Origin of the sequence: Janthinobacterium sp. EB271-G4-7A, from assembly GCF_020858075.1 — a bacterium.
Classification (GTDB): Bacteria; Pseudomonadota; Gammaproteobacteria; order Burkholderiales; family Burkholderiaceae_D; genus Janthinobacterium; species Janthinobacterium lividum.
Genome location: NZ_JACYMI010000001.1, coordinates 2,014,713 through 2,071,805, shown reverse-complemented (window position 1 = coordinate 2,071,805; position 57,093 = coordinate 2,014,713). Strand labels below are relative to the sequence as shown.

Here is a 57,093-nt window from a genome sequence, read left to right as displayed (position 1 = left end):
CACTTCGGCCTGGCTGATGCCCAGTTTCTTGGTCGCATCGTTCATTTGGGCATACAACCCTGCCGTGGCGGCAAGGTCTGTCTGCCCCGAGGCGGCAATGCGCTTGACATTGTCGTACGCCTCGCCATATTCCTGCGTCGAACTGGTCGACATGCGCAGTTGCGCTGTCAGTTTCGTATATTCATCAGACAGTTTGACGATCTGGCCAATATTGTTGGAAATACCCAGGTTGGAGAGTATCTCCGTGTATTTTTTCGTGACATCTTCGAGTTTGAAAGTCGACTTGGCAGCCCGCTCGCTGGCCTCGCGCATGCGTTCCAGGTCATCTGCCGCGATGCGCACATTGAGCGTATCGATGCGTATCTGCAATGTTTCAATTTCAACGGTCATAATTTACCCATAAAAAAAGCCACCGCAAAGGTGACCGTGTAATCGAGGCCACCTTCACGACGGCTGTTGTGTTTTCCGTGTCACCTCTGCTGTAAAAATCAGGGCAAAACCAGGGCTAAGGCGAACTGTTTTGATGGGAGATATAGGCTGCGTCGAGCTGATCGACCAGCTCCTCTTCCCAAACCGCCAGACGGATACGATGCCGCAGTTGCCATGCCAGGATATCCAGGCTGCTCAAGGGATTGACCGCCATGCCGTTTTGCCGCTTGCGGCTCATCTGCACGAAAAACTGCCACACATGCGCCAGTTCAAACGGCAGTTGCGCGCGAACGGGAGCCTGCGGCTCCCGGTAGAGTGGATGGCGCTTGGCGGCATCCAGGTGCTCGCCTTTCGCATTGCCATCAGCCGCCTTTGCCGAACGCTCAAACTGTTCCTCGGCAAAGAGCAGCAAGGCGGCGGCTAGACCGTCAAAAAATTGCCGTCCGCCTCGAGTGCGGCCAGCACTTTTTCCTGCCAGGACGGCATTTTTTCAAAAATCGCCTTCAGCAAAGCCGGGGAAGGCTGTACCGGGACGCCCTTGTCGACGAAACCAGGCATGCCCACCACCACCGCGATGGCGATCTTCATGTTGCGGTTTTCCGCCAGGTCATACAGTTCCGCGGCGCCTTCGTCGGTCTTCGCGTCGATTTGCTTGCTTTTTCGCACCGAGCGCTTGATCGCCACCACCGACGTTTCGCGAATCACGGCACGGTACTGGTCGGAATTTTTGCTGACGATTTCAAAGCCCGCCTTGTGTGCGCCGTCTTCGTCAAACAACACTGACACCAGGTGCACCTGATCCACCGATTTGTTGCCATCATTCAACAGGGAAATATCAAAACCAGCCGAGGCGATCATTTGTGCGTTGTTCATATGTATTTTCTTTCTTGATTGAGGTAAAAGTAAAAAGGCCGCCATCAAGGCGGCCCCGGGTCAAGCGTCAGCTGCTTACAGCGCGCTGTCCTGGATGGTCAGGGTGGTCGCTTCGTGCTGCGCGTCCGCGCCCTTGTAGCGCAGGACGTCGAAGGCGCAGGTGACGATCTTGTTTTTCTCGCCGTCGTCGATCTTGGCCGAGGTGATCTTGATGCGGCCCATGGCCAGCGCCAGCACGTCGGCGGTCGGCGCCGTGCCCGACGCCATGGCGTAGGCCAGCGGGATTTCCGTCTCGGACTTGAAGTAGTCGAGGTAGGTGGCGTCCTGCAGCAGCACCGTGAACTGGCCCGAGCCCATCACCTTGCCGCGCGAGGCGGCCGTGGCGTACTTCGAGCCGATCACCGGGTCGACCTTGACCTGGCCATCCAGCGAAACGGACATGCCGGTGCAGATCTGCGACGGGATGCCGTTCACCGACAGCATGGCCGTGGCGCCCGAAAACTTGCCGGAGCCAGGTGCGGCCAGCGGCGCGGGGAAGTACGGCACGGCCGTGGTCGGGCCTTCCGCCTTGCCCATCAGGGTGAAGTCCAGGCTGGTGATGCCGTTCGGCTGCACGGCGATATCCATCTTGCTGACCAGCTGGTCGACGAAGCTGCGGTGCACGCCGATCTTCGGGTCCTGCACTTCGGCCGTGAACCAGTCGGTGGTATGGCCTGTCAACGGGGTGAAGCTGCGCTTGCCCACGGCCGCCACGCCGACCGAGTCGCCGGCCGCCTTGACGATCATGGCCGAGCCGTCCATGAACTGGCCATTCAGGTTGGTGGCCGTCACCGACGTGACGAAGAAATTCTTCGCGTTGTTGGCGGCCGCCGGCACCGTCATGCCGGTGATGCGCACCACGCTGCCGGCGCGGAAGCCTTCGCTCAGCCAGGAACCGGCACTGCGCGTCAGGCCGGAGGCTGCCGCGGCGATGGTGGTTTGTGCGGCAGCCACGCCGCCTGCCGTGAAGTCGCGGCGCAGCAGCGCCGCCATCAACGGCGCATACGTGCCGCACGCCGCTTCGGCCTTGATGGCGCCCGTGGTGCGGAAATTGCCCAGGCGGGTATCGCCCTGCTGCTGGCTGGCGTCGATTTCGGCGCTCGCGTATTTGTCCGCTTCCGTGTCGAAAGTGGCTGTGACGCGGGGATAAATCTGGCCGCCGCCGGCGGCGGCCTTGCTGCCTTCGGCGCTTTGTTTGCTGATAACGATCAAGCTGTCGATGCCGTTTGCTGTCGATGCCATAGTTGTAAAACCTTTCGTGAGATAAAAAAAGACCGCCAGAGGCGGTCTTGGGGAAGGAACTGCGAATAATCAGGAAGACAAAAACCCGCGCGCGGTGAGGCGGCGGGCTGGCGTCCGGATGGCGCGGGGCCATGCCGGACGGAAGGTGGACGAAGGGGCCATGAAGGCCGTTCGCTGCGCTGAGTTCCCCTATCGGTGTCGCGCCTTGGGCGCGTCTATTACGAGTGGAGAAGCATGTGGTGTACTGCGGTGCTGCCGGTGTTGCTGTTGCTGCGTGATCGAGACTCTATTGTAGGGGCGTTTTTTCCAGTGCCAGGCATATTGCAGAAAATTTGTCAGTGGCCGAGGCGGCGCATGGCGCGGGCGCCGTGCGACTGGAAGATGCCTTCCAGTTCGCTGACCATATCCTTGATGCGTTCGAGCTCGAAGCCGCCGGAGCAGCTGATGGCCGCTTCGCCGGCGCCGTGGCAAGCCTTGCAGACGACAGGCGCGCCGGCCTGCATGGCAGCGACGACGCCCGTGCCGTGGCAGACCTTGCATTTGCTGTCGAGCCAATGCGCGAGCGACGCTTCGGCAACGCGGCGGTACAAGGTATTGGCCGCCTGCGCATCCCAGGCCGTCTGCGCCTTGACCCAGCGCCGCGCACGGCCCTTCTGCGTCACGGCAGCCGTCCAGGCGCGCAGCAACTGCGCCAGGTTGCCCGCATTGCCTTCGAACAGGCGGCTGACGGTGCCGTCCGCATACTTGACGCGGCACAGCAAGGCACCCATGTCGCCGGCCAGCGCGGCCGCCGCGATAACATCCAGGTCGTGGTGGACGGCATCGTCGCGCAAGTTCTGCGACGACAGCGATGCGATGAATTTTTCTGCAAACCCCATGATTTCTCCTCGTTGATACTAATCGTTATTCTGTGCCGGGCCAAACAGCGCCGCCACCAGCGGATCGCGGTGCGCCGTGCCGCGTGCCCAGCTGGCCGTGCGGCGCACTTGCGGCGGCAGTTCGGCCCAGCCATCGACCTCGTCATCCTGCTCGCCCAGCGCGTACAGGGCAGGCCGCTGGCGTCCCGGTTCCGTGCAATGGCGCTGCGCCAGGTGGATCTGTCCCATGCCGCACATGTGGCGCAAATAGCGGCTCATGGTGCCCGCATCGAGTCCCAGCAAGGCGGACAATTGCGCCGCGCTGGCCTGGCCCTGCTCGCGAATGTACTGCGCGATGCGGGCGATATGCAGCTGCGACTTCTTGCTGCGTCCCTGTAACTGGCGCCCCTGCCGCGGCGCCACCCTGCTTTCAACCAACTGACTGCTGTTCAACATCTGCCTGACCTCCCGTGGTGTCGCCAACCGGCAGACGCTGTAGTGCGTTTGCGACAGGCAACGAGTGGACTTTATCAATCGCTAATGTTAAAGTCAAGCATTTGGTAATTTATCAAACGGTAAATTTCAGGTTTAATGTGGAGATGAATATGTATCAATACAGACGCGACCGCCTGCTGGCCCTGATCCGCGAGCACTACGACAACACGCGCAAGAAAATTTCCGACGTCAGCGGCTGGAGCGAGGCACGCATCTCGCAAATCCTCTCGCCCACCTACCGTGAGGGCCGCGCCTTCAGCGAAAAGATCGCGCGCAAGCTGGAAGCGGACCTGCAGTTGGACAGCATGTACTTCGACCAGGGTGCGGCACCGGACCAGGTGACCATGGCCGCGCGCGCGCTGGCAGGCGTGCAGGCCGTGGTGGTGGAAGATGGCGAGGATGAACGCTTCTACCCGATCCGCAAGGTGAAACTGCGCCTGTCGGCAGGCATCACGGGCTTTGCCATCGAACCGGAAACGCACGACGGCAGCACCATCAGCGTGCCGCGCAGCTGGGTCGAGCGCAATGGCTACCATCCTGAAAAACTGGTGGCGATCAAGGTCAAGGGCGAGAGCATGGAGCCGGCCCTGTACGAGGATGACGTGGTGATCATCAACACGGCCGACAACCGGCCAGCCGACGGCATTGTGTTTGCCATCAATTATGAAGGCGAGCCGGTGGTCAAGCGCATGGCGCGCGATATCGGCGAATGGTGGCTGACGTCGGACAACCCCGACCAGCGCAAATACCATCGCAAGCTGTGCCGTGGCAATGAATGCCTGATCGTCGGCAGGGTCGTGCGCAAGGAAAGCGACCGCATTTGAACGCGAAGTTTATCGATTGATAAACTTCGCTTGCTTCCTGGCGCTTACGCCAGCGCCGCCTGGATCTGCTGCAGCGATGCCGGGTCGTCCATCGACGTCAGGTCGCCCGGGCTGCGCCCTTCGCAGATGGCCTGGATCGAACGGCGCAGCAGCTTGCCCGAGCGCGTCTTCGGCAGCTGCGACACGAACAGCACGCGCGCAGGCCGCGCCACGGCGCCCAGCTGGCGGTCGACGACGGCCATCACTTCGCGCTCCAGCACCGCTTTCGCTTCGACGCTGTCGAAACCGCGCGGATCCTTCAGGATCACGAAAGCCATCGCCACCTGGCCTTTGAGCTTGTCTTCCACGCCCACCACCGCCACTTCCGACACGTTCGGGTGGCTGGTGATGCTTTCCTCGATTTCGCGCGTGCCCAGGCGATGGCCGGCCACGTTGATCACGTCATCGGTGCGGCCCAGAATAAAATAATAGCCATCCGCATCGCGCAGGCCCCAGTCGAAGGTGGAATACACTTGCCGGCCGCTGAAGGTGGACCAGTAGGTGTCGACGAAGCGCTCGTCATCACCGTAGACTGTCTGCATGCAGCCCGGCGGCAGCGGGCCTTCCAGTACCAGCACGCCCTTCTCGTTGGCGGCGCACTCCTCGCCCGTCGCTTCGTTGAGCAGCTTGACCTGGTAGCCGTACATGGCCAGGCCGGGGCTGCCCAGGCGCGTCGGGGTATCGGCCACGCCTTTCGCCACCGAGAGAATCGGCCAGCCCGTCTCCGTCTGCCAGTAGTTGTCGATGATGTCCACTTTCAGTTCATCGGCGATCCACTGCGAGGTGGTTTCGTCGAGCGGCTCGCCCGCCAAGTACAGCGCCTTCAGGGAAGACAGGTCATATTTGCGCATCAGTTCCACCGGGTGCTTGCGCAGCACGCGGATGGCCGTCGGCGCCGAGAACATGCGCGTGACCCTGTATTTTTCAACGATGCTCCACCAGATGCCGGCATCGGGACAGATGGGCAAGCCTTCGTACAGGATGGTGGCCATGCCGGCGATCAGCGGACCATACACGATGTAGGAATGGCCCACCACCCAGCCGATATCCGAGGTAGCAAAGAAGGTTTCACCGGGCTTGCCGCAGAAGTTGTACTGCATCGACGATGCCAGCGCTACCGCGTAGCCGCCCACGTCGCGCTGCACGCCCTTCGGTTTGCCCGTCGTGCCCGAGGTGTACAGCACATACGACGGCTCGTTCGATTCGAGCCAGGCGACGGGCACCTGCGCGTCCATGTGCTGCTCGCGCAGAGCCGCGTAATCGACGTCGCGGCCGGGCGTCAGTTCCATCGGCACGAGATGCCGGTCGACCAGCAGCACCTGACGCGGCTTGTGCGCGGCGATGCGGATGGCTTCGTCGAGCAGCGGCTTGTAGGCTATCGCCTTGCCATTGCGCGAGCCGGCATCGGCGGAGAACACCAGCTTGGGCTGCGCATCGTCGATGCGGCTGGCCAGGCTGTTGGCGGCAAAGCCGCCGAACACCACGGAATGCACGGCGCCGATACGCGCGCAAGCGAGCATGGCGAACGCCGCCTCGGCGATCATCGGCATGTAGATCAATACGCGGTCGCCCTTGCCCACGCCCAGCGCCAGCAGGATGGCGGCGCAGCGCTCCACTTCGCGCTGCAGCTCGCGAAAGCTGTAGCTGCGCTCGGTATTGGTCTCGGTGGAAATGGCGATCAGCGCGGCGGCATCGCCCTGGCTTTCCACCCAGCGGTCAACGGCGTTGTGGCACAAATTGGTGGTACCGCCGACGAACCACTTGGCAAATGGCGGGCGGGAATAATCGAGCACTTGCGAAAACGGGGTGTTCCAGTCGATCCTGTCCGCTTCCTCGCGCCAGAAAGCGTCAGGTGTGTCGATCGAGCGTTGATAAAATGCTGCGAAATTCATGTCTCCTCCGGTAGTCGTGCAACCTTGTATCGGGCTTGGGCGAACTGGTCTGGCCGCCGCGCTTTTGTGTTCCACCTGTGTATCACCTGTATATCGTCTGCCTGCGCAGCTCTTTTTTATCTGTGGATGGGGGCATCCTCCAAAAATTTTTCAAACAGTTTTTTCGAGAACGCGAACATCTCCGGCTGCGCAGCCACGCAGGCGCGACGCTCGGCCGCAATCCTGTCGCGGTTCGCCGCCAAGGTGGCGCCGGTCAGCGGCATGCCAAACTGGCCGTCGTCCGGCGCGCTATCCTTTTGCGTCATGATGCGCTGCATGACGATGTCGCCCAGCGCCTTCTTGAAGTGTCCTGCTTCCCAGTACCACCGCGTGCTGGCGTGGCGCTGCTGTTGTGTGGGAATCGGCTCGCAGTTGTACGGACCAAAGCCACTGAAATCGGTCACCGTGATGCTGGCCGACGGGTTCATTTTTTTCACTGCCGCCACTTCCAGCACAACCTGCCGTTTCCACTCGTCGAACAGGGGCCACAGGCCTGCCCCTTCGAACAGGGTAAGCATCTGTGCGTGATACGGATAGATCACCAGTTTGACATCCGCCTGCGTGGCCGCCATCGCCAGCAAGAAGTCGTGCAGCAATTGAAAATCGCCGTCGGCAAAATCGGTCGTCGACATTTTGACAAATCGAGCGGCACTTTTCTGTGCCCGATGCTTGAACACCTTGTAATAGCCATCGCGGACCACTTGCGCGCCATAGTCCAGCGCGGGATTGAGGCCGCTCGGCGCCATGGTGAACGCCGTCCTGTCATGCTGTATGAGCGGAGTCTTCACGGCGTCCTTCACCGAGGCCAGAGAAAACAAGGTATCGAAACGCCAGAATCCGGCAACATGGCCGGACGGCGCCTCTGTACGCGCCGGCGGCGCGATGGCCGGCTTCAGAAAGTCGATGAACTCAAGTCCCACGATCACCGTCCCCGGCTTGATGCCTGCCTGCGACAGTTGCGCGAACTGGCTGATGGCCGTGGCCATTCCGGTGCCGGGAATCCCCATATTGTAGCCGGCACCATGCATTGCACCAAATGCAGCGGCACGTGGATCGAAGCCAATCTCCGCGCGCGAATTGCCCAGGATGATGAAGCGCGGCTGCAGGCGCAGCGCGTGTTCGTGCTTGATCTGGCTCTGGTAGCGTTGCAGGCCAGGCTTGACGGCGTTGAAATTGACGCGCCTGACCGCGCCATACAGATTGTAGGGGTCGACAATGTACACAAAGGCGCATATCAGGCATGCGCAGGACAGCATCACCAGCACCAGAATGGACAGATATCGGCCGTACGATGGTCTTGTCATTTCATCGATCCCCGTCAGAACTGGAAATACAGGAAATCGGCGGGCCGGTTCAGGGCCAGGATGCCCGCCAGCGCCAGCAGCGCGATGGCGGCCGCCCACGCAGGCGAGGCGCGCCACGTCAGCAGGCGCGCCATGTCCCGGCTTGCCGTTCCTGCAGTGCGCGCACGCCGGAAATCCAGCGCCGGTTCGCAGCGGCGCATGATTTGCTGCGTGTTCGGAAAGGCAAAGGCCAGCAGCGCGGCGACGGCTATCCACGCCCAGGTCTCGACGAAAAGACGTCCACCGCCCAGATAAAACGTCGTGCCTATCGTCTCCAGCAGATGCTGCAGCGACGGCACGCCGCTGGCCAGCACATCGGGCACGGCCACGCCATAGCTGCCCGCCATACCCTGCAGGATCGTCCATGACGTCGCCATGTCCGGGGCGCGGAAAAAGACCCACGCAACGCAGACGGCGGAAAAAGTGACGAGGGTGGCCACGGTTTTCCAGGCGCGACTATCGAGCGGCAGATGCAGCCGCCGCGCAGCCGCGCTCCAGGCCTTGTGGATGGCCAGGTAGGCGCCATGCAGCGCACCCCAGACGAGAAAATTCCATCCGGCGCCATGCCACAAGCCGCCCAGCACCATGGTGATCATGAGGTTCAGGTAGCGCCGCGCCGGCCCGCAGCGCTTGCCACCCAGCGGAATATACAGGTAATCGCGCAGGAAACGCGACAGCGTCATGTGCCAGCGGCGCCAGAATTGGGCGATATTGCGCGATTTATAGGGCGAATCGAAATTGAGCGGCAGGCGCACGCCAAACAGGCGCGACAAACCGATGGCCATGTCGGAATAGCCGGAAAAATCAAAGTACAGCTGGAAGGTGTACGCCAGCACCCCGCCCCAGGCGAGCAGCAGCGAAGGTTCGGCTGGGGCATCGAACAGCGGCGCCGCATACGGGCCGACATTGTCGGCAATTAACACTTTTTTTGCCAGGCCGATGAAAAAGATCGTGCTGCCGATAGCGATGTTCCGGGCCGAGAGCCTGAATATCCGCCTGTCGGCAAACTGCGGCATCATTTCCTTGTGATGCAATACAGGGCCGGCGATCAGGTGAGGGAAATAGGTAACGAACAGCAGATAATGGACAAAGCGGCTTTCCTGCGCCTTGCCCTGGTAGGTATCGACCAGGAAGGCGATCTGGGTAAACGTAAAGAACGAGATCCCGATAGGCAGCACCACGTGCAGGGCGGGCAGCGGTTGCGCCAGCAATTGCGCCAGGCTGGCCACAAAGAATCCCGCATACTTGTAATAGGCGAGCAGCCCCAGGTTGGCGGCAATGGCCACGATCAACAGGCCCTTGCGGTGGCGGATGCGTCCTGGCCCAAGCAGGGCGGCGCTGCCGTAATTGAAGAGGATGGAGCCGAGCAGCAGCGGCAGGTAGCGGTAATCCCACCAGCCATAGAAAAACAGCGAGGCGCAAGCCAGCCAGGCGGCGGCCCACAACTGGCTGCGCCGTCCCAGGATGAAAAATCCCGCCACCGTGATGGGCAGATACGCAAACAGGAAGACGTAGGAGTTAAATAGCATCAATTCACCCGTCGGGAAGCATGGAAGGTCGCCGCCGCATGCGCATCGCTGCCGGCGCTCCCCCATTTTCCTTGTCGCTCAATTTCTTTGCTAGCAGAAATATCAACTGATCTGCATGCGCATCCGCCTGCTTGGCCTTAAAACGCGTCGCCGGGAATGCGCACGAACCCTTCCATCAGCACGCGCGCGCTGCGGCTCATGATGGCCTTGGTGACGCTCCATGCGCCATCGGCCAGCGCCGCTTCCGCGCCCACCATCAGGGTGCCGGACGGATGGCCGAAGCGCACGCTGGTTTTTTCGCCGCCGCCCGCCGCCAGGTTGACCAGGGTGCCGGGGATGGCTGCCGCCGTGCCGATGGCGACAGCGGCCGTGCCCATCATGGCGTGGTGCAGCTTGCCCATGGACATGGCGCGCACCAGCAGGTCGATATCGCCCGCGTCCACCTGCTTGCCGCTGGACGAGACATAGCCGGCCGGCTTGGCGACGAACGCGACTTTCGGCGTGTGCTGGCGTTTCGCCGCCTCGTCCAGGTGGGAAATCAAACCCATGCGCAGCGCGCCATGCGCGCGGATGGTCTCGAAACGGGCCAGCGCGGCAGGGTCGCCATTGATGGCGTCCTGCAGTTCCGTGCCCGTGTAGCCGATGGCGTCCGCGTCGACAAAGATCGTCGGGATGCCGGCGTTGATCATGGTGACTTTCAGGCTGCCGATGCCGGGCACATCGAGGTCATCGACGAGGTTGCCAGTAGGGAACATGGCGCCACCGCCCCCCTCTTCCTCCGCGGCCGGATCGAGGAATTCCAGTTTTACTTCGGCGGCCGGAAAAGTCACGCCATCGAGTTCGAAGTCGCCCGTTTCCTGTACTTCGCCATGCGTCATGGGGACATGGGCGATGATGGTCTTGCCGATATTGGCTTGCCAGATGCGCACCGTGGCAATGCCATCTTGCGGCACGCGGGCGACGTCCACCAGTCCGCTGGCGATGGCGAACGAGCCGACGGCGGCCGACAGGTTGCCGCAATTGCCGCTCCAGTCGACAAAAGGCTTGTCGATGGAGACCTGGCCGAACAGGTAGTCGACGTCGTGCTCCGGCTTGCTACTTTTTGCCAGGATCACCGTCTTGCTGGTGCTCGACGTGGCGCCGCCCATGCCGTCGATCTGCTTGCCGTACGGGTCGGGGCTGCCGATGACGCGCAGCAGCAGCGCATCGCGCGCCGCGCCCGGCACTTGCGCGCTGGCGGGCAGATCCTGCAGGCGGAAGAACACGCCCTTGCTGGTGCCGCCCCGCATGTAGGTGGCGGGGATCTTGATTTGGGGGATGTGAGTCATGGTCTGTCCGAAAGTAGGTCGGATTAGCGTGGCGTCGCCACGCTAATCCGACACATTGTTGGCGGGTTTTTCACAAATATTGTCGGATTACGCTTCGCTAATCCGACCTACCCGTTTACGCGGCTTTTGAGGACTCCAAAAAGTCCTGCGCAAAGCGCTGCAAGACGCCGCCGGCCTCGTAGATCGACACCTCTTCCGCCGTGTCGAGGCGGCAGGTGACGGGCACTTCCACCGTGTCGCCGTTCTTGCGATGGATCAACAAGGTCAAGGTGGAGCGCGGCGTGCGCTCGCCGATGACGTCGTAGGTTTCACTGCCGTCCAGGCCCAGGGTCTTGCGGTTCACGCCAGGGAGGAATTCCAGCGGCAGCACGCCCATGCCCACCAGGTTGGTGCGGTGGATGCGTTCGAAGCCTTCGGCCACGATGGCTTCCACGCCGGCCAGGCGCACGCCCTTGGCGGCCCAGTCGCGCGAGGAACCCTGGCCGTAGTCGGCGCCGGCGATGATGATCAATGGCTGCTTGCGCTCCATGTACACCTCGATGGCTTCCCACATGCGTGAAATCGTGCCTTCCGGCTCGATGCGCGTGAGCGAACCGGCCTTGACTTTACCGTCCTCGATGACCATCTCGTTCTTCAGGGTCGGGTTGGCAAACGTGGCGCGCTGCGCCGTCAGATGGTCGCCCCGGTGCGTGGCGTAGGAATTGAAGTCTTCCTCCGGCAAGCCCATCTTCGCCAGGTACTCGCCGGCCGCGCTATCGAGCATGATGGCGTTCGATGGCGACAAGTGGTCGGTCGTGATGTTGTCGCCCAAAACGGCCAGGGGACGCATGCCTTTCAATGGGCGAGCGCCAGCCAGCGCGCCTTCCCAGTATGGCGGACGGCGGATATACGTCGTCTGCGGACGCCAGTCGTACAGGGGGCTGACCTTGATGCCGTCGTCCGCCTGCTTGGCGAACATGGGGATATACACCTTGCGGAACTGCTCCGGCTTGACGCTGGAAGCGACGATGGCGTCGATTTCCTCGTCGGACGGCCAGATATCCTTCAGCAGGATAGCCTTGCCGTCCGCATCATGGCCCAGCACATCCTTTTCGATATCGAAGCGGATGGTGCCGGCGATTGCGTAGGCCACCACCAGCGGCGGCGAAGCGAGGAAAGCCTGCTTCGCATATGGGTGGATGCGGCCGTCGAAGTTGCGGTTGCCCGACAAGACGGCCGTGGCGTACAGGTCGCGCGACACCACTTCATCCTGGATCACGGGGTCGAGCGCGCCCGACATGCCGTTGCACGAGGTGCAGGCGAAAGCCACCACGCCGAAGCCCAGTGTTTCGAGTTCCGGCATCAGGCCCGCTTCCTGCAGGTACAGTTCCACGGTTTTCGAGCCGGGCGCCAGCGACGATTTCACCCACGGCTTGCGCGTCAAGCCGAGGCGGTTCGCATTGCGCGCGATCAGGCCGGCCGCGATCATGTTGCGCGGATTGTTCGTATTGGTGCAGCTGGTGATGGCCGCGATGATGACGGCGCCGTCCGGCATCTTGCCCGGTTCGTCTTCCACCACGCCGGAAATCCCGCGCGCGGCCAGTTCCGACGTCGGCACGCGGTTGTGCGGGTTCGATGGGCCGGCGATATTGCGCACGACGGACGACAGGTCGAACGTCAACACGCGCTCGTACTGCGCGTCGGCCAGGCTGTCGGCCCACAAGCCCGTTTCCTTCGCATACAGTTCCACCAGTTTCACCAGTTCGTCGTCGCGGCCCGTCAGTTTCAGATATTTGATGGTTTGCGCGTCGATGTAGAACATGGCGGCCGTGGCGCCGAATTCCGGCGCCATGTTGGAAATCGTGGCGCGGTCGCCCAAGGTCAGGTGCGAAGCGCCTTCGCCAAAGAATTCCAGGTAGGACGAGACGACCTTCTGCTTGCGCAGGAATTCCGTCAGCGCCAGCACCGTGTCCGTGGCCGTGATGCCCGGCTGCGGCTTGCCCGTCAGCTTGACGCCGATAATGTCGGGCAGGCGCATCCACGAGGCGCGGCCCAGCATCACGCTTTCCGCTTCCAGGCCGCCCACGCCGATGGCGATCACGCCCAGCGCATCGACCATGGGCGTGTGCGAATCCGTGCCCACCAGGGTGTCGGGATAGGCCACGCCGTCCTGCACCTGGATCACGGGCGACATGCGCTCGAGGTTAATCTGGTGCAGGATGCCGTTACCCGGCGGAATCACATCGACGTTCTTGAACGCTTTTTTCGTCCAGTCGATGAAGTCGAAACGGTCTTCGTTGCGGCGGTCTTCGATGGCGCGGTTCTTGGCGAAGGCGTCCGGGTCGAAACCGCCGCATTCGACGGCCAGCGAATGGTCGACCACCAGCTGCGTGGGGACCACCGGATTGACCAGCGCCGGGTCGCCGCCCTGTGCCGCGATGGCGTCGCGCAGGCCGGCCAGGTCCACCAGGGCCGTCTGGCCCAGGATGTCATGGCAGACGACGCGCGCGGGGAACCATGGGAAATCGAGGTCGCGGCGGCGTTCGATGAACTGGCTCAGCGAAGCGTCCAGGGTGGCCGGGTCGCAGCGGCGCACGAGGTTTTCGGCCAGTACGCGCGAGGTATAGGGCAAGGTGGCGTAGGCGCCTGGCTGGATCGCATCGACGGCGGCGCGCGTATCGAAGTAGTCTAGCTGGGTGCCCGGCAACGATTTGCGGTGCAAGGTATTCATCTTGATGCTCATTATTTGCGGTCCTTGATCGGCACGAATTCCAGGTCTTCCGGGCCCACGTAGTTGGCGCTCGGGCGGATGATCTTGTTGTCGATGCGCTGCTCGATGATGTGCGCGGCCCAGCCCGAGGTGCGCGAGATGACGAACAGCGGCGTAAACATCGCCGTCGGCACGCCCATCATGTGGTACGACACGGCCGAGAACCAGTCCAGGTTAGGGAACATGTTCTTGATTTCCCACATGACCGATTCCAGGCGCTCGGCGATGTCGAACATTTTCGTGGAACCGGCTTCCAGCGACAGATTGCGCGCCACTTCCTTGATGACGACGTTGCGCGGGTCGGAGATCGTGTAGACGGGGTGGCCGAAGCCGATCACCACTTCCTTGTTGGCCACGCGCTCGCGGATATCCGCTTCCGCTTCGTCGGCGTTGTCGTAGCGTTTCTGGATCTCCAGCGCCACTTCGTTCGCGCCGCCGTGTTTCGGGCCGCGCAGCGCGCCGATGGCGCCCGTGATGGCCGAGTGGATATCCGAACCCGTGCCGGCGATCACGCGGCTGGTAAAGGTCGAAGCGTTGAATTCGTGTTCCGCGTACAGGATCAGCGACGTATGCATGGCTTTTTCCCACGACGCCGACGGTTTTTCGCCATGCAGCAGGTGCAGGAAGTGGCCGCCGATCGAGTCGTCGTCCGTTTCCACTTCGATGCGCTTGCCGTTATGGCTATAGTGGTACCAGTACAGCAGCATGGAGCCGAACGACGCCATCAGGCGGTCGGCGATGTCGCGCGCGCCTGGCGCGTTATGGTCGTCTTTTTCCGGCAAGGTGCAGCCCAGCACGGACACGCCCGTGCGCATCACGTCCATCGGGTGGGCGGCGGCGGGCAAGGCTTCCAGCGCGGCTTTGACGGCGGACGGCAGGCCGCGCAAGGATTTCAGTTTGGCCTTGTAGCCTTTCAGTTCCGCGGACGTCGGCAGCTTGCCATGCACCAGCAGGTAGGCGATTTCCTCGAACTCGCAGCTGTCGGCCACGTCCAGGATGTCATAGCCGCGGTAGTGCAAATCGTTGCCGGTCTTGCCGACCGAGCACAGCGCCGTGTTGCCGGCGGTGACGCCGGACAGGGCGACGGATTTTTTAGGCTTGAATGTGGCGGCTTGCGGTGCGTTCATTGATTTCTCCAAAAATTGACTAGTCTCGGTTGCGTCACTGCGGGGCCGGCATGCGGCCCCTGCTTCTGTTTATTTCTTTTGCGCGGCGAACAGCGCGTCGAGCTTTTGCTCGAAGTCATGGTAATTGATCGATTCATACAGCTCCATGCGCGTCTGCATGGTGTCGACCACGTTCTTTTGCGTGCCATCGCGGCGCAGCGCCTGGTAGACGTTTTCCGCCGCCTTGTTCATGGCGCGGAAGGCCGACAACGGATACAAGGCCAGGCCCACGTGGGCGCTGCGCAATTCGTCCAGCGTGAACAGCGGCGTGGATCCGAATTCCGTGATGTTGGCCAGGATCGGTACGTTGACGGCCTTGGCGAACGTGGCGTACATGTCCAGGTCCGTGATGGCTTCCGGGAAGATCATGTCGGCGCCCGCTTCGACGCAGGCGACAGCGCGCTCGAGCGCCGCTTCCAGGCCATCGACGGCCAGCGCATCGGTGCGCGCCATGATGACGAAATTCGGGTCCGTGCGCGCATCGACGGCCGCCTTGATGCGGTCGACCATTTCTTCCTTGCTGACGATTTCCTTGCCCGGACGGTGGCCGCAGCGCTTGGCGCCCACCTGGTCTTCGATGTGCAGGCCCGCCGCGCCAAACTTGATCATCGATTTCACGGTGCGCGCCACGTTGAAGGCGGACGAACCGAAGCCCGTGTCGGCGTCGACCAGCAGCGGCAGATCGCACACGTCGGTGATGCGGCGGATATCGGTCAGCACGTCATCCAGGCTGGAAATGCCCAGGTCTGGCAAGCCCAGCGAGCCGGCCGCGACACCGCCGCCAGACAGGTAAATGGCCTTGTAACCGGCGCGCTTGGCCAGCAAGGCGTGGTTGGCGTTGATGGCGCCGACGACTTGCAACGGGGATTCTTCCTGGACGGCCTTGCGGAATGCGGCACCTGCGGAGTATTGAGTCATGTGTTCACCTTATGGGTTTCGGATGGTCCCGAATGTTTCACGGAGTGGCTATGAGCATCAGTATTGCAAATGCCGTGCCAGGACCTGCCGGCCAGGGGACACACCATCTGCCGCAGAGTGAAAATGCGGGCAAGACGGCCATGGGCCGCGCATCGTGCGCTGTCACGCAGCGGAGCAGCGATGTCACGTTTGGCGTCAAGGATGTTTCATTTATGTTTCATCCCATCCATTTTGAAACATATCATGAAACATGCAACAAACAGGAGAACAGCGGCGATGAAAGCCAAGGCTGGCAAGACGCGCAATAAAAACAGCCGGCGGGCGCCGGCTGAGTAATACAGGGACTGCAACAGATACTGCGAGGGCAAACTAGGCCAGCCGCACCAGCGGATTGGCGATGATGTTGTCGATCTGGCGCACGGCTTCTTCGCAGGCGGCGGCAATGGCGCCCTCCTCGTCGTCGCGCACGAATTGCATGGTCGAGCCTTCGAACACTTCCAGGCCTTCCGCGGTGGCGCGCTCGATATCGCAACTGGCCGACCATTTGCCGTCGGTGGTGGGCACGGCCAGGGGAACGATTTCCCAGCCTTTATAGTGAATTTTAGAACTGCTATCCATGGGGTGCCTCCTTCGTGACTGACTCAATAGTGGAAATCGTAGCATGAAGCGCGACTGGCAGCGACGTGTTTCACGCGCCAGCGGGCAATCGGGCTAAACGATTTACGCCGGCTCAAGGGCGCAGCAGATTATCCACTTCCGTCCTGGCCACTTCCAGGCCAGCCGTGCAAGCCGTTTCCGGGGCCGCGTAGCCGCCCAGGGTGCGGCTGCGCGTGATCGCCTGCGCCTCGGGTTCGCCTTCGCGCTGCAGGCGGTAGGTGAAATCCCATAAATCGTCGTTATCCTTTTGCGGGGTCACCGAAATCGTAAAACCGCGGTATTGTTCGCTGCGTGCAGTGATATCGTTCATGAATTCCTCCTTGTAAGAATGAGGTTACCATGCTGCAAGCGCCAGGGTGCGCACGACTGTGCCAGTCGCATGCGCGCCCGCTTATCTGTTTTTCGCATGTTAAATGTCAATTTTCAACATTTTTTGGGCGAACTCTGGCGATATAATGCCATTCCCTGTCCCTCCCTTGCCCGCCCCTTGCCGCCGTGATGACTCCACAAATCCAAGCCTTCTTCGACCCCGCCACCGCCACCGTCACCTATGTTGTGTACGAGGCCGATGGCCGGGACTGCGCCATCATCGATTCCGTGCTCGACTACGACCCCAAGGCGGGCCGCACGTCCACCTCCTCGGCCGACAAGGTGATCGCCTTCGTGCGCGAACACGGCTTGCAATGCCGCTGGCTGCTGGAAACCCACGCGCACGCCGATCATCTTTCCGCCGCGCCCTACCTGCAGCAGCAGCTGGGCGGCGACGTGGCCATCGGCGCCGCCATCCAGACGGTGCAGCAGGCGTTCGCGGCCGTCTACCACCAGGATGACGCCAGGGCCGACGGCTCGCAGTTCGACCAGCTGTTCGCGCCCGACCAGGTGTTTCATATCGGCAAGCTGGAAGTACGCGCCCTGCACGTGCCCGGCCATACGCCGGCCGACCTGGCGTACCAGATCGGCGACGCCGTGTTTGTCGGCGACACCCTGTTCATGCCGGACGTGGGCTCGGCCCGCTGCGACTTTCCCGGCGGTTCCGCTGCCCTGCTGTACCGCTCCGCGCAGCGATTGCTGGCGCTGCCGCCGCAGACGCGGCTGTTCATGTGCCACGACTACCCGCCCAACGGCCGCGAGGCGCGCTGGGAAGTGACGGTGGCCGAGCAGCGCGCCGGCAACATCCACTTGCGCGACGGCATCACGGAAGAGCAGTTCGTGGCCATGCGCACCAGCCGCGACGCCACCCTCGACATGCCGACACTGATCCTGCCTGCCATCCAGGTCAACATCAATGCGGGCAAGCTGCCCGAGCCGGAAGACAACGGCGTGCGCTACCTGAAGATTCCGCTCAACGCGCTGTAATTTCGCGGGGCCACGCTGCGCCCCCTCCTTCCCGCCGCATCGCACCGCCCCCTGGCGCCGCCTGCCCGAGCGCCGGTGCGGCATGCGCCCCTGCCACACCCTCCCCAAGCATCAGGAATCGTGAGCCGCGCGCTCAGTATTTACGATTTGCTTCGCCCCCTGCGGCGGCTTATCGTGTACCCGCAATCCGCGCAGCCCGGCCTTCCGGGACCCTGGGCACTTGCCAGCCGGCGCCGGCGTTGTTGCCAGGCGCTCCACTTTTCCTTCCTTTGCCTGGACAGGCGCCACGATGACTTACTTGACATACGCCAGCCCCCTGCCGCCCGCGCCGCCCCTGCGCCGCATCGACGCCGCCGCAGCCTGCCAGCCCGCCAGCGTGGACTGCGCCTGGGAGCAGGTACGCGAACTGGCGCTGCGGCTCGCCGCGCGCGAGCCCTTGCTGCGGCCCATGCTCGACGAGCTGATTCTGCCGCACGACAGCCCCGCCGGACTGCTCGCCGCCGTCCTGGCGCACCGCCTGGGCGCGCGCGACATGCGCCCGGCCGTGCTGCGCCCCCTGTTTGAGGACATTTTAAGCACGCAGCCGCGCATCCTGGCCAGCATCACGGCCGACCTGGCGGCCATCGCGCAGCGCGATCCGGCCTGTCCCGACGGCCTGCACGCGCTGCTGAACCTGAAGGGCTTTCATGCGCTGCAGACCTACCGCATGGCGCACCATCTGTGGACGGCGGGCCGCAGCGAGGCCGCCTTTGCCCTGTCCAGCCACGCGGCCAGCGTCTTCGGCATCGACATCCATCCGGCCGCGCGCATCGGCGCGGGCATCATGCTCGATCACGGCAGCGGCATCGTCATCGGCGAAACGGCCGTGGTCGACGACAACGTCTCCATCCTGCAGAACGTCACCCTCGGCGGCACCGGCAAGGAGCATGGCGACCGCCACCCGAAGATCCGTTCGGGCGTGATGCTGGGTGCGGGCGCCAAAATCCTCGGCAACATCGAGATCGGCGCCATGAGCAAGGTGGCCGCCGGCAGCGTGGTCCTGCGCGACGTGCCCGCGCATTGCACCGTGGCCGGCATTCCCGGGCGCATCGTCCGCTACCACCAGGCCGACAGCCTGCCGGCCTTCGAGATGGACCAGATGCTGTAGCGCTGCCCGGCGCACCAGACATGGCGTCAAACGCAATAACAAAGTGCAAATTGTGCGTCTTCCGCCATACCAAATCCCTCAGTACCATGTAATGACCGTTAATGGATGGATCAACCACCTTATGAATTCACCGTCAAAACCCGTACCACCCTCAGCCAGCCAGCAGGCCGCCCCGGCCGGTACCGCCACGATGCCCGTGCGCGGCGCGCTTGCCAGCCTGTCCCTGTCGATGCTGCTGCCCGCGCTGGGCACCAGCATCGCCAACGTGGGCCTGCCCGACATGGCCAAGGCCCTGCATGCGCCCTTCCAGGATGTGCAATGGATCGTGCTGGCCTACCTGCTGGCCATCACCGCGCTGATCGTCAGCGTGGGCCGCCTCGGCGACATGATCGGCCGGCGCCGCCTGCTGCTGGCAGGCATCGCGCTGTTTGCCGTCGCCTCCATCCTGTGCGCCCTGGCGCCCACCCTGTGGCTGCTGGTCGCCGCGCGCGCCCTGCAGGGCCTCGGCGCTTCCGTCATGATGGCCCTGACCATGGCCTTTGTCGGCAGCACCGTGCCCAAGGCGCAGACGGGCAGCGCCATGGGCCTGCTCGGCACCATGTCGGCCGTCGGCACCACGCTCGGTCCCGCACTGGGCGGCCTGCTGATCGCGCAGTTCGGCTGGCAAGCCATTTTCCTCGTCAACGTGCCGCTGGCCGGCGTGGCGCTGCTGATGGCATGGCGCTTCCTGCCGGCCGACCAGCGCGGCGCGCACGCCAAACGTCCCGTCTTCGACCACCGCGGCACGCTGCTGCTGGCGTTGACCCTGGCCGCCTATGCGCTGGCCATGACCCTGGGCCGCGGCCATTTCGGCATGCGCAACGTGGCGCTGCTGCTGGCAGCCTGCGTGGGCGGCGCCCTGTTCGTGTATGTGGAACTGAAGGCGCCGGCGCCGCTGATACGCCTGGCCATGCTGCGCGCGCCCGTGCTCAGCGCCGGCCTGGCGACCAGCATGCTGGTGTCGACGGTCATGATGTCCACCCTGGTGGTCGGCCCCTTCTACCTGGCGCGCGGCCTGGGCCTGGGCACGGCCGTCACCGGCATGGTCCTGGCGGCCGGACCGCTGGTGGCGGCGTTCTGCGGCGTGCCGTCCGGCTGGCTGGTGGACCGCTACGGCGCGCAGCGCATGGGCGGCGCGGGCCTGTGCGGCGCGACCGCTGCCTGCCTGGCGCTGTCCCTGCTGCCTGCCAGCCTGGGCATCCCCGGCTACGTCGCGCCGATCATGCTGCTCACGGCCAGCTACGCGCTGTTCCAGGCAGCCAACAACACCGCCGTGATGGGCGACATCGTTCCCGACCAGCGCGGCCTCATCTCCGGCATGCTCAATCTGTCGCGCAATCTGGGCCTCGTCACGGGCGCCTCCGTGATGGGCGCCATCTTCGCTTTTTTTGCCAGCGCCAGCGATATCGCCAGCGCCCAGCCAGCCGCCATGATCCGTGGCATGCACGCCACCTTTGCCGTCGCCAGCGCGCTGATACTCGCCGCGCTGGCCATTTTCGCGCTCGGCCGCGCCCTGGCCAAGCCCCCTACGCCTTCTGGAGACCCCGCATGATGCGCCCCCGTCCGATCCCGTCCCTGCCCATCCCGCTGTTACTGCTGCTGGCCCTGGCCTGCAGCGCCACCTTGTCCGGCTGCGGCCGTTCCCAGGCCGCGCCTGGCGGCCCGCCGCCCAAGCCCACCGTTTCCGTGGCGCTGCCGGAAACGTCGATGGTGCAGGCGACCCTCGACTACACGGGCCGCATCGAGCCGTCGCAGCGCGTGGAAGTGCGCTCGCGCGTGTCTGGCTATCTGCAGCAGATCGCCTTTCGCGATGGCCAGCAGGTCAAGGCCGGCGATGCGCTGTTCGTCATCGACCCGCGTCCCTTTGCGGCGGCGCGCGACCGCGCCCAGGCCAGCCTGGCCCAGGCCAATGCGCGCAGCAAGCTGGCCACGGCCCAGTTCGAGCGCAGCAGCCGGCTGCAGCAAACGGGCGCGGCCAGCACCGAGGAACTGGAACGGGCGCGCGGCGAGCTGGAAGGCGCGCAGGCGGCCGTCATGCTGAGCAAGGCGGAATTGCGCAGCGCCGAACTGGAGCTGTCCTTCACCACCATGCGCGCTCCCATCGCCGGCACGGTGTCGGACCGCCGCGTCGATGTCGGCAACTACGTGGCTGGCGGCGCGGCGCAGAGCGGCGTGCTGACCACCATCGTTGCGCACAGCCCCGTGCGCGCCATGGTCGACCTGTCCGAAGCGGATTTCCAGCGCCTGCGCCAGCAAAGCAAGCTGCCGGGCAAGGTGCAGCTGGCGCTCGATGGCGGCGGCCCCGCCCAGGATGCCACCGTCGACTTTGTCGACAACGAGATCAGCGCCCGTTCGGGCACGGTGCGCCTGCGCGCCAGCCTGGCCAACGCCGACCGCGCCGTCATGCCGGGCAGCTTTGCGCGCGTGCGCATTCCCGTCGGCGCGGCGCAAGAACGCCTGCTGGTGCCCGACGCCGCCATCCTCAGCGACCAGAACAAAAAGATGGTGTTCGTCGTGGACGCGGCGGGCAAGGTGGCGCCGCGCAAGCTGGAACTGGGCGGCCTGCAGGGCGACAAGCAGATCGTGCTCTCCGGCCTCACGCCGCAGGACAGGGTCATCGTCTCCGGCGCGGCCAAGGTGCGGCCGGGCGACCAGGTGCTGGTGGCGACTCCCCGCGCCAACGGCGCATAAGGAGAGACCATGCGCTTTTCCCAATTTTTCATCCGCCGTCCCGTGTTTGCCATCGTGCTGTCTATCCTGATCACGCTGGTGGGTGCGGTGTCGGCCATGCGCCTGCCGATCTCGGAGTTTCCCGAGATCGTGCCGCCCACGGTCACGGTGAAGGCCAACTACCCGGGCGCCTCGGCGCAGGAAATCGCCGATACCGTCGCCGCGCCGATCGAACAGGAAATCAATGGCGTCGACGGCATGCTCTACATGTCCTCGCAATCGGTGGGCGACGGCAAGCTGACCATCAGCGTGGTGTTCAAGCCGGGCACCAACGTCGAGCAGGCCCAGTCGCTGGTGCAGAACCGCGTGGCGGTAGCCGAAGCGCGCCTGCCCGAAGCCGTGCGCCGGCTGGGGCTGGCCGTCAAGAAGGCCTCGCCCGACCTGCTGATGGTGGTGCTGTTCGATTCGCCGAAAGGCACGCGCGACCAGCAGTACATCTCCAACTTCATCGGCACCGCCATCAAGGACAAGCTGGCCCGCGTTGAAGGCGTCGGCGACATCTACACGCGCGGCGCGCGCGACTTCTCGATGCGCATCTGGCTCGACCCGGCGCGCGTGGCCTCGCTGGGCCTGACGGCGCCGGAAGTGATCGCCGCCGTGCGGCAAGCCAATTCGCAGGTCGCGGCGGGGGTATTGAACCAGCCGCCGGGCGGCAGCGACGGTGCCTACCAGGTGCAGGTGCAGGCGCAAAGCCGCTTGCGCGACGTGGCCGAATTCGAAGCGATCGTCGTGGCCGCCCATGCCGATGGCGGCGTGGTGCGCCTGCGCGACGTGGCGCGCGTCGAGATGGGCGCGCAGGATTACACGGAAAGCGGCTTCGTCGACAACCGCACGGCCATCGCGCTGGGCATCAGCCTGCTGCCCGGCTCGAACGCGCTGGCCACGGGCGACCGCGTGCTGGCCCAGCTGGCGAAAATGGAGGCCGATTTCCCGCAGGATGTCGCCTACCACGCCTACTACAACCCGACCGAATTCATCCGCTCCTCGATCGACAAGGTGCGCGACACCATCTTCGAGGCGGCACTGCTGGTTTGCCTGGCCATGCTGCTGTTTCTCGGCTCGTGGCGCGCCGCCATCATTCCCATCCTGGCCATTCCCGTGTCCCTGGTCGGCACCTTCACGGTGCTTGCCGCGATGGGCTATACGCTCAATACCCTGTCGCTGTTCGGCCTGGTGCTGGCGATCGGCATCGTCGTCGATGATGCCATCGTGGTGGTGGAAAACGTCGAGCGCCACATGGAGGAAGGCATGAGCCCCGTCGCCGCGGCGCAGCGCAGCATGAACGAGGTGGGCTTCGCCCTGGTCGCCATCGCGCTGGTGCTGGTGGCGGTGTTCGTGCCGACGGCCTTCATCGATGGCATCTCCGGCATGTTCTACCGCCAGTTCGCCGTCACCATCGCCGCCTCCACCGTGATCTCCGCGCTGGTCTCGCTGACGCTGTCGCCGGCCCTGGCCGCGCTGCTGCTCAAGCCGCAGCACGATGCCAACAGCCTGGGCGCGCGCTGGATGACCATCTTTAACCGCGGTTTTTCCCGCCTGACAGGCGGCTATGTGCAGCTGACCGGGCGCATACTCTCGCGGCGCTGGCTGATGCTGCCCGTGTACCTGGTGCTGGCGGGCCTGACCCTGTGGCGCCTGGACGTGACCCCGCGCGGCTTCGTGCCGCAGCTGGACCGCGGCTATGCCATCGTTTCGATCCAGCTGCCGGCCGGCTCGACCCTGGCGCGCACCAGCGAAGTGGTGCAGGACGCCACGGCCCGCCTGATGAGCCACCCCGGCGTGGCCCACACGGCCGCCTTCGTCGGCACCGACGGCGCCACGTTTACCTCGGCGCCCAACACGGCCGTCATCTTCACCATGTTCAAGGACTTCGGCGCGCGCGCCAGCGATGGCCTGGACGGCCCGGCCATGCTGGGCGCCATGCGCGCCAGGCTGGCGCCCATCAGCGCGGCGCGCGTGATGGTGATACCCCCGCCTTCCGTGCCCGGCATCGGCACCGGCGGCGGCTTCAAGCTGATGCTGCGCGACACGGGCGGCCTGGGACCGCAAGCGTTGCAGGCGGCCGCGCGCGGCATCGCCGAGGAAGCGGGGAAACTGCCCTCGGTGATGGGCGCCTTCACGCCGTTCAACGCCATGAGCCCGCAGATCAAGGTTGAACTGGACCGCACCAAGGCCGAGTACCTGGGCGTGCCGCTGCTGCGCGTCAACGAGACCCTGCAAAGCTACATGGCGCCCGTGTTCGTCAACGACATGAATCTGATGGGCCGGGTCTGGCGGGTCACCGCGCAGGCGGACGCGCCCTACCGGCGCAGCGTGGCCGACCTGGCCGCGTTGAAGACACGCGCCGCCAACGGCGACATGGTACCGCTGGGCAGCGTGGCCACCTTCAGCGAAGGCACGGCGCCGTTCCGCGTGCCGCGCTACAACCTGTATCCTGCCGCCGAAATCCAGGGCAGCACCAAGCCTGGCTACTCGACGGGGCAAACCATCGCCGCGATGGAAGAACTGCTCAAGGCGCGCCTGCCGGCCGGCTTCGACTACGAGTGGACGGAACTGGCGCTGCAGGAAAAACACGCGGGCGGCAGCACCGGCATGGTGCTGGGCCTGGCCGTGCTGCTGGTGTACCTGCTGCTGGCGGCCCTGTTTGAAAGCTGGCTGCTACCCCTGTCCGTCGTGCTGATCGTACCCAGCTGCGTGCTGGCCACGCTGATCGGGGTATCGTGGCGCGGCCTGGACAACAACGTGCTGACGCAGATCAGCATCGTGGTGCTGATCGGCCTGGCTGCCAAGAATGCCATCCTGATCGTCGAATTCGCGCGCCAGGCGATGGCGGCCGGCGCCGATGCGCGCGAAGCGGCCATAGCCGCCGCCCGCACGCGTCTGCGGCCCATCCTGATGACCTCACTGGCTTTCTTGCTGGGCGCGATACCGCTGATGCTGTCTTCCGGTGCGGGCGCGGAAATGCGCCAGTCGATGGGCACGGCCGTCTTCGCCGGCATGCTGGGCGTGACCTTGTCGGGTCTGTTGTTTACACCCTTGTTTTTCACCTTGCTGAGCAGACGCCGCACGGCGCCTGCCGCGCGCACGGTCGCGCTGGGAGAAGCCGCATGAGCCGCATGATTCACTTGAACACGCGCCACGCCGCGCCGCTGCTGGCGGCCGCCATGCTGTCCCTGGCCGGCTGCAGCGTCGGCACGCCCACGGCCACGCGGGCGCTCGACACGGCGCAGCTGCCGGTCCTGCCCTCGGCCGCCGGCGCACCGGAGCTACAAGCCGGCGCGCCGCCCGCGCGGTGGTGGCAAGAACTGGGCGATGCCAGGCTGGAGCAGCTGGTCCAGCGCGCCTGGCAAGACAATTACGACGTGCGCATCGCCACCGCGCGCCTGGCCAGCGCCAACGAATTCGCGCAAGCGGCGCGCGGCGCCCGCCTGCCGACGGTAGATCTTGATGCCCAGGCCGGGCGCGCGCGCCTGGCGGCGATCGAGAGCAGCGACGGCCAGCCGCACATCGCCTCGCCGGTGCAGTGGAACGCCGTCTTCAGCTGGGAGCTCGACCTGTTCGGCCGCGTGCGCCACAGCATCGCCGCGGCCGAGGCTTCGGCGGACGAGCGCGCCGCCGTGCGCGACGACGTGCGGCGCCTGATCCTGGCGCAGGTGGTCGATGCCTACCTGGTGCTGCGCGGCGCGCAGCAGATGCGCGCCAGCCTGCAGGAGCAATTATCGAACCAGTCCGGCACCTTGCGGCTGGTGCGCGAGCGAGAGAACGCGGGCCGCGCCGCGCCGGCCGAACGCATGCGCGCCGAGGCGCAGATGCGCCTGGCCAGTGCCCGCCTGCCCAGCCTGAACTTTGATGAGCGCGTGGCGCGCAACCGGCTGGCCACCCTCACGGGACAGCGCCTCGATGCGCCGGAACTGGCGGCGCTCGACCAGCCGATGCCGCTGGCACTGCCGCAATCCTTGCTGACGGACGAACCGGCCCATTTGCTGCTGCGCCGGCCCGACGTGCGCGCGGCCGAACGGGCGCTGGCGGCGGCCAGCGCCCGCGAAGGCGCCGCCATCGCCGAGCGCTTCCCGCGCATCAGCCTGGGCGCGCTGTTCGGCGCCTCCGGCGTGGCCGGCGACTGGAATGGCGGCGATGCGGCGCGCTGGCATGCGGGCGCCGCCTTTTCCCTGCCGCTGTTCGATGGCGGCACGCGCCGCGCCCGCGCGCGCGCAGCCGGCGCCGAAGTGCTGGCCGCGCAGGCCGGCTTCGACAAGGCGCTGGCGCTGGCACTGGAGGAAACCGACAGCGCCATCGCGCAATGGGTACAGCTGCGCAGCCGCCACGCGGAACTGCGCGAGGCGCACCAGCTAGCGCAGGAGAGCGCGCGCCTGGCAAGGGTGCGCTACCAGGAAGGCGCGGAAAGCCTGCTCGGCGTGCTCGAAGCGGAACGTATTGCGCTGGCCACGCAGGAGCAGCTGGTGACGGCTCACCGCGACGTGGCCATCGCCACGGCCCGTGGCTACACGGCCATGGCGGGCGGCTTCGACGGGCCTGTGACGCGCTAGGATGACGCTGCCGGCGGCGTCAGGCGGCGCCTGACTGGCCGGCGCAGGCGTCGACCACGCAGCCGCGCAGCCAGCGGTGGGCGGGGTCGGCGTCCATGCGTGGATGCCACATCAGGGAGACGGTCAGATCCGGCATGCGCAGCGGCAGCGCAAAGCTGAACATGCCGGCGCGCAGATTGCCCGTATGCCGTTCCGGTACGGTGGCGATCAGGTCGGAACCGGCGGCCAGCGCCAGCGCCGCCGTGAAGCCGCCGACGATGCTGGCGATCGTGCGCTGCAGTCCCAGCGCCGCCAGCGCGTCGTCCATCGGCCCCGTATCCTGGTCGCGCCGCGCCACCAGCACATGCTGGCCGGCCGCATAGCGCTCGGCGCTGATCTCGCCCTGGGCCAGCGCATGGCCGCTGCGCACCACGCCCACGAAACGGTCGCCGAACAGCCTGCGCGTGCGCACTTCCGGGCTGGTGAAATTGCCGATCACGCCCGTCTCCAGGTCGATGCTGCCCTCGCGCAGCTGCACGCTTTCACGGTCGACCTTTTGCACGAAACGCAGGCGCACGCCGGGCGCCTGCGCGCCGATATGCGCAAGCAGCGCAGGACCGAAATTTTCCACGAAACCGTCGCTCGAACGCAGCGTGAAGGTCTGCTCCAGCTGGCGCGGATCGAGCCGCTGCGCCGGTCCCAGCACGGCCAGCGCCTCGCCCACCAGCTGGCCCACCCGTTCGCGCAGCTCCAGCGCGCGCGGCGTGGGCACCAGTTCACGCCCGGCGCGCACCAGCAGCGGATCGCCGGTCGTCTCGCGCAGGCGCGCCAGGGCGCGGCTCATGGCCGATGGACTCAGGCGCAAGCGCCGCGCGGCGCGCGTGACGCTGCCTTCGGCAAGCAGGACATCGAGGGTGATTAACAGGTTCAGATCGGGTATCGACATAGTTTCTTACCTTAGCATGATTTGCTGGCGCCATGGCGCCAGACGCATGGATACATTGCGCGCCACACGCCTTCCGGCGCGCCCGGCGCGGCGCTACGATGGCTGCATCGCCACTTTGATCGACAACGACATGCCAGCCATTCTTGCTCCTTCATCCGCCCCAGCCTTCCGCACCATTTACCACGCACTGGCATCGATGCCAGGGAGCACCCGGTGAGCCGCCTGCTGTCCTGGGCCGCGCGCTTCCTTGCGCCGGCCAGCGAAGCGCCGATCCAGGAGCAGGAGCAAGACGGCAGCGAAGGCAAGGCTGCGGCCGCGCCGGCCGATGCCTATCCTCTGGACGCCACCGGCTGGGGTACCTGCGGCTGGCCATTGTAGGCACGCCTCTACTTCAGCGCGCGCCCGCCATCACTCGCCTGCACCAGCAAGCCATCGGCCAGCCAGCGCAGCAGCAAGGGCGCCGGCGCGAACGGCGTGCAGCCGTTGCCCTTCAGGTGCGCCTGCTGCGCCGCCGCCAGCGCAGCGCCCAGGGTGGCCCCGCCAGCCAGCACGTCCAGCGCCGCCGCCTCCACCGCGTCGATCTCGCGCACCTGCGCCGACCAGCCATGGCGGTACACGAGTGCCAGCGTCTCGCCCCGTGCATCAGGCGGCATGGCATGCCGCGCCGCGGCGTCGTGCGCCAGCCAGATCGCCGCCGCGCGCCAGGGCGAACGGTACGGCACGGCCGCCGGATGCAGCGCCAGCTGCCAGGCATCGACCTGGTCCGCCCCGGCCGCCTGCACGTCGCGCAAGGTCAGCGCAGCGGCATCGAGCGCGCCATGGACTTCATGCAGCAGCCACTCCAGCCGCGCCACGTCGGCAAAATAGCCATGCGCGGCGGCCGGTGGCCAGGCGGCAAGAAACATCGGCAGGCTGGCGCCGAAACGGGCCAGGTCGGCGCTGCGCGACGGATGCGCATCGCCGTAGGCATGCGCCATGGCCAGGAACCAGGAGGCGCCGCCCAGCGCGCGCAGCACCGGATACACGAGCTCCAGCGAGCGCGCGTGATGCTGGCGCAGCGCCTGGGCATAGCGCGCCAGGGCGCTGGCGCTGCGCGCATCGGTGTCCAGCCACGGCGCCAGCGCGCAGGCATCCGGCGTGCGCGCGCTGATCTGCGCGCCGAACGCGGCCTGCAGGCGCGCCAGCTCCTCAAGCGTCATCGCGCGCCGCCAGGCCCGCCGGCGCGAGCACCTCGCCGGCAAGCGCCCGCGCGCGGGCCACTTCGTCGAGCAAGGTGGCGAAGGGCGGCAAGTTGGTATCCCATTCGACCAGGGTGGGCAGCGGACCGTAGCGGCGCAAGGCGGCCCGGTATAGTTCCCACACGGCAGCGGCCACGGGCGCGCCGTGGTGGTCGACCAGCAGGCCGCCATCTTCGCAGTGGCCGGCCAGATGCAATTCGCCGACCAGGCCCGGCGCCAGCGCCGCCATCGCGGCCACGGCATCCTCGCCGTGGTTGCATTGATTGACATACAGGTTATTGATGTCCAGCAGCACGCCGCAGCCGGTGCGGCGCGCCACGCAGGCGAGGAACTCCGTCTCGCCCCAGCTGTCGCCGGGAAAGCGCAGATAGGTAGAGACGTTCTCCAGCAGAAGGCGACGGCCTAGTACCTCCTGCACCAGGTCGACGCGCCGGCAAACCAGTTCCAGGCTGGCACCGTTCAACGGCAGCGGCAGCAAGTCGTTGAGCATCGCCTCGCCAGTGGCGCCCCAGCACAGGTGCTCGGACACCAGCATCGGCTCGATGCGCGCGGCCAGGCGGGCGATGCGCTCCACGTGCGCGCGCGAAAAGCCGTGCACCGAGCCGAGGCCCATGCCGACGCCATGCAGCGAGACGGGATAATCGGCGCGCAGCGTCTCGAGCACGTGCAGGTCCCAGCCGCCTTCGGCCAGGTAGTTCTCGCTGTGGACCTCGAGCCAGTCCACGGGCTGGCGCCGCGCCAGCATGTCGCGGTAATGCGCGCCGCGCAGGCCGATGCCCACCAGGGGCGCGGCCTGCGCCACGTCGCGCATCAGGGCAAGCCGCGCGTGCCCGCCGGCGCCGCGCCGCCCTTGGCCGCCGTGCCGGGCGCCGCGTCCATCTCGCGCACCACGCGCAGGCCGATCCAGCCGCGCCGCCCTTCCGCGCCCAGGCCCAGGCGGGTGGCCGCGCGCACGAAGTTCGGCGTGTCGGTCCAGGAGGCGCCGCGCGCCACGCGCTTCTTGCAAGCCGCTTCATCCCACACGCGGCCATCTTTCGGCGCGCCTTCGTAGTCGCTGTGCCAGCAATCGGCCGTCCACTGCCACACATTGCCCAGCACGTCGTACAGCCCTGCCGGATTGGGCGCGTAGCTGCCCACGGGCGCCGTGGTGGGCCAGTTGCCCGAACCGGAGACGACGCCGCCGCAATGCTTCTGCTGCGGGCAGTCGTCGGGGCCATACTTGGCGTCGCCGCGCGTGATGTCCTCGCCCCACCAGCGCGCCGTGACGGTGCCCGCGCGCGCCGCATATTCCCACTCGGCCTCGGTGGGCAGGCGGTAGCGCGCCCCGCTCTTTTTCGACAGCCAGCGCAGATAGCTTTGCGCATCGTTCCAGCTGACGTTGACGGCCGGGCGCGTGCCGCGTCCCCAGCCTTCGTCTGACGGCCGGTAGCCGTCGCAGCCGCCATCCTGGATGCAGGCGTCGAACTGCTCGAACGTCAGGCTGAAGCGGCCGATGGCAAACGGCTGCAGGATCTCGACCGGGTGCTGGCCTTCATTGCCGAAGCGCCCGCTCTCGCCAGGCGGCGATCCCATGAGGAAGCGCCCGGCCGGCAGCGGCACCATCTCCGGGCACGCGCCGTCGCAATCGCGGAACGACTTGCCGGCGGCCACGGGGGTGGTCAGGCTGGGGTCGATGGCGTCCGGCTTTTGCCTGGACAAATAGGCGGACAGGTTGGCGATATCGCCATCCGTCAGGGGCGCGACAGCCGTGTTCATCAGGGGGCTGACGCGCGCATGCGAGCGGAAGGCGCGCAGCTGGCCATCCAGGTAGGCCAGGTTCTGCCCGGCCAGCTTCGGATAATCGGCGACGGCGGCATTGCCCTTGGGGCCATGGCAGGCGGCGCACGCCGGCAGCGCGCGCGCCGCGTCACCCTCGTGGTACAGCGCTTCGCCCGCCGCCACATCGGCCGGTGGGCCGGTCCTGGCGGGCGCCGCGCCCGGGCAGGCCAGCGGCGCCGCTTCCACCTTGCCGCCCAGCGCCGTGCACGTGCCGGCCGGGACGGTCATCCATTCGCCAGGATCGCGGTCGACGGTCGCCATGCCCGAACACAAATGGAAGCAGGTGGTATTGGCGCATTCATTCTGGCCGGCCTTGGCCACGCCGTAGCAGATTTCGCTCTTGGCGGCGGCCTTTTTTTCCGGCGCCTGCGCCGGCGCGGGGAGCGCCACGGCCAGGGCGCAGGCCGCGGCCACGGCCGCCTGTACCAGCGCCTGCCGGTTCTGCGGCTGCGGCACTGGCGCTGGCGGCGTGGCGGCCTTGCTTGTCGTTGATACTTGCACCATGCGGTGGCTTCCTTTTCAAAAATGCCGGCAGGCGCCGCCAGTGGCGCGCCTGCCATGCCGTGTCAGTCGTTGTTAAGTCGATGTATCAGTCATAGTGCGCGCTCGCTTCGATCAGCTCGATGCGGTAGCCGTCGGGGTCCTGCACGAAGGCGATGACATTGCTGCCGTGTTTCATCGGCCCCGCCTCGCGCGTGACCGTGCCGCCATGCGCGCGCACCCTGGCGCAGACGCTGGCCGCATCGTCGACCGCCAGGGCCAGGTAGCCGTAGGCGTCGCCGTGGGTGTAGGCTTGCCGGTCCCAGTTATGCGTCAGTTCGATGGCGGCATGCGCCGGCGCTTCGCCATAGGCGACAATGGCGCGCGTAAAGCGCGCATCCGGATAATCGTGGCGCCGCTGCAGGGTCATGCCCAGGGCGTCGCGGTAAAAATGCAGCGCGGCGTCGAGGTCGGCGACGCGCAGCATGCAATGAAGTATGCGCATGGTGTGATGGCTCGGATCAGGTTTGGACAAGGACTTCAGGCTACGCGCTGCTGTGGCAAGACAGCTTCCATGGCCGGTTCGTCCGGCACCGGCAGGTAGCGGGCGCCGGCCTGGTAGCGCTGGACGAACTGGCCGAAGTCGCCGCTGTCGGCGCGTTCCACGCGCTCCTGCTCGGCCAGCGAGGCATCGGCCTGCGCCGTGAAGCGCGCCAGCGCCGCAGGCGCCAGGGGACGGCCGCGAAAATGCGCCGCGTGCGCCGCGCTCTGGCGCAGGGCGAACGCGTCGAAACTGCCTTGCTCGGCGCGGATCGCCGCCAGCACGCGCGCCGAAGGCGTCAGCGTCACGTCCGCCAGCTTGGCGCGCTGCGCCGCCAGCGCCGTGGCGCAATCGTCGCCGCCGCGCGCCTGGTCCAGCAGCGCGGCCATGGGGGCAATGCGATCGAGCAGCTCGCCAGCCCAGGCCTGCAGGCTGAGCTGTTCGCCGTGGCGCTCCAGCAGCAGTCCCGGACGGCGCCCTTCCTTGACGGTGCGGGCGAAATTCTCGGTGTTCTCGCGGCTTTCCGCATGGCCGGTGAGCGGGCTGTCCTGCAGCGCGCAAAACAGCAGAAAGGCGTCGAGGAAGTGGCAGGCTGGCGCGCCGATGCCCAGCGGCTCGAACGGGTCGACATCGAGGCAGCGCACCTCCACATACTGCACGCCGCGCTGGGCCAGCGCATGCAAGGGGCGCTCGCCGCTGTGCGCCACGCGCTTGGGGCGGATCGCCGAGTAGTACTCGTTCTCGATCTGCAGGCGGTTGGTATTGATCTGCACCCACTGCCCCTCGCGCCGCGTGCCCAGCTCGACATACGGCAGGTACGGATGGTTCATCGCCGCCGCCAGGCTGGTGATATAGCTGTCGAGCGTGTTGTAGTCGGGGGTCAGGCCGGCCTGGGCATCGTTCTGGTAGCCCATGTCGCTCATGCGCAGGCTGGTGGCGTACGGCAGGTACAAGGTATCGGCCGACAGCTGCTCCAGCGGGAAGTCGCCGCGCCCCGGGAAATGCGCCGACAGGGCTGGCGCGGCGCCGAACAGATACATCAGCAGCCAGCCATAGCGGCGGAAGTTACGGATCAGCCCGACATAGCTTTCCGACTGAAACTGCATCGCCGTGCGGCCATCGCCCTCGTCCGCGCGCAGGCGCTCCCACAATGCGGGCGGCAGCGAGTAGTTGTAGTGGATGCCGGCGATGCACTGCATGCTTTTGCCATAGCGCAGCGCCAGGCCGCGCCGGTAGACATGCTTGAGCATGCCGATGTGCGAGTTGCCGTACCAGGCGATCGGGATGTCGGGGTCGGCGGGCAGGCGGCACGGCATCGAGTGGCTCCACAGCATTTCGTCGCCCAGTCCGCTGAAGACGAAACGGTGCAAGGCGTCGTAACCGTCCAGCATGGCGGCCGTATCCTGCTCGGGCGGCGTGATCAGCTCGATCAGCGCCTCCGCATAGTCGGTCGTGATGGTGGGATGGGTCAGGGCCGCGCCCAGCGCCAGCGGATGCGCCGTGGCGGCCAGGTGGCCGCGGCCGTCCACGCGCAGCGCTTCGCGCTCGATGCCTCGCAATCCCTGGGCCAGCAGCGCATGTCCGTCCGCGCCTGCCAGCAGCGCCATGCGGCGCGTCAATAATGAACTCATAGCTGTGCTGCCTTTACAAAAAAACATCGTTCGGCTTTCCATCTCGACGCCGACGATAAGCCCCAAGCCCCGCACCACACAACTCGCAAATCCTGAGTGCGGGGATCAGAAACACTGATGCCAGGGGCCAGGCACCCGGATTTCCGAGGCCTGCGCCCGGCACCGGCGTTCGCATCAGTGTTATTGAGTGCTGCACTCAGCATTTGCGAATTGCGCCGTCCCGCGCGGCCCCTTATCTTGATAAACGAATATCAATAGACGGAAAAGTTTGGTTGCGCCGGCATCGCAGCGCCGGCGCCCCCCCTCTTCCGTATCCGGCGCGCCGACACGGCAGCGTGCTCAAGACACATGCATGCGTGCATGCGGCATGCAAGCCAACAAGGAAGCCGACAAGGCGATGGGAGAACACAGGTGGAAGTGATGGACAAGATGGTCGCGGACGACCCGGGCGTTGTACGCCTGAGCACTTATGCGCTGGAGGACAACTTGCTGGCACGCGGCGGCAGCGTCTTCCTGACCGGCACCCAGGCACTGGTGCGCCTGCCGCTGATGCAGCGCTGGCTCGACCGCGAGCGGGGCCTGAACACGGCCGGCTTCATCAGCGGCTACCGGGGCTCGCCGCTGGGCGGATACGACCAGGCGCTGTGGCGCGCGCGCGGCGTGCTGGAAGCGCAGCAGATCCGTTTCCTGCCCGCCATTAACGAAGAGCTGGCAGCCACCGCCGTGCTGGGCAGCCAGCAGGTCGAGACCGATCCCCAGCGCACGGCCGACGGCGTGTTCGCTCTCTGGTACGGCAAGGGACCGGGCGTTGACCGGGCCGGCGATGCGCTCAAGCATGGCAATGTGTACGGTTCCTCGCCGCACGGCGGCGTGCTGGTGGTGGCCGGCGACGACCACGGCTGCGTCTCGTCATCGATGCCGCACCAGAGCGATTTCGCCATGCAGGCGTGGAGCATGCCCATCGTCAATCCGGCCAGCATCGCCGAATACCTGGAATTTGGCCTGTACGGCTGGGCGCTGTCGCGCTTTTCCGGCATGTGGGTGGGCTTCAAGGCCATTTCCGAAACGGTGGAAAGCGGCGCCACGGTCGACCTGGACGGCCTGTGCACGCGCTTCGAGCAGCCGGCCGAATACACCGTGCCTGCCAGCGGCCTGCATTACCGCTGGCCCGACCTGCCCGGCCTGCCCATCGAGACGCGCCACGCGCACAAGCTGGCCGCCGTGCACGCGTTCGCGCGCGCCAACAGCATCGACCGCCTGCTGTGTCCCAGCCCGCAAGCCGATATCGGCATCGTCACCTGCGGCAAGGCGCATCTCGACGTGCTCGAAGTGCTGCGGCGCCTGGGCCTCAGTCTCGATGCGCTGGAACGCGCCGGCGTGCGCCTGTACAAGGTGGGCCTGAGTTTTCCGCTGGAAGCCGAACGCCTGGCGCAATTCAAGGCGGGCTTGCGGGAAATCCTCGTCATCGAGGAAAAGGGGCCGCTGGTGGAGCAGCAGATCCGCACCCTGTTCTACAACTTGCCGGACAGCGCCCGCCCGCTGGTGCTGGGCAAGCTCGATGCCGGCGGCGCTCCGCTGCTGCCGGCGCAGGGCGAACTGCGCCCGTCGCGCATCGCCGGCGTGCTGGCGGCCTGGCTGGCGCGGCACAAGCCGGCGCTCGACCGCCGCGCCCTGCTGCCCGGCTTCGCGCCCGCCGCGCTGCTGGCCAATGCGGCCGACGGCGTGCGGCGCCAGCCTTATTTTTGTTCCGGCTGCCCGCACAACAGCTCGACCAAGGTGCCGCAGGGTTCGCGCGCGCAGGCCGGCATCGGCTGCCATTTCATGGCCTCGTGGATGGAGCGCGATACCACCGGGCTGATACAGATGGGCGGCGAAGGCGTCGACTGGGTGGCGCACTCGATGTTCAGCACCACTCCGCACGTGTTCCAGAACCTGGGCGACGGCACGTATTTCCACTCGGGCTTCCTGGCCATCCGCCAGGCCATCGCCGGGCGCGCCAATATCACCTACAAGATTTTATACAACGACGCCGTGGCCATGACGGGCGGCCAGCCCATCGACGGCAGCCTGACGGTCGACGCCATCGCCTGGCAAGTGCATGCCGAGGGCGCCAAGGCGATTGCCGTGGTCAGCGACGCGCCGGAAAAATACGCGGGCTTGCACGGCCGCTTCCCGCCGCCCGCCACCTTCCACGGACGCGAAGAGCTCGACCAGGTGCAGCGCCGCCTGCGCGAGGTGAAGGGCGTCACCGTGCTGATTTACGACCAGACTTGCGCGGCCGAGCTGCGCCGGCGCCGCAAGAAAAAGGAGTTGCCCGATCCGCCGCGCCGCATGGTCATCAACAGCGCCGTGTGCGAGGGATGCGGCGATTGCGGTGTCCAGTCGAACTGCCTGTCCATCGTGCCCCTGGAAACGGGCTACGGCCGCAAGCGCGCCATCGACCAGTCGTCCTGCAACAAGGATTATTCCTGCGCCAACGGCTTTTGCCCCAGCTTCGTCTCCGTGCGCGGCGGCGCCTTGCGCAAGGCAGCCGACGCCGCCATCGATCCGCAAGCCCTGCGCCGCGCCGCGGCCGCCCTGCCCCTGCCCGCGCCGCATGCCTGGCACGGCCCGTTCAACCTGCTGGTGACGGGGGTGGGCGGCACGGGCGTGGTGACGGTGGGCGCGCTCGTTTCCATGGCCGCACACCTGGAGGGCAAGCAAGCCTCGGTGCTCGACTTCATGGGCTTTGCGCAAAAGGGCGGCGCCGTGCTGTCCTTCGTGCGCCTGGCCCTGGCCGGCCAGGATCTGCACCAGGCGCGCATCGACATCGGCCAGACCGATGCGATGCTGGCCTGCGACATGGTGGTCGGCGCCAGCGCCGACGCGCTGCAGACCCTGCGCCACGGCCACACGCGCGTGGTCGCCAACACGCATCAGTTCCCCACCGCCGCCATGGTGCGCGATCCGGATGCGCCGCAGCATGCGGGCGCCCTGATGGACAAGCTGCGCCACGCCGTCGGCGTGGAACACATCGCCGAATGCAACGGCCAGGTGCTGGCGCGCCAGCTGATGGGCGACACCATCATGGCCAATATACTGCTGATGGGCTTTGCGTGGCAGCGCGGCCTGATCCCCGTCGGCCTGGCGGCGCTGGAACGGGCCATCGAATTGAATGGCGTGGCCGTCGACGCCAACAAGGCGGCCTTTGCCGCCGGCCGCCTGGCCGCCTGCGGTGCGCCCCTGCTGCAAGGCGTGGCCGCGGGTCCGCTGGCGGAAGACGCCAGCCTGGGCGCGCTGGTGGAACAGCGCAGCGCCATGCTGGCGCGCTACCAGAACGCGGCGCTGGCGGAACGCTTCCAGGCGTTCGTCGCGCGCGTGCGCGAGCGCGAAAGCGCCGTCTTCGGCGCCGATGCGCCGCCCGTGCTGACCCTGGCCGTGGCGCGCGGCTACAGCAAGCTGCTGGCCTACAAGGATGAATACGAGGTGGCGCGGCTGTTCTCGGACGGCCAGTTCCAGCGCGAGCTGCAGCAGCAGTTCGAGGGCGACGTGACGCTCACCTTCCATATGGCGCCGCCGCTGCTGGGCAAGCGCAAGCGCGCCTTCGGCCCCTGGATGGGCAGGCTGCTGGCGCTGCTGGCCAGGGCCAGGGGGCTGCGCGGCACGCGGTTCGACGTGTTTGGCTACAGCGCCGAACGGCGCCGCGAGCGCCAGCTGATCACCGACTACACGGCACGCCTCGACGCCCTGCTGCCGCGCCTGAGCGCCGGGAACCTCGATTCCATCGTGGCGCTGGCCGAACTGCCGCAGGCCATCCGCGGCTACGGCCACGTGAAACTGGCCAGCATCGATGCCGCCGAACTGCGCGCGCAGGCGCTGCTGGCCAGGCTGGAGCAGCCGGCCGCTCCCGCTGTCCCCGCCGCGCCACACGCCCAGCAGCCTTTCCGCACCATCGCCATCCGGCGCTACCAGTAAACATGTTTTCCATTGACCACCACACGGCGCGGCGCCTTGCCGCGCCGGCGCGCCCAGGAGCCCAGCCTTGAAGTCCTTGTCCCTCGCCCTTCCCCTGCCCGTTGCGCGCCTGCGCGCGCTGGCCGCCATCGCCGCGCTGACGCTTGCCAGCGGCTTGGCGGCCGCGCTCTACCTGCCGGCCTCCATGGCCGGCGTGGTGGCGCTGCTGGTCTTTTGCATCAGCATGTGGGCCACGGCCCTGGTGCCCGAATACTGGCCGGCCCTGGCCTTCTTCCTGGTGGCGATGCTGTGCAATATGGCGCCCGCGCAAACCGTGTTCTCCGGCCTGCAGTCGACCACCTTCTGGCTGCTGTTCAGCGGCGCCGTGATGGGGGCGGCCATCGGCCACACGGGCCTGGGCAAGCGCGCGGCGGCCATCCTGTCGCGCATGCTGGGGCGGCGCTACGCGGGCGTCATCGCCGGCATCGTGCTGTTCAGCGTGGCGCTGGCCTTCGTCATGCCTTCAGGCATGGGCCGCGTGGTGCTGCTCATTCCCATCACCATGGCAGTGGCCGAGCATATCGGCTATGGCGCGGGCCATAACGGCCGCACGGGCATGCTGATGGCGGCCAGCTTTTCCAGCTTCCTGCCGACCTTCGCCATCCTGCCGTCGAACGCGCCGAACATGATCCTGTCCGGCATGGCGGACAATCTATATGGCGTACAGATCGCGTATGTCGACTACCTGCTGCTGCATTTTCCCGTGCTGGGCATCCTCAAGTCCGTCCTGCTGGTGCTGCTGATCCTGTGGATGTTTCCCGCCGCCGATCCCGTGCGCGCGGCCGCGCCGGCGCAGCGGCAAGGTCCCATGTCGGCGCAGGAGACGGGACTGGCCGTGGTGCTGGGAGGCTGCCTGGCCCTGTGGATGACGGACGGCCTGCATCATGTGTCGCCGGCCTGGGTCGGCCTGGCCGCCGCCCTGGTCTGCCTGTGGCCGGCCGCCGACCTGACGTCGAAAAAATGCCTGAACCAGGAAATCAACTACGGCTCGCTGCTGTTCGTGGCCGGCGTGATGGGCCTGGGCGCGGTGATTTCGGAAAGCGGCCTGGGCGAAACCGTGGTGCACGGCCTGAGCCGGCATGCGCGCTTTGCCACCGACACGCCGCTGTGGAACGCCGCCGTGCTGACGGTGATCTCGACGGTGGTGTCGCTGGTGACCAACCTGGCGGGCGTGCCGGCGACGATGACGCCGCTGGCGCAGGACCTGGCGGCCGTCACGGGCCTGCCGCTGATGACGGTGCTGATGACGCAAGTGCTGGCATTTTCCAATGTCTGCCTGCCCTACCAGGCGCCGCCCCTGATTTTCGCCATGCAGGTGGCCAGCCTGCCGGTGGCGGCCGTCACCCGCCTGTGCCTGAGCCTGTTCATCCTCAGCCTGCTGATACTCACGCCGCTGGACTTCGTCTGGTGGCACGTGGTCGGCCTGCTGTAGCGCACTGGCGCACGCAGGAACTTTCTCACGAAAAGTAACAATTTACGCCATTTCAAGGGCTGACGCGCATCGCGGCGGTGACAGGGAGAAGGGAAAAGTCACAAATAATTACCCATCTTGCAGGCATTGTTAATGCGGTTTTCTTAATGAAATCACATATAATGCATAGTTGAAAAACAAATAAGAATATCTGAAATTTCACCCATCTTTTAACTTAATGGACCCGCCCCTCATGGAAATCCATCACCTGAAAACCTTCGCCACGGTGGCGCGCGAGGGCAGCATTACGCGCGCATCCGAACGGCTCTTCCTGAGCCAGCCCGCAGTCAGTGCCCATGTCAAGGCGATGGAGGATTATCTCGGCCTGACCCTGTTTGAACGCACGGCGCGCGGCATGAGCCTGACCAGCAGCGGCCAGCGCATCCTGGCCAAGGCCGAACGCACGCTCAACATCCATCGCGAGCTGCTCGACGAAGCCAACCACATCAAGGGCCGCCTGGCCGGCAAGCTGCGCATCGGCGTCGGCGGCCAGTCCAACAACGAAGCCATTGGCCGGCTGGTGCGGCGCTTTTCCGAGCACCATCCGGAAGTCGAGGTCTCGCTGGAGCACGGCAGTTCCACCGGCACCCTGAACGGCATCCGCAGCGGTACGCTCGACGCGGGTTTCTACAATGAGGCGCGCTCGCCCGACGATGACCTGATGACGATCGAAGTGGCGTGCTTCCCCGTCTACGTGGCGGCGCCTGCCGGCATGCTCGACACCACCCAGCCGCTCGACTGGAACGCGCTGGCCGAGCTGCCGTGGATCTTCGCGCCATCGAGCCTGTGCTGCGGCGGGGCCGCCGAGCACCTGTTCAAGACGCGCAATTTCCGTCCGCGCCGCATCATCAGCATCGACCGCGAAAGCGTCACCCGCTCGATGCTGGCCGAGCGCCTCGGCGTCGGCCTGCTGCATGGCGACACGGCGCTGGAAGCGCAGCGTCTCGGTGAAATCGACATCCTGTGCGTGGCACAGTCGTCCGTGCGCAATCTGTTCGCGCACCTGGCCTCACGCGCCAGAGAGCCGATGTTCGAGGCGATCAATGATGCGCTGAGCGAATCGGGCATATTGGCGGCCTGAACCGCCAATATGCCCTGCGAGTGCCACAGCCAGCCCGGGAAACCTAGCGAGCCAGGCGCTGCATCTGATTGAAGATATTTTTGCGGTGCATTTCTTCGGTGCCGCCCACGCTGGCGAAAGCCAGGGCGTTTTTCATCAGCTCGGCCACGCGGCCGTTGTGATAGCCAAGACTGCCGTACAGCTTGACGAGGCTGGTAGCGCTGTTGATCAGGTCTTCGGATCCCACCAGCTTGGCGATGGAACAGCTCATCAACCCTTCCCGCTGGCCTGCCAGCAATTGCGACAGCGCGCCAAACGCCAGCCATCGCGAACGTTCCATGCCGATGCGGATATCGACCAGGCGCCGCTGCACGTACTGGTGGTTGTCGATGCTGCTATTGAAGCTGCTGCGGCTGGCCGCGTAGCGCATCGCCTCGTCCAGATAGGGCGCGATCAGGTTGGCCGCCGCCAGGCCGTAATACAGGCGTCCCAGCGAAATGGTGTCGATCAGCGTGGCCAGGCCGCGACCGGGTGCGCCCAGCAGCTGCGACGGGCGCACGGCCACATCCTCGAAATGCAGGGCGCCGGTGGGCAGGTTGCGGTTGCCCAGCTTGTCGTCCACCAGGCCGGCGCGCAGGCCGGGCGTGCCGCGGTCGACCAGCGCCAGCGCGATATTGTGCTCTTCCTTGTCCGCCAGGCGGCAGACGATCAGGGCGAAATCCATGATGGGCGCGTGCGCGATATTGTACTTGCCGCCATTGAGCACGTAGCCGTCGGCCGTGGCGCGCAAGGTGCTCTGGATGCTGCGCACGTCCGTGCCCGTGCCCGGCTCGGCAATACCGGTGGCGCTGACGTCGCCGCGCAGAATGGCGCCGAAATAGCGGTCGCGCTGCCCTTCCGTGCCGTGCCGCTCCAGGCCCCGCACCATGCCGGCCTGGGCGATGACCGACAGCAGCAGCTCCGGCGCGCCGATGGTGGACGACAGGCCGTCGAGGGCGGCGGTAAAACTCCACCAGTCGCCCGTCGCGTGATCGCTGCCGGGCACGATCATGCGCCACAGACCGGCATCGCGCAGGCGCTGCCAGCCGTCAAAATCGAAACCTTCGGCGCGCGCGGCGGCGCCGGCGGCAATGTCGCTGCCGATGCCGGCGTAGCGCTGGCGTATCTCGCCCTGTTGCGGTGTAAACATCATGGTTAGCCTTGTTGGTCAATGAAAGAAAAAGGGCCGCGCAGGCGGCCCTGGCAGGTACGCCGGCCGTCAGTCCGACAGGACGACGGAGCGCCCGATGGCGCCGTGCAGGTCGAGGCAGCGCTCGAACCAGGTACTGACGGGATCGTCGGCCGGCAGCAAGGGATACGGCACGGTGATGCGCGCCCATTGCAGCACGCCGAACAGGATGTAGTCGGCAAACAGGGGCTGCGCGCCGCCCAGCCAGGGCTGCTTGGCCAGCACGCTGCGCAGCGGCGCGAATTTTTCCGGCAGGGCCGCCAGCTCGATGTGGCGGGTGGCCGAGGCCTCTTCCAGGGTCTTGCCGAAGCGTTTCTCGCGCGCCGCGCGGAAATACGCCTGGTCCGCCGGCGACATCAGCGCATGCATGTCCATGGCGGCGATGGCCGAGACGGGCGGATGGATGACCGTCTGGCTGAAGCTTTCGACGAAACGGGCCATGGCCTGGCCGCCCGGGCCGCCGAACAGGCTGGGCCGGTCCGGATAGGCGCGTTCCAGGTGCACGGCGATTTCAAAGCTGTCGCCCTCGATGTGGCCGTTGTCGTTCAGCACCGGCACGCTTTTATAGCTGCCGTCCTCGATGCCGGCGATTTCCGCGAAGGAGACGGGCCGCACCTCGGCCTGCAGTTCCTTGTGCTTGAGTGCCATGATGATCTTCCATACATGGGGCGAATAATGACGGCGCCGGTCGGCGGCGCACAGGCTGTACAGGATGATGGACATGCGGTTCTCTCTGGTTGTGAAGGTCAGGCCGCGGCGCCGGTCAGCGCCAGGCGCTGCACGCCGCTGGCGGGGAAGCGTTCGCGCAGCAGCGCCAGCACCTGCTCGGGACTCGGCAGCGAGTGATGGCCGTGCATGCGCTCGAGCAGCGGATCGAAATGGTCGCGCCAGACGGGGTCGATGATGATGTAGCCGTCCTCGCGCAGCTGCGCCAGGTTGCGCTGCACGGCCGGCTTGGCCAGCATCGGCCCGCCCATCACGGGAAACAGCAGCACGGGAAAGGTGGCGGCCAGGATCACGGTGGTCAGGCGGTTGCCGGAAAAGCCGTTTGCCACGGCCGCCAGCGTATTCGCGGTGGCGGGCAGCACCAGCAGCAGGTCGTGCTCGGCGGCCAGGCGGCCCGGCTTGTCGGTCGGCCAATCCTGCGGCCGCTCGCCGCTGATGACGCGGTCGACGTACAGCGCGATCGATTCCGGCTTGAGGAAGTTGGTGGCATTCGGCGTCATCAGCACGCTCAGCTCGCAATCGAGGTGGTCCTTGATGATGCGCAGGTAGTTCGGCAGCAGGGTCGAATCGAGCGATCCCGTGACGCCGATGAGGATGCGCGGCTTGTGTTTTTTGATGGGCGTTTCCATGGTGTTGTGTCCAGGTGGTGGCACGGCTGTGCCTGGTTAATGGGGTGCAGGCGGACGGCGGCGCTGGTGCGCGCGTACCGCCATGACCATGCGGTCGAGGATCTCGGCCAGCAGCGGCTGCGAGGTGGCGAAATTGAGGCGCGCGCAGTGCGCGGCGCGCGCGTCGAAGACTTCGCCCGGGCTGAGCGCCACGCGCGCATGCTGGAGGAAGAAATCCGCCGCCGGCTGGTCCAGTTCCAGCGCGCCGCAATCGAGCCACAGCAGATACGTCCCCTGCGGCACGTGGAAGCGGACGCCCGGCAACTCGCGGCGCAGGATCTGCGCCGCGTAGTCGCGCATGGCCAGCAGGTGCGCCAGCACGGCGTCGAGCCAGGGCTGCCCGTCGTTCCAGGCCGCCACGGTGGCGTCGATGCCCAGGTTGTTGACGGCGCCCGTCAGGCGCGCCGGCAGGCGCGCATGGAAGCGCTGCTGCAGCTGCGGCGTGCCGAAATGGGCGACGGCGCAGCGCAGTCCGGCGATATTGAAGCTCTTCGTGGCAGAGTTCAGGGTGACGGTGCGCGCGGCGGCCGCCTGCGACAAGGAGGCGAATGGCAGATGGCGCGCCCCCGGGTAGACCAGGTCGGCATGGATTTCGTCGGACACCACGATCAATGCATGGCGCTCGGCAAAGGCCAGCACGCTGTCCAGCTCCGCGCGGCTCAGCACGCGCCCCGTCGGATTGTGCGGATTGCACAGGATCAGCACGCGCGTGCGGGCATCGACGGCTTGTTCCAGGCTCTCCAGGTCGAGCTGGAAGCCGCCGGCACCCGTGCGCATTTCCAGCGCGACCAGGCGCCGGCCCGTGCCCTCGACCGCTTCGCGGAACGGCGCATAGTGCGGCACCTGCACGATCACGCCGTCGCCCGGGTCGGAAAACGCCATCACCGCGGCAAACGTCGCCTGCACCAGGTCGGGCAGGACCAGCACCTGGTCGGCCTCGGCCTGCCAGCCGTACAGGCGGCGCATGCGCGCGGCGAACGCGTGTGCCACGGCGCGGTCGGCCTTGCGTCCGTCACGCAGGGGATAAGTGAAATCGACGCGCTGCAGCACCTGCGCCAGCGCCGCCTGCACGGCGGGCGCGGTGCCCAGGTCCATGTCGGCCACGCAGGCGGCAAGCACGCCGGGCTGGTACTGGCGCCACTTGAAACTCTGGCGCGCCAGCAGCTGGTCCAGGGTCAGCGCCAGGCCGTCCTGCAGGGTAGCGAGCTGGCGGCTCATGCTTCGGTAAACACGCGGTTCAGGAAGCCGTTGAACCATGCCCGCAGCGCCTTGTCGTGCAGCACGCGCCCCTGCAGATGCTGTTCGCCCTGCTGCGCGTTCGGCAGGTGGAAGCGGTGCGCGCCCTTCACCGCCCAGCGGCGCTGCATGGCCAGGGTCAGCTCTGGATGGTACTGGATGCCCCAGGCTTTCTCGCCGTAGCGGAAGGCCTGGTTGCGGTAGGCGTCGCCCTCGGCCAACAGGATGGCGCCCTTGGGCAGCTCGAAACCCTCCATGTGGAAGTGGTACACCATGTCCGGCCACTTGGGCATGATGCGCTGGCCTTCGGCCGTCGGCTTCAGCGGATACCAGCCGATCTCCGTGACGTCGCCCTCGGCCGCCGTCACCTTGCAGCCGAGATTCTTGGCCAGCATCTGCGCGCCCAGGCAGATGCCCAGATACGGCCGGTTTTCCGCCAGCGGCACGGACAGCCACTCGATCTCGCGGCGGATGTGCGCGTCGCTGTCGTTCGCGCTCATCGGGCCGCCGAACGAGATCACGCCCGCGTGGCCATCGAGGGTGTCGGGCAGCGGGTCGCCGCACACGGGACGGCGGATATCGAGTTCAAAGCCCTTGTCGCGCAGCAGCTTGCCGGCGCGGCCCGGCGTCGACGCCTCCTGGCGCAGTATCGCCAGGATCGGCCGCTTGCGCCCGCGCCGGCCTTGCATCGTTTCACTCATGCTGCTCTCCTTGTATCTTGTTGCGCTGGATGTAGGACTCGACCAGGCTGGCATACGGCGGCACGAAGGTCACCAGGGTCTGCTGGCCCACCTTGATGGTGTCCTTGACGTCGAAATGCAGGTGGATCGGCAGCTTGTCGATCCAGTTGTTCGAAATCCTGCCGATGCGCGCGCCGCGCGCCACCGGCTGCAGTTCGCGCACGGCCAGGTCGCTGGTATTGAGGTGCACATAGCGGTACAAGGTGCCGGCGGCCGTCTGCAGGGTGACGCTGAAACGCGCGATCTGCACGATGACGCCATCGTCGGCCGCTACGGCCCAGTGAAAATTGGCGCGGCAGGTGGCCGGGCGCAAGTCTTGCCCCTGATGGCCGCCGGACAGGCAGAACGGCAGGTTGTCCTTGCGCAGCTCGCAAAAATTGTCGCGCCACGGATAGGCATAGTTGGCGTCGTCGCAGGAATCGCCTGCCTTGCCGCGCTGGCCGCCCACGCCGTAGAAATGCGAACTGGCGTAGGCCGCGCCCTTCTCGATGGGAAAGCGCATGTCCGGGTACAGCACGGCGGCGCTGGCCACGCCGCTGCCGCTGCCGGGCAGCAGTGCTCCGGGCGGCAGGAAACGGTCATCATTGCCGGCCAGTGCCGGCAGCGCCAGCGCACCGAGCACGCCAGCCAGTAGCAAAGTCTTCATCATGGTTTTTCTCCCGCCACGAGCAGCAGCGCACGCGCCGTGTCGGTCAGATATTGCGGATCGGTGCAGCGCTTGTCCTTGAGCGGCTCGTCGCAGCTCATGCGCAGCGTGTAGGCGGCGCCAAAGCGCGTGAAGCTGTAGTCGGCGCCGTCGCCTATCGATTCGAAGGCGCCGCCCGCATGTTCGAGCTTCAGGTCACCTGGTGCGACGAGGTGCGTGGCGCTGCCGAACAGCCCCAGCTTCGCGCCCGCCGGCGCATACAGGGCAGCATAGGCCGTGCCCTGGCCATGGAAACGCGGCGCGCCCCAGTCGCCTTCGGCCGGCAGCAGCAGTACCGGGATGTTGACCTGCGCCAGCCCGGCGGGCGCCGTGGCGCGCAGCGGCCGCAGCACCGCGTCGGCCTGCGCCGCGCCGGCACGCGCCAAGCTGGCCGCGGGCCAGTCGATCGGCGTCAGCACGCGCCGCACCGGTTCACCGGCGCTGGCGGCCAGCGGCGCCGCGGCGCCCGCGAGCAGGCCCAGCGCGCCAAGCGCTTGCAGGAATGCCAGGCGCGCCATCTTAGAGGCTGCCCTGGTAGGCCAGCACGGTCTGCTTGAACGACTCGGGCACGGGCTGCGTGGCCTGCTTTTCATAGTCGTACATGACGTGCACGGAAATGGCCTTGGCCATCACCACGCCCTGCTCGTCGCCGATGTGCATGATGTGCTCCATTTCAAAGCTCTTGCCGCCGAACTTGGAAACATGGCTGAGCACCAGCACCTTGTCGCCGTACTTGGCCTGGGCGATGTATTCGCACGCGGTTTTCACCATGATGTGCGGCAGCTTCTCGCTCTTCGGAATTTCCAGGATGCGGTGCATGTATTCGAGGTAGGCAGTCTGCATGTACTCGTAGTACACGGGGCTGCTGACGTGGCCCATCGAGTCGGTGTCGCGGTAACGGATGTCGAGATTGGTCTTGAAAGAGCGGCGCATCATTGTGTCCTCATGTGGCGGTTATATCCGGTCAGGCCGGCTTGGGTAGTGACATTTCGCCAATGATGCTAAGACCGATAGCGGGTACCTCACAAGACGCAATATCTGAGGGCGGACGTCCAAATATCTGAGGAGCCGAATGGCGCCCGTTGCGCTACCATCGCTGCAGAAATATTCCAGCAACAAGGACCCGGCGCATGGCGCCACGGCTGCCGCGCGCACTGGCGCGGCCCACCGGTTTCCTCTACCCCACCCTATTGAATGAAAGGCGCATCGATGAAAATCGCGATCCTGGCTGACCGCCTCGAGCTGTTGAACATCAAGAAAGATTCGACCTACGCGATGATGCAGGAAGCGGCCGCGCGCGGCCACGCACTGCACGTGTTCGAACAGCAGCATCTGCACTGCGAGGGCGGCGTGGTCAGCGCCCATGCCGCGCGCGTGCAGCTGGTCGACGACGCCGGCACGTGGTTCCACCGGGAGGCGGCGACGACGCTGCCGCTGGCGCAGTTCGACGCCGTCCTGGTACGCAAGGATCCGCCTTTCGACATGGAATACCTGTACAGCACCTACCTGCTGGAAATGGCGCAGCGCCAGGGAGCGCGCGTCTTCAACCGGCCATCGGCCGTGCGCAACCACAACGAAAAACTGGCGATCCTGGAATTTGCGCCGTTCTGCGCGCCGACCCTGGTCAGCCGCGAGCCGTCGCGCCTGCGCGCCTTCCACGCCGAGCACGGCGACGTGATCTTCAAGCCGCTCGACGGCATGGGCGGCGCCGGCATCTTCCGCGTACGCGAGGACGGCATGAACCTGGGCGCCACGGTGGAAATGCTGACGCGCGACGGCGCCGTCACCATCATGGCGCAACGCTACATTCCCGCCATCAGCGAGGGCGACAAGCGCATCTTGCTCATCGGCGGCAAGCCGGTGCCGCATGCGCTGGCGCGCATACCGCAGGCGGGCGAGGTGCGCGGCAACCTGGCTGCCGGCGGGCGCGGCGAAGCGCGCGTGCTGACGGCGCGCGACCGCGAGATCGCCGATACCCTGGCGCCGGTGCTGGCGGCGCGCGGCCTGCTGCTGGTCGGGCTGGACGTGATCGGCGCGCATCTCACCGAAGTCAATGTCACCAGTCCTACCTGCTTCCGCGAAATCATGCAGCAGACGGGTTTCGACGTGGCAGGCATGTTCATCGATGCGCTGGAAACGGCGGCATCGCTCACGCACACGAACGAGGAACAATCATGAGCAAGGTAAGCACACTGCAAAGCTGGATAGGCGGACGCTGGATGGGCAGCGAAGCGGGCCTGTCGCTGCACAGCGCCATCGACAATTCGCTGATCTATCACACGCATGCCGAGTCGGTCGACGCGCAGCAGGCGCTCGACTATGCGCGCCGCACCGGCGTGCCAGCGCTGATGGCCCTCGACTTCCAGCAGCGGGCAGCCTGCCTGCGGGCGCTGGCATCGCACATCCAGCAGCATCGCGAGGAGCTGTACACGATCGCCTACCTGAGCGGCGCCACGCGCGCCGACAGCAAGCAGGATATCTGCGCCGGCATCGGCGTGCTCAATTCCTACGCCGGCATCGCCGCCAGCGGCCTGCCTTCGGGCAATGTGCTGCACGAAGCGCCCGCCATGTCGCTGTGCCGGCGCGGCGGCGCGGCCGGCACGCACATCATGGTGCCGCGCGGCGGCGTGGCCCTGCACATCAACCCGTTCAACCTGCCCGTCTGGTCGCTGCTGGAAAAATTCGCCGCCAGCTTCCTGGCCGCCATGCCCTGCATCGTCAAGCCCGCCACCTGTACCAGCTACCTGGCCGAAGCGCTGGTGCGCCTGATCGACGCGTCCGGCGTGCTGCCGAAAGGCGCGCTGCAGCTGGCCATCGGCCCGGCCGATGCCTTGCTGGCCCGCCTGCAGGACAACGATGCCGTCAGCTTCACCGGTTCGGACGCCACCGCCACGACCTTGCGCAACCACCCCAACCTGCTGGCGCGTTCGGTCCAGGTCAGCCTGGGCGCGGCGTCGCTCAATTGCGCCATCCTGGGACCGGACGTGCGCAGCGGCGAGCCGGAATTCGAGCTGCTGGTCGACGCCATCGTGCGTTCGATGACGGTCAAGGCGGGCCAGGACGGCGCCGCCATCCGCCGCGTGATGGTGCCGCACGGGCAGATCGAAGCGCTGACGGCGCGCCTGCGCGAACGCCTGGCGGCGGTGGTGATCGGCGACCCGGCCCAGGCAGGCGTGCAAATGGGACCGCTGGCATCGCAGGAGCAGCGCAGCGAACTTGGCGCCCGCGTGCGCGCCCTGGCCGAGGAAAGCGACATCGTCTGCGGCCAGGCGGACGGCTACGCGCCTTCCGGCGCAGGCGTGCGCGATGGCGCCTTTGCCGCACCCACACTGCTGCTGTGCCGCGGCGGCGCGCGCAGCGACGCCGTGCATGAAATCGAGGCCTTCGGCCCCGTCTGCGCCCTGATGCCGTATGCGGACGTGGAGGAAGCGCTGGCGCTGGCCGCACGCGGCAGGGGCAGCCTGGCCAGCACCCTGGCCACGCGCGATCCGAAGCTGGCCGCGTATGCGGTGCCGCGCCTGGCCGCCTCGCACGGGCGCGTGCTGGTGCTGGAACGCGAAGTGGCGGCGGCGGGGACGGACGTGCTGGCGTCGGCGCACCTGAAGTACGGCGGCCCTGGCCGCGCCGGCTGCGGCGAGCAGCTGGGCGGCCTGCGCGCCATCTCGCAATACCTGCAACGCTCGGCGCTGCAAGGCTCGCCCACCATGCTGACGGCCGTGACGGGCGAATACGTGCGCGGCGCCGCCGTGCGCGAAAGCGTGCAGCATCCGTTCCGCAAGCATTTCGACGAGCTGGAAGTGGGCGAATCGCTGCTGACGCACCGGCGCACCGTCTGCGAAGCGGATATCGTGGCCTTCGGCGGCATCTCGGGCGATTATTTCTACATGCATTTCGACGAGATCGCCGCGCGCGATTCTCAGTTCGGCCGGCGCATCGCGCACGGCTATTTCGTGCTGGCGGCGGCAGCCGGCCTGTTCGTCTCCCCGGCGCCAGGTCCCGTGCTGGCCAACTACGGGCTCGACGACCTGCGCTTCGTCGCGCCGGTCGGCATCGGCGACACCATCCGCGCGCGCCTGACGTGCAAGCGCAAGGTCGACCGCCAGCGGCGCGACGACAAGGGTGTCGGCCAGGGCGTGGTGTCGTGGGACGTGCAGGTCACCAACCAGAACGATGAACTGGTGGCCAGCTACGACATCCTGACCCTGGTCGCCAAGCGCGCAGGGCTGTGAGCGGCGGCCCTCAGTTTTCCTGATGGCGCCGATCAAGAAATACAAATAGCCAACGTTGCCCCCGTCTTTCAGAATGGCGGCTGACGAGATGAAGCCAACCGGGTATTTCAGGGACCGGAAGCGGTGCGGCGCGCCGCTTCCAGTCCCGGGACAGCGCTGCTGTAGCAGATTCGACTGACGCTGCGCAGGCCAGCACCTGCGCCCTCCCTTCCCGTAGCTTCCCTTCTGACAAAGACGACCTTCCCATGCGACATGCCGTTCCCCTTTTCCTGCTTGGCGCCAGTGCGCTGCCCATCGCCCCCTTCTCTTTCGCCCAGCAAATGTCCGACACGCGCGCTGAACAGGCCGCGCCGCTGGCGACCCTGCCCGAAGTCAAGCTGATCGACCAGTCCGGGCCGGACGCGCCCCTGCCGGGCATCACGCGCATTTCCCGCGAGACCCTGCAGCGCCAGCAAGCCATGGACATGGCCGACGTCTTCGCCAGCGAAGCTGCCGTCAGCGTGGGCGGCGGCGCCAGCAATGCGCAGCGCATCTACCTGCGCGGCGTCGACGGCGCCAACCTGAACATCAGCATCGACGGCGCGCGCCAGGGCCGCAGCCTGCACCAGCACCGGGGCGACCTGGGCGGCATCGATCCCGACCTGCTGAAACAGGTCGATATCCAGCCCGGCCCCAGCGCCGACGCGGGGCCGGGCGCGCTGGGCGGCAGCATCCGCTTTGACACCGTCGATGCGCAGGACTTGCTGGCGCCTGGCAAACGCGCCGGCGCCAGCGTGCGCGCGGCGTACGCCAGCGCCGACGAAGCGCGGCGCGGCGCCGTCAGCGTGTATGGCATGCTGGGCGAGACGCTGGAAAACAAGCTGGGCTTGCTGGCCCATGTCAGCGCCGTCAACCGCGACAACTACCGCATCGGCGGCGGTGGCGACGTGCCCAATTCGGCCGGGCATGACCGCGACTACCTGCTCAAATTGAGCTTGCTGGACCTGGCCGAGCATAGCCTGCGCCTGGGCGCGGCGCGCAACCGCAATGCGGGGCTCTACCTGTTCAGCCGGGTCGGCAGCGACAACGGCTATGCGCCCGCGAACGCCGTGCCCACCTACCAGCGCAGCGAACGCCATACCTATACCCTGGAACACCGCTACCAGCCGGCCGGCAATGCGCTGCTGGACTGGAAATTCAATCTGTACCTGAACGAGAACGAGCTGGAAGACGTCAGCCAGGCGCGCAGCGCGAGGACGACGGAACGGGGCGGCAGCGTGCGCAATACGGCAAACCTGGGCTTGGCCGGCACGCAGCACCGCCTGACGGCCGGCGCCGACTTCATGGACGAGGAAGGCATCACCAACGGCGTGCTGGGCGCCGCCATCCTGGGGCCGGGCCGCAAATCCACGCAGGCGCGCAATCTGGGCCTGTTCGTGCAGGAGCGCATGCGCTGGCAAGCCCTGCAGCTGTCGCTGGGCTTGCGCCATGACCGCTACGATACCGCCTTCGGACCGCGTACCGTCAAGGGCGGCAGGACATCGCCGAACATCGGCGCCGAGCTGGAGCTGGGCCGCGGCGTGGGCGCCTTTGCCAGCTATGGCGAAGCCGTGCGCGCCAGCGGCATCGTCCCCATCGGTTTCCTCACCAGCCTGGACAAAAAGAGCAATTTCAACAACGGCAAGCCCTTCAAGCCGGAAACCTCGACCACGCGCGAAGCGGGCCTGAAGTACGAGGGCGCCAATGCGCTGCTGGACGGCGACAGCCTGACCGTACGCCTCGGCTACTTCGACACACGCATTGCCAACCTGATCGAATGGGCCGGCCAGGGCGTCGTGTATCCCGCGTATATCCGCAACATGCCCGAGACCCTGCGCTCGAAGGGCTGGGAATGGAAGGCGCGCTGGCAGCGGGGCGGCTACGGCACGTCCGTCGGCGTGGTGCTGGCCGATACCACGGTGGGCGGCAAGCCCTTGAACCCGGCGCGCCGCGTGGGCACGGCGCTGGGCGACCGGCTCACGTGGGACAGCCACTGGCAGATGCTGCCCGGCCTCACGGCCGGCTATACCCTGAACGCCGTGCGGCGCCTGGACGACGTGCCGAAAGCGGCAGTACAGCGGGCCGGCTACGTGCTGCACGACATCCAGCTGCAATGGCAGCCGGCCGCGCTGCGCGCGCTGAGCCTGGCGCTGGCCGTGCGCAACCTGGGCGACAAGCGCTACACGAGCCACAGTTCGCTCGACGGCGGTGTCGGCAATATCCTGCCGGAGCCGGGACGCGACGTGCGCGTGAGCGCCAGTTACCACTTTTAAGCGATTCCACCATCCCACTCACCCATCCGTAAAGAGAAGAGAACCATGACCTATACCACCCAAGCGGGCGCGCGCTGCGGCCTGTACCTCGTCAGCGCCGGCATCGGCGACCCTGACAGCATTACCGTGAAGGCGCAGAAAACCCTGCGCGGCGTCGATATCGTGTTCGGCATCCCGCGCCTGCTGGAAGCGTTTGCCGACCTGCTTGACGGCAAGGAACTGCACAAGGCGGGCCACGGCCTGTTCAGCCCCCTGGCGCGGCGCGACACGCCGGAAGAGGAAGTCGACGCCATGGAAAAACAGACGCGCGACATCATCCACGCGGCGGCGGCGGCCGGCAAGACCGTCGCAGTGCTCGACTATGGCGACGCCATGATCTTCGGGCCGCAATCGGGCTATCTGAGCGAGTTCAGCGAACTGAATCCCATCGTCATCCCTGGCATCTCCTGCTTCAATGCGGCCAATGCGGCGCTGGCCCGCGATGTCACCGGAGGCAAGCACAGCCGTTCCGTGATCCTCGCCGCCTCGGCCGACACGCGCGACGACTACACGGGCAGCGACACCCTGGACAAGCTGGCCGCCACGGGTTCCACCCTGGTCTTCTTTACCATGCGCGCCGACCTGCCCTCGCTGGTCGAACGCCTGGCGCGCCACCTGCCCGGCAACACGCCGCTCGCCATCGTCGCCCACGCGGGCGCCGACGCAAAACAGGCCGTGCTGCGCGCGACGCTGGGCACGGTGCTGGCCCGCACGGAGAACGAAAAGCCGCCGTTCGAACACCTGGTGTATGTAGGCGATTTCCTGGGCTAGGCCAGGCGCATCCAGAGCGCCGGCGCGGCGCCCTCCGTGCCGTCCTGCGGCCCGGGCAACGCCGCGCAGCGGCCATCTTCCAGCCGCACGATGCGGTCCGCCACGTGGCGGGCGACAGGCAGATTGTGCGTGATGAGCAGCAGGGCCAGGCCGCGCGCCTCCTGCACGTCGAGCAGCAGCCGCAGCACCTTCGCCTGCACCGAGGCATCCAGCGCGGCGGTCGGTTCATCGGCCACCAGCACGGCCGGATCGGCGATCAGCGCCCGCGCGATGGCCAGGCGCTGCAATTCCCCGCCGCTCAAGCTGCGCGCCTGGCGCTTCAGGAAGGCTTCTGTGGCCGGCAGGCGCACGTCGGCCAGCGCCCGCAGCGCCGCCGCGCGGATCGCGTCCACGCTGACGCGATCCGCGATGGCGAGCGGCTCGGCCACCGCCTCGAATACGCTGAAGTGGCTGGCCACCGAGGCGCCCGCATGCTGCGGCACGTAGGCGATGCCCGCCGCCGCGCCCCCCTCTTCGCGCTCCGGCGTGGTCACTGTGCCCGTATCGGCCTGCTGCAGGCCGACGAGGATGCGCGCCAAAGTCGACTTGCCCGCGCCGGACGCGCCCACGATAACCACCGTTTCGCCCGACTGCACGTCCAGGTCGACGCCCGCCAGTACGGCTTGTCCGCCCAGGCGCTTGTGCACGCCGCGCGCGGACAGCACGGTGACGATGCCGCCGCGCAGGCAGGCTACGCCCGTGGCATCGAGCGCCGGCGCCTCCTCGCCGCAGCGGGCGATGCGCTGGCTGCAGCGGCTGGCGAAGGCGCAGCCGCGCGCGCCCTCTTCATGGGTGCCGGCGATGCCCTGCAAGTCCTTGCCGTTCTCGCGCGGCCAGGCGCGCAGCAGGCCGCGCGTGTAGGGATGGCGCGGCGCCGCCAGCACCGCTGCGGCCGGCCCCGTTTCCACGGCGCTGCCGCCGTACAGCACCAGCACATCGCCATCGAGCGCGCGCGCCAGCTCCAGGTCGTGCGTCACCACCACCAGCTGGCGCTGCGCCGCTTCGGCGCGCAGGCGCCCGAGCACCAGCGCGCTGGCGGCGGGATCGAGCGCGGATGTCGGCTCGTCCAGCACCAGCAGTGCCGGCTCAGGCGCCAGCGCCGCCGCCAGCAGGACGCGCTGCAGCTGGCCGCCGCTGCATTGGGCCGGATAGCGCCGGTGCAGGTTTTCGGCCAGGCCCAGCGAAACCAGCAGGGCACCGGCCGCCAGTTCGGCTGGCCCGCGCCGCATGCCCAGATGCCGCCGCAAAGGCGCCGCCACCTGCGCCAGCAAAGTGTGCTGGGGATTGAGGGCGTCGTGCACGTCTTGCGGCACCAGGCCAGCCTGGCGGCCGCGCCAGCGCCGCAGCGCCGCTTCGTCCGCATCCACCAGTTGCATGCCGCCGGCGCGCAAGCTGCCGCTGCCGCGCCCCGGCGCCATGCCGAGCAAGGCCCGCGCCAGCGTGCTCTTGCCGGCGCCCGATTCGCCGATGATCACCAGCGGCACGCCGGGGCGCGCCTGAAAATGCAGCTGGCGCAGCAACTGGCGGCCATCCGCCTCGATGCAGAAAGCGGCCGCCGCTAGCATCGCGCGCGCTCGTCAAGGCCCTGGCCCAGCAGCGCCAGCGCGATCAGCAGCATGGCCAGGCACAGCCAGGCCGCCAGTATCCAGGCGCGCGCGTCCGGGTGGGCAAGATAGGGCATGGTTTCATTGAGCATGCCGCCCCAGGTCGGGGTACGCGGATCGGCCAGCCCGAGGAAGGCCAGGCCCGCGTAGTGAAACACGGCGCGGCGCACCAGGGCCACGGCTTGCACGGCCAGCAATCCCGCCATGGCCGGCCACACATGGCGGCGCAGCAGGTAGATGCCCGACGCCGCCGCCAGGCGTGCCGCGTCCAGGCTCTCCTGGCGCCACACCTGGCGCAGGCGCAGGCGCAGCGCGCGAAATTCGACATCCCAGCCGAATGCCGCCAGCATCGCCACCAGGGCCGCCACGCCCGGCTGCATGGCCGAGGCGATGACGATGAAAACCAGAGTCGATGGCAAGGCGCTGAACAGGTCGGCCAGCCGCAGCACCAGCGTATCGGCCGCCGGCCAGGCCAGCCCGCACAGCGCCAGCAGCACGGCCAGCGCGATGCTGGCGGCGCTCACGGCCACGCCGATGCCCAGGGTCGGCAGCGCGGCGACGGCCAGGCGGCGCAGCACGTCGCGGCCCAGGTCATCGGTGCCCAGCCAGTGCAGGGCGCCGGGCGGCGCCAGCACGGCATCCATGGCGCCGCCGGACGCAGGCTGCAGCCAGCTGGCGCCGGCCAGCATCAGGGCCAGCACCAGCAGCAGCCCGGTCCCCGCGCGCACGGACGCGTTCATGGCGCGCGCTGCGCGCGCCGTGCCAGGCGGGCGGCCAGTGCATCAGCCAGCAAGTTCATGGCGAACAGCAGCAGCCCCGTCGCCAGCAGGGCGCCACGCACCAGCGGGTAGTCGTGCTTGACGATGGCGTCCGTCAGCACCAGGTTGATGCCAGGATAGGCAAAGACGGTTTCCGCGTACACGGCGCCCGACACCAGGCGCGCGGCCACGCCACCCAGGCGCGACAGCACGACGGCAAGCACGTTGGGCGCCAGGTGGCGGTAGCGCAAGGCGAACGGCCCCACGCCCTGCGCGCGGGCCAGGTCCATGAAGGTACGCTGCCGTACGCTGACGGCCGTGGCGCGCGCGCTGAGGAATACGCCGGCGGCCGCTGGCAGCGCCATGGCGCACACGGGCAGCACCAGGTGCTGCGCGCGCTCCAGCCATGCGGCCGCCCCCGTCTGCATGGAAAACGGCGCCATGGCGCCATTGCTGGGAAGCCATTGCAAACCATAGGCGAACAGCATGACCAGGCCCATCGCCAGGGCGAAAGGCGGGATGCTGTCGAGTGCCAGGGTGGCGGCCGTCAGCACGCGGTCCGGCGCCCTGCCCTGCGCGAACGCGGCCTCGATGCCCAGCACCACGCCCAGCAGCAGGGACAGCACCAGCGCGCACGCCACCAGCAGCATGGTCCAAGGCAGGTGCTGCGCCAATAAGTCCTTCACCGGCATGCCGTGGCGGATGGAATAGCCGAAATCGAGCCGCAGCAGCTGCGCCAGGTGTTCCAGGTACAGCTGCCACAGGGGCTGGCCGCCGCCCAGGCCATGGCGCGCCAGCAGGGCACCGCGTTCGGCCGCATCGAGTTCGATCAGCGCATCCTGCCCCAGGATGGCCGTGACGGGGTCGCCAGGCATGAGCAGCGGCAGCGCGAAGTCGAGGCTGACGAGCGCCAGCAAGGCCAGCGCATAGCCCGCGGCGCGCCGGCCCGGGAACGTAGAAGCGCTCAGCGTCGGCTCCCGTCTACTGCACGAACATCAGTTTGTTCAGCGGCAGCGAGATGCCGACGGCGATGCCGCCCGGCGTGAACCACGGCCGCAGGCGCGCATTGGCCGCCGTGATCCACTGCGGCGAATACAGGAAAAACGCCGGCAGCTCCTCGGCATAGATGGCCTGGGCGCGGTCGAGCAGCGCGCGCCGTTTGGCCACGTCGACGGTGCCGACCTGCTGCTGCAGCAGCTCGAGCAGATCGGCGCGGCGGAAGGCATCGCTGAAGGCGCCGTTGCCCGCCGTTTGCCGCAGCATGCTTTCCGGGTCCCCATTGCTGCCCTGGCTGACGAGCGCCAGGTCGAAATCGGCCGCGACCATGCGCGCGCCCAGGATACCGCCGTCCATGATGCGCACATTGACTTCCATGCCCAGCTTTTCCAGCTGGCCAGCCAGCTGGCTGGCGGGCCGCGCCAGGCTGCGCGTCGCCGCCAGTTCGAGCACCCACGGCTTGCCGCCGCTGTCGCGCAGGCGACCGTCCGGCGCGGCGCGGTAGCCCAGCTCCGCCAGCATGCGGCGCGCTGCCACCGGATCGTAGGCATACGCATCGAACGGCGCCCCGCTCTGCCAGATGCTGCCCCGCACGAAGCGTCCGGCGGACACCTCGCCCTGCCCGTTCTCGACCACGCGCAGCAGTTCCTGCCGGTCGATGCCGCGCGCGATGGCCTGGCGCAGGCGCTTGTCGGCAAACGGCGGGCGCGCATGATTGAAGCGCAGCCGCACCGGATGGCCGGAAGGCGCGCTGACCACGGTGGCAAAGCGCGTCACTTCGGCAGCCAGGGGCGCCGGCAGGCTGCGGATCATGTCCACCTGGCCCCGCTTGAGCGCGCCCACGGCAAGCGAAGGCTGCATGCGCAGGAACAGCAGGCTGCGCACCCTGGGCGGGCCCAGGTAGTACTCTTCGTTCGCGGTGAAAAGATAGCGGCCCGCCGCCTTGTCATACGCACCCAGGCGATAGGGGCCGCTACCGACGATGTCGGCCTGTTTCACGTGCTGGGGGTCGTCCAGGCGCGCGTACACATGCTGCGGCAGGATGGGCACCGAACCGGCCAGCTGCGCCACGAACGGCGCATATACGCGCTTCAGGCGCACGCGCACACGCCCCTTGCCCAGGTCGTCCACGCCGTCGATGGCCCCCAGGTCGAACAGGGGATGCGGGTGCTGGCGCAAATACGCAAAAGTAAACACCACGTCCGCCGCCGTGACGCTCTTGCCGTCATGCCAACGCGCATCGGGGCGCAAGGTGAAATCGATGGTGCGGTGGTCGGCGCTTTCCCGCCACGCGCTGGCCAGCCCCGGCACCAGCTTTCCGCTGGCATCGCGCCACACGAGGGTGTCGAAAATCAGGCTCGTCAGCGTATAGCCCATGCCGCCGCTGGCATGGGTGTAGGGGGTCGGCAAGCCGAAGTCGCCCTGTTCATCGGCAATGGTACAGCGCTCGATGCGCGGTGCCGGCGACGGCTGCTGCGTACTGGCGCTGGCGCCGGCACACGCCAGCCAGCCGGCAAGGAGAAGGGGAAAAAGCAAGCGAAGACGGGGCACCAGCGTTCCTGACGATCAGAAGAGAGGCAAACCCCGGCCGCCATGGGCCGGGCAAGTGTGCTGCGTAGAATGGATTCCCAACTAAATGAGAATTATTTACAGCTGCATATCTTATGGTTGCCGCGCTGGCCAGGCAA

The 57,093-nt window shown here is 66.8% G+C and carries 49 protein-coding genes (1 of these 49 cut by a window edge); 16 read left to right on the top strand and 33 right to left on the bottom strand.

What is annotated here, in order from left to right; translation table 11 throughout:
• The 6 genes from IGS58_RS09410 to IGS58_RS09385 all read right to left on the bottom strand — a co-directional run.
• Positions 1 to 390, bottom strand: partial view of a tape measure protein gene (locus IGS58_RS09410; RefSeq protein ID WP_230521178.1) — the 5' portion only. Its footprint begins 4,185 nt before the window's first position; the window shows 390 of its 4,575 coding nt (coding positions 1–390); the start codon lies at positions 388 to 390; its stop codon lies off the left edge, out of view.
• Between the two features lie 115 nt (positions 391 to 505).
• Complete coding sequence (locus tag IGS58_RS09405; protein WP_070257666.1) at positions 506 to 841, bottom strand: phage tail assembly chaperone; 336 nt, start codon at positions 839 to 841, stop codon at positions 506 to 508.
• A gap of 8 nt (positions 842 to 849) precedes the next feature.
• Positions 850 to 1,347, bottom strand: coding sequence for a hypothetical protein (locus IGS58_RS09400; RefSeq protein WP_230521177.1), 498 nt, complete (start codon positions 1,345 to 1,347; stop codon positions 850 to 852).
• A 30-nt stretch (positions 1,348 to 1,377) separates the two neighbouring features.
• Positions 1,378 to 2,583, bottom strand: coding sequence for a phage tail tube protein (locus IGS58_RS09395; RefSeq protein ID WP_230521176.1), 1,206 nt, complete (start codon positions 2,581 to 2,583; stop codon positions 1,378 to 1,380).
• Between the two features lie 335 nt (positions 2,584 to 2,918).
• Positions 2,919 to 3,461, bottom strand: coding sequence for a zinc finger-like domain-containing protein (locus IGS58_RS09390; RefSeq protein ID WP_034783962.1), 543 nt, complete (start codon positions 3,459 to 3,461; stop codon positions 2,919 to 2,921).
• An 18-nt stretch (positions 3,462 to 3,479) separates the two neighbouring features.
• Complete coding sequence (locus tag IGS58_RS09385) at positions 3,480 to 3,896, bottom strand: FeoC-like transcriptional regulator (protein WP_230521175.1); 417 nt, start codon at positions 3,894 to 3,896, stop codon at positions 3,480 to 3,482.
• A gap of 149 nt (positions 3,897 to 4,045) precedes the next feature.
• Here IGS58_RS09385 and IGS58_RS09380 point away from each other — a divergent pair, with 149 nt between their 5' ends.
• The gene (locus IGS58_RS09380; RefSeq protein ID WP_052140253.1) at positions 4,046 to 4,759 is read left to right on the top strand and encodes a S24 family peptidase; all 714 of its coding nucleotides are present in this window, start codon (positions 4,046 to 4,048) and stop codon (positions 4,757 to 4,759) included.
• A gap of 44 nt (positions 4,760 to 4,803) precedes the next feature.
• Here IGS58_RS09380 and IGS58_RS09375 read toward each other — a convergent pair whose 3' ends face one another.
• The 7 genes from IGS58_RS09375 to prpB form a co-directional block, all read right to left on the bottom strand.
• On the bottom strand, positions 4,804 to 6,690 hold the full coding sequence (locus tag IGS58_RS09375) for a propionate--CoA ligase (RefSeq protein ID WP_230521174.1): 1,887 nt from the start codon (positions 6,688 to 6,690) through the stop codon (positions 4,804 to 4,806).
• 116 nt (positions 6,691 to 6,806) lie between these two features.
• Entirely contained in the window at positions 6,807 to 7,994 is a 1,188-nt protein-coding gene (locus IGS58_RS09370) for a hypothetical protein (protein WP_230521173.1), read from the bottom strand.
• A 53-nt stretch (positions 7,995 to 8,047) separates the two neighbouring features.
• Entirely contained in the window at positions 8,048 to 9,601 is a 1,554-nt protein-coding gene (locus tag IGS58_RS09365) for an MBOAT family O-acyltransferase (RefSeq protein WP_230521172.1), read from the bottom strand.
• Positions 9,602 to 9,738: 137 nt separating this feature from the next.
• On the bottom strand, positions 9,739 to 10,929 hold the full coding sequence (prpF, locus tag IGS58_RS09360; RefSeq protein WP_230521171.1) for a 2-methylaconitate cis-trans isomerase PrpF: 1,191 nt from the start codon (positions 10,927 to 10,929) through the stop codon (positions 9,739 to 9,741).
• Positions 10,930 to 11,044: 115 nt separating this feature from the next.
• Positions 11,045 to 13,639 carry a Fe/S-dependent 2-methylisocitrate dehydratase AcnD gene (acnD, locus tag IGS58_RS09355; RefSeq protein ID WP_230522219.1) on the bottom strand — a complete coding sequence of 865 codons (2,595 nt, stop codon included), beginning with the start codon at positions 13,637 to 13,639 and terminating at the stop codon, positions 11,045 to 11,047.
• 11 nt (positions 13,640 to 13,650) lie between these two features.
• A complete protein-coding gene (prpC, locus tag IGS58_RS09350) occupies positions 13,651 to 14,805 on the bottom strand; it encodes a bifunctional 2-methylcitrate synthase/citrate synthase (protein ID WP_034783952.1) in 1,155 nt (384 codons plus the stop codon).
• Positions 14,806 to 14,874: 69 nt separating this feature from the next.
• On the bottom strand, positions 14,875 to 15,762 hold the full coding sequence (prpB, locus tag IGS58_RS09345; RefSeq protein WP_034783951.1) for a methylisocitrate lyase: 888 nt from the start codon (positions 15,760 to 15,762) through the stop codon (positions 14,875 to 14,877).
• Positions 15,763 to 15,812: 50 nt separating this feature from the next.
• Between prpB and IGS58_RS09340 the strand changes: the two genes are divergently transcribed.
• Complete coding sequence (locus tag IGS58_RS09340; RefSeq protein WP_070257672.1) at positions 15,813 to 16,070, top strand: hypothetical protein; 258 nt, start codon at positions 15,813 to 15,815, stop codon at positions 16,068 to 16,070.
• A 61-nt stretch (positions 16,071 to 16,131) separates the two neighbouring features.
• Here the strand turns inward: IGS58_RS09340 and IGS58_RS09335 are convergent, their stop codons facing one another.
• Both IGS58_RS09335 and IGS58_RS09330 read right to left on the bottom strand, forming a co-directional pair.
• Positions 16,132 to 16,380 carry a hypothetical protein gene (locus IGS58_RS09335; protein ID WP_034783948.1) on the bottom strand — a complete coding sequence of 83 codons (249 nt, stop codon included), beginning with the start codon at positions 16,378 to 16,380 and terminating at the stop codon, positions 16,132 to 16,134.
• Positions 16,381 to 16,492: 112 nt separating this feature from the next.
• A complete protein-coding gene (locus IGS58_RS09330; protein WP_070257673.1) occupies positions 16,493 to 16,729 on the bottom strand; it encodes a hypothetical protein in 237 nt (78 codons plus the stop codon).
• A gap of 188 nt (positions 16,730 to 16,917) precedes the next feature.
• Here IGS58_RS09330 and IGS58_RS09325 point away from each other — a divergent pair, with 188 nt between their 5' ends.
• From IGS58_RS09325 to IGS58_RS09300, 6 genes are all read left to right on the top strand, one after another.
• On the top strand, positions 16,918 to 17,775 hold the full coding sequence (locus IGS58_RS09325; RefSeq protein WP_034783945.1) for an MBL fold metallo-hydrolase: 858 nt from the start codon (positions 16,918 to 16,920) through the stop codon (positions 17,773 to 17,775).
• A gap of 289 nt (positions 17,776 to 18,064) precedes the next feature.
• Positions 18,065 to 18,922 carry a serine O-acetyltransferase gene (gene cysE, locus IGS58_RS09320; RefSeq protein ID WP_080753494.1) on the top strand — a complete coding sequence of 286 codons (858 nt, stop codon included), beginning with the start codon at positions 18,065 to 18,067 and terminating at the stop codon, positions 18,920 to 18,922.
• A 121-nt stretch (positions 18,923 to 19,043) separates the two neighbouring features.
• Positions 19,044 to 20,513 (top strand): MFS transporter, encoded by a 1,470-nt coding sequence (locus IGS58_RS09315; protein ID WP_230521170.1) that lies wholly within the window; start codon positions 19,044 to 19,046, stop codon positions 20,511 to 20,513.
• A complete protein-coding gene (locus IGS58_RS09310) occupies positions 20,510 to 21,652 on the top strand; it encodes an efflux RND transporter periplasmic adaptor subunit (RefSeq protein ID WP_230521169.1) in 1,143 nt (380 codons plus the stop codon). Before IGS58_RS09315 ends, IGS58_RS09310 begins: the two co-directional genes overlap by 4 nt.
• A gap of 9 nt (positions 21,653 to 21,661) precedes the next feature.
• Positions 21,662 to 24,802 carry an efflux RND transporter permease subunit gene (locus IGS58_RS09305; RefSeq protein WP_034783941.1) on the top strand — a complete coding sequence of 1,047 codons (3,141 nt, stop codon included), beginning with the start codon at positions 21,662 to 21,664 and terminating at the stop codon, positions 24,800 to 24,802.
• On the top strand, positions 24,799 to 26,238 hold the full coding sequence (locus IGS58_RS09300; RefSeq protein WP_230521168.1) for an efflux transporter outer membrane subunit: 1,440 nt from the start codon (positions 24,799 to 24,801) through the stop codon (positions 26,236 to 26,238). The genes IGS58_RS09305 and IGS58_RS09300 overlap by 4 nt, the downstream gene beginning before the upstream one ends.
• Positions 26,239 to 26,257: 19 nt before the next feature.
• Here IGS58_RS09300 and IGS58_RS09295 read toward each other — a convergent pair whose 3' ends face one another.
• The gene (locus tag IGS58_RS09295; RefSeq protein WP_034783938.1) at positions 26,258 to 27,163 is read right to left on the bottom strand and encodes a LysR family transcriptional regulator; all 906 of its coding nucleotides are present in this window, start codon (positions 27,161 to 27,163) and stop codon (positions 26,258 to 26,260) included.
• Positions 27,164 to 27,376: 213 nt separating this feature from the next.
• Between IGS58_RS09295 and IGS58_RS09290 the strand changes: the two genes are divergently transcribed.
• Positions 27,377 to 27,541 (top strand): hypothetical protein, encoded by a 165-nt coding sequence (locus IGS58_RS09290; RefSeq protein ID WP_167468680.1) that lies wholly within the window; start codon positions 27,377 to 27,379, stop codon positions 27,539 to 27,541.
• Positions 27,542 to 27,549: 8 nt separating this feature from the next.
• Here the strand turns inward: IGS58_RS09290 and IGS58_RS09285 are convergent, their stop codons facing one another.
• The 5 genes from IGS58_RS09285 to gshA form a co-directional block, all read right to left on the bottom strand.
• A complete protein-coding gene (locus IGS58_RS09285) occupies positions 27,550 to 28,362 on the bottom strand; it encodes an HvfC/BufC N-terminal domain-containing protein (protein ID WP_230521167.1) in 813 nt (270 codons plus the stop codon).
• A complete protein-coding gene (gene bufB / locus IGS58_RS09280) occupies positions 28,352 to 29,212 on the bottom strand; it encodes an MNIO family bufferin maturase (protein WP_230521166.1) in 861 nt (286 codons plus the stop codon). The genes IGS58_RS09285 and bufB overlap by 11 nt, the downstream gene beginning before the upstream one ends.
• Positions 29,212 to 30,723: a BufA1 family periplasmic bufferin-type metallophore gene (bufA1, locus tag IGS58_RS09275; protein ID WP_230521165.1), complete on the bottom strand. Its 1,512-nt coding sequence runs from the start codon at positions 30,721 to 30,723 to the stop codon at positions 29,212 to 29,214. The genes bufB and bufA1 overlap by 1 nt, the downstream gene beginning before the upstream one ends.
• 85 nt (positions 30,724 to 30,808) lie before the next feature.
• Positions 30,809 to 31,204: a lactoylglutathione lyase gene (gene gloA / locus IGS58_RS09270; protein ID WP_034783936.1), complete on the bottom strand. Its 396-nt coding sequence runs from the start codon at positions 31,202 to 31,204 to the stop codon at positions 30,809 to 30,811.
• A gap of 35 nt (positions 31,205 to 31,239) precedes the next feature.
• Entirely contained in the window at positions 31,240 to 32,871 is a 1,632-nt protein-coding gene (gene gshA / locus IGS58_RS09265; protein ID WP_230521164.1) for a glutamate--cysteine ligase, read from the bottom strand.
• 429 nt (positions 32,872 to 33,300) lie between these two features.
• Between gshA and IGS58_RS09260 the strand changes: the two genes are divergently transcribed.
• From IGS58_RS09260 to IGS58_RS09250, 3 genes are all read left to right on the top strand, one after another.
• On the top strand, positions 33,301 to 36,825 hold the full coding sequence (locus tag IGS58_RS09260; RefSeq protein WP_230522218.1) for an indolepyruvate ferredoxin oxidoreductase family protein: 3,525 nt from the start codon (positions 33,301 to 33,303) through the stop codon (positions 36,823 to 36,825).
• Between the two features lie 67 nt (positions 36,826 to 36,892).
• Entirely contained in the window at positions 36,893 to 38,296 is a 1,404-nt protein-coding gene (locus tag IGS58_RS09255; RefSeq protein WP_230521163.1) for an SLC13 family permease, read from the top strand.
• 232 nt (positions 38,297 to 38,528) lie between these two features.
• On the top strand, positions 38,529 to 39,416 hold the full coding sequence (locus IGS58_RS09250) for a LysR family transcriptional regulator (protein ID WP_034783934.1): 888 nt from the start codon (positions 38,529 to 38,531) through the stop codon (positions 39,414 to 39,416).
• A gap of 43 nt (positions 39,417 to 39,459) precedes the next feature.
• On the opposite strand, the gene IGS58_RS09245 is transcribed toward IGS58_RS09250, so the two are convergent.
• The 8 genes from IGS58_RS09245 to IGS58_RS09210 all read right to left on the bottom strand — a co-directional run bounded on the left by IGS58_RS09245 (position 39,460) and on the right by IGS58_RS09210 (position 45,614).
• Complete coding sequence (locus tag IGS58_RS09245) at positions 39,460 to 40,587, bottom strand: acyl-CoA dehydrogenase family protein (RefSeq protein WP_230521162.1); 1,128 nt, start codon at positions 40,585 to 40,587, stop codon at positions 39,460 to 39,462.
• Positions 40,588 to 40,653: 66 nt separating this feature from the next.
• On the bottom strand, positions 40,654 to 41,346 hold the full coding sequence (locus IGS58_RS09240; protein WP_034783932.1) for a glutathione S-transferase family protein: 693 nt from the start codon (positions 41,344 to 41,346) through the stop codon (positions 40,654 to 40,656).
• A gap of 23 nt (positions 41,347 to 41,369) precedes the next feature.
• Positions 41,370 to 41,978, bottom strand: a complete 609-nt coding sequence (locus IGS58_RS09235; protein WP_034783931.1) for a flavoprotein — start codon at positions 41,976 to 41,978, stop codon at positions 41,370 to 41,372.
• Between the two features lie 36 nt (positions 41,979 to 42,014).
• Positions 42,015 to 43,235: a MalY/PatB family protein gene (locus IGS58_RS09230; protein ID WP_230521161.1), complete on the bottom strand. Its 1,221-nt coding sequence runs from the start codon at positions 43,233 to 43,235 to the stop codon at positions 42,015 to 42,017.
• Positions 43,232 to 43,954: a glutamine amidotransferase gene (locus tag IGS58_RS09225; RefSeq protein ID WP_034783929.1), complete on the bottom strand. Its 723-nt coding sequence runs from the start codon at positions 43,952 to 43,954 to the stop codon at positions 43,232 to 43,234. The genes IGS58_RS09230 and IGS58_RS09225 overlap by 4 nt, the downstream gene beginning before the upstream one ends.
• Entirely contained in the window at positions 43,947 to 44,642 is a 696-nt protein-coding gene (locus IGS58_RS09220) for a peptidoglycan DD-metalloendopeptidase family protein (RefSeq protein ID WP_034783928.1), read from the bottom strand. Before IGS58_RS09220 ends, IGS58_RS09225 begins: the two co-directional genes overlap by 8 nt.
• Positions 44,639 to 45,196 (bottom strand): hypothetical protein, encoded by a 558-nt coding sequence (locus tag IGS58_RS09215; protein ID WP_099388187.1) that lies wholly within the window; start codon positions 45,194 to 45,196, stop codon positions 44,639 to 44,641. The genes IGS58_RS09220 and IGS58_RS09215 overlap by 4 nt, the downstream gene beginning before the upstream one ends.
• Position 45,197: 1 nt before the next feature.
• Entirely contained in the window at positions 45,198 to 45,614 is a 417-nt protein-coding gene (locus IGS58_RS09210; protein ID WP_034783925.1) for an acyl-CoA thioesterase, read from the bottom strand.
• 273 nt (positions 45,615 to 45,887) lie between these two features.
• Between IGS58_RS09210 and gshB the strand changes: the two genes are divergently transcribed.
• The 4 genes from gshB to IGS58_RS09190 all read left to right on the top strand — a co-directional run bounded on the left by gshB (position 45,888) and on the right by IGS58_RS09190 (position 52,008).
• The gene (gshB, locus tag IGS58_RS09205) at positions 45,888 to 46,856 is read left to right on the top strand and encodes a glutathione synthase (protein WP_230521160.1); all 969 of its coding nucleotides are present in this window, start codon (positions 45,888 to 45,890) and stop codon (positions 46,854 to 46,856) included.
• On the top strand, positions 46,853 to 48,907 hold the full coding sequence (paaZ, locus tag IGS58_RS09200) for a phenylacetic acid degradation bifunctional protein PaaZ (protein WP_034783922.1): 2,055 nt from the start codon (positions 46,853 to 46,855) through the stop codon (positions 48,905 to 48,907). The genes gshB and paaZ overlap by 4 nt, the downstream gene beginning before the upstream one ends.
• A gap of 245 nt (positions 48,908 to 49,152) precedes the next feature.
• The gene (locus IGS58_RS09195; RefSeq protein ID WP_230521159.1) at positions 49,153 to 51,198 is read left to right on the top strand and encodes a TonB-dependent receptor domain-containing protein; all 2,046 of its coding nucleotides are present in this window, start codon (positions 49,153 to 49,155) and stop codon (positions 51,196 to 51,198) included.
• 45 nt (positions 51,199 to 51,243) lie between these two features.
• Positions 51,244 to 52,008, top strand: a complete 765-nt coding sequence (locus tag IGS58_RS09190; RefSeq protein ID WP_230521158.1) for an SAM-dependent methyltransferase — start codon at positions 51,244 to 51,246, stop codon at positions 52,006 to 52,008.
• On the opposite strand, the gene IGS58_RS09185 is transcribed toward IGS58_RS09190, so the two are convergent.
• From IGS58_RS09185 to IGS58_RS09170, 4 genes are all read right to left on the bottom strand, one after another.
• A complete protein-coding gene (locus IGS58_RS09185; protein WP_230521157.1) occupies positions 52,005 to 53,612 on the bottom strand; it encodes an ABC transporter ATP-binding protein in 1,608 nt (535 codons plus the stop codon). The two genes, IGS58_RS09190 and IGS58_RS09185, sit on opposite strands and share 4 nt — an antisense overlap.
• Positions 53,606 to 54,391: an ABC transporter permease gene (locus tag IGS58_RS09180; RefSeq protein WP_230521156.1), complete on the bottom strand. Its 786-nt coding sequence runs from the start codon at positions 54,389 to 54,391 to the stop codon at positions 53,606 to 53,608. Before IGS58_RS09180 ends, IGS58_RS09185 begins: the two co-directional genes overlap by 7 nt.
• Positions 54,388 to 55,326: an ABC transporter permease gene (locus IGS58_RS09175; protein ID WP_230521155.1), complete on the bottom strand. Its 939-nt coding sequence runs from the start codon at positions 55,324 to 55,326 to the stop codon at positions 54,388 to 54,390. Before IGS58_RS09175 ends, IGS58_RS09180 begins: the two co-directional genes overlap by 4 nt.
• Before the next feature lie 64 nt (positions 55,327 to 55,390).
• Positions 55,391 to 56,956, bottom strand: coding sequence for an ABC transporter substrate-binding protein (locus IGS58_RS09170; protein WP_230521154.1), 1,566 nt, complete (start codon positions 56,954 to 56,956; stop codon positions 55,391 to 55,393).
• Between the last annotated feature and the right edge of the window lie 137 nt (positions 56,957 to 57,093).

Excerpts from the sequence above, each read along its gene's own strand:
- IGS58_RS09400 (WP_230521177.1), bottom strand. The coding sequence starts at position 1,347 with ATGGCGGCCTTTTTACTTTTACCTCAATCAAGAAAGAAAATACATATG.
- IGS58_RS09395 (WP_230521176.1), bottom strand. The coding sequence starts at position 2,583 with ATGGCATCGACAGCAAACGGCATCGACAGCTTGATCGTTATCAGCAAA.
- IGS58_RS09390 (WP_034783962.1), bottom strand. The coding sequence starts at position 3,461 with ATGGGGTTTGCAGAAAAATTCATCGCATCGCTGTCGTCGCAGAACTTG.
- IGS58_RS09385 (WP_230521175.1), bottom strand. The coding sequence starts at position 3,896 with ATGTTGAACAGCAGTCAGTTGGTTGAAAGCAGGGTGGCGCCGCGGCAG.
- IGS58_RS09380 (WP_052140253.1), top strand. The coding sequence starts at position 4,046 with ATGTATCAATACAGACGCGACCGCCTGCTGGCCCTGATCCGCGAGCAC.
- IGS58_RS09375 (WP_230521174.1), bottom strand. The coding sequence starts at position 6,690 with ATGAATTTCGCAGCATTTTATCAACGCTCGATCGACACACCTGACGCT.
- IGS58_RS09365 (WP_230521172.1), bottom strand. The coding sequence starts at position 9,601 with ATGCTATTTAACTCCTACGTCTTCCTGTTTGCGTATCTGCCCATCACG.
- prpF (WP_230521171.1), bottom strand. The coding sequence starts at position 10,929 with ATGACTCACATCCCCCAAATCAAGATCCCCGCCACCTACATGCGGGGC.
- acnD (WP_230522219.1), bottom strand. The coding sequence starts at position 13,639 with ATGAATACCTTGCACCGCAAATCGTTGCCGGGCACCCAGCTAGACTAC.
- prpC (WP_034783952.1), bottom strand. The coding sequence starts at position 14,805 with ATGAACGCACCGCAAGCCGCCACATTCAAGCCTAAAAAATCCGTCGCC.
- prpB (WP_034783951.1), bottom strand. The coding sequence starts at position 15,762 with ATGACTCAATACTCCGCAGGTGCCGCATTCCGCAAGGCCGTCCAGGAA.
- IGS58_RS09340 (WP_070257672.1), top strand. The coding sequence starts at position 15,813 with ATGAGCATCAGTATTGCAAATGCCGTGCCAGGACCTGCCGGCCAGGGG.
- IGS58_RS09335 (WP_034783948.1), bottom strand. The coding sequence starts at position 16,380 with ATGGATAGCAGTTCTAAAATTCACTATAAAGGCTGGGAAATCGTTCCC.
- IGS58_RS09330 (WP_070257673.1), bottom strand. The coding sequence starts at position 16,729 with ATGAACGATATCACTGCACGCAGCGAACAATACCGCGGTTTTACGATT.
- IGS58_RS09325 (WP_034783945.1), top strand. The coding sequence starts at position 16,918 with ATGACTCCACAAATCCAAGCCTTCTTCGACCCCGCCACCGCCACCGTC.
- cysE (WP_080753494.1), top strand. The coding sequence starts at position 18,065 with ATGACTTACTTGACATACGCCAGCCCCCTGCCGCCCGCGCCGCCCCTG.
- IGS58_RS09315 (WP_230521170.1), top strand. The coding sequence starts at position 19,044 with ATGAATTCACCGTCAAAACCCGTACCACCCTCAGCCAGCCAGCAGGCC.
- IGS58_RS09310 (WP_230521169.1), top strand. The coding sequence starts at position 20,510 with ATGATGCGCCCCCGTCCGATCCCGTCCCTGCCCATCCCGCTGTTACTG.
- IGS58_RS09305 (WP_034783941.1), top strand. The coding sequence starts at position 21,662 with ATGCGCTTTTCCCAATTTTTCATCCGCCGTCCCGTGTTTGCCATCGTG.
- IGS58_RS09300 (WP_230521168.1), top strand. The coding sequence starts at position 24,799 with ATGAGCCGCATGATTCACTTGAACACGCGCCACGCCGCGCCGCTGCTG.
- IGS58_RS09295 (WP_034783938.1), bottom strand. The coding sequence starts at position 27,163 with ATGTCGATACCCGATCTGAACCTGTTAATCACCCTCGATGTCCTGCTT.
- IGS58_RS09285 (WP_230521167.1), bottom strand. The coding sequence starts at position 28,362 with ATGACGCTTGAGGAGCTGGCGCGCCTGCAGGCCGCGTTCGGCGCGCAG.
- bufB (WP_230521166.1), bottom strand. The coding sequence starts at position 29,212 with ATGCGCGACGTGGCGCAGGCCGCGCCCCTGGTGGGCATCGGCCTGCGC.
- bufA1 (WP_230521165.1), bottom strand. The coding sequence starts at position 30,723 with ATGGTGCAAGTATCAACGACAAGCAAGGCCGCCACGCCGCCAGCGCCA.
- gloA (WP_034783936.1), bottom strand. The coding sequence starts at position 31,204 with ATGCGCATACTTCATTGCATGCTGCGCGTCGCCGACCTCGACGCCGCG.
- gshA (WP_230521164.1), bottom strand. The coding sequence starts at position 32,871 with ATGAGTTCATTATTGACGCGCCGCATGGCGCTGCTGGCAGGCGCGGAC.
- IGS58_RS09260 (WP_230522218.1), top strand. The coding sequence starts at position 33,301 with ATGGTCGCGGACGACCCGGGCGTTGTACGCCTGAGCACTTATGCGCTG.
- IGS58_RS09250 (WP_034783934.1), top strand. The coding sequence starts at position 38,529 with ATGGAAATCCATCACCTGAAAACCTTCGCCACGGTGGCGCGCGAGGGC.
- IGS58_RS09245 (WP_230521162.1), bottom strand. The coding sequence starts at position 40,587 with ATGATGTTTACACCGCAACAGGGCGAGATACGCCAGCGCTACGCCGGC.
- IGS58_RS09240 (WP_034783932.1), bottom strand. The coding sequence starts at position 41,346 with ATGTCCATCATCCTGTACAGCCTGTGCGCCGCCGACCGGCGCCGTCAT.
- IGS58_RS09235 (WP_034783931.1), bottom strand. The coding sequence starts at position 41,978 with ATGGAAACGCCCATCAAAAAACACAAGCCGCGCATCCTCATCGGCGTC.
- IGS58_RS09230 (WP_230521161.1), bottom strand. The coding sequence starts at position 43,235 with ATGAGCCGCCAGCTCGCTACCCTGCAGGACGGCCTGGCGCTGACCCTG.
- IGS58_RS09225 (WP_034783929.1), bottom strand. The coding sequence starts at position 43,954 with ATGAGTGAAACGATGCAAGGCCGGCGCGGGCGCAAGCGGCCGATCCTG.
- IGS58_RS09220 (WP_034783928.1), bottom strand. The coding sequence starts at position 44,642 with ATGATGAAGACTTTGCTACTGGCTGGCGTGCTCGGTGCGCTGGCGCTG.
- IGS58_RS09215 (WP_099388187.1), bottom strand. The coding sequence starts at position 45,196 with ATGGCGCGCCTGGCATTCCTGCAAGCGCTTGGCGCGCTGGGCCTGCTC.
- IGS58_RS09210 (WP_034783925.1), bottom strand. The coding sequence starts at position 45,614 with ATGATGCGCCGCTCTTTCAAGACCAATCTCGACATCCGTTACCGCGAC.
- gshB (WP_230521160.1), top strand. The coding sequence starts at position 45,888 with ATGAAAATCGCGATCCTGGCTGACCGCCTCGAGCTGTTGAACATCAAG.
- paaZ (WP_034783922.1), top strand. The coding sequence starts at position 46,853 with ATGAGCAAGGTAAGCACACTGCAAAGCTGGATAGGCGGACGCTGGATG.
- IGS58_RS09195 (WP_230521159.1), top strand. The coding sequence starts at position 49,153 with ATGCGACATGCCGTTCCCCTTTTCCTGCTTGGCGCCAGTGCGCTGCCC.
- IGS58_RS09190 (WP_230521158.1), top strand. The coding sequence starts at position 51,244 with ATGACCTATACCACCCAAGCGGGCGCGCGCTGCGGCCTGTACCTCGTC.
- IGS58_RS09185 (WP_230521157.1), bottom strand. The coding sequence starts at position 53,612 with ATGCTAGCGGCGGCCGCTTTCTGCATCGAGGCGGATGGCCGCCAGTTG.
- IGS58_RS09180 (WP_230521156.1), bottom strand. The coding sequence starts at position 54,391 with ATGAACGCGTCCGTGCGCGCGGGGACCGGGCTGCTGCTGGTGCTGGCC.